This window comes from Melaminivora jejuensis, from assembly GCF_017811175.1.
GTDB lineage: Bacteria > Pseudomonadota > Gammaproteobacteria > Burkholderiales > Burkholderiaceae_C > Melaminivora > Melaminivora jejuensis.
Genome location: NZ_JACWIJ010000002.1, coordinates 3,537,843 through 3,592,419, shown reverse-complemented (window position 1 = coordinate 3,592,419; position 54,577 = coordinate 3,537,843). Strand labels below are relative to the sequence as shown.

56 protein-coding genes and 4 pseudogenes (2 of these 60 only partly in view) are annotated in these 54,577 nt (G+C 67.8%); 25 read left to right on the top strand and 35 right to left on the bottom strand.

Annotation, left to right across the window (positions count from 1 at the left end; genetic code table 11):
• The 3 genes from IDM45_RS16795 to IDM45_RS16790 form a co-directional block, all read left to right on the top strand.
• Window positions 1-488 carry the end of a peptide chain release factor 3 gene (locus IDM45_RS16795; RefSeq protein ID WP_209423861.1) on the top strand. It extends 1,138 nt beyond the left edge of the window, so 488 of the gene's 1,626 nt are visible here — the last part of the coding sequence; the start codon falls outside the window, past its left edge; it ends in the stop codon at window positions 486-488.
• Window positions 489-639: 151 nt separating this feature from the next.
• Entirely contained in the window at window positions 640-3,060 is a 2,421-nt protein-coding gene (locus IDM45_RS17830; protein WP_232653686.1) for a hypothetical protein, read from the top strand.
• Between the two features lie 49 nt (window positions 3,061-3,109).
• The gene (locus tag IDM45_RS16790) at window positions 3,110-3,898 is read left to right on the top strand and encodes an HAD-IIB family hydrolase (RefSeq protein ID WP_232653688.1); all 789 of its coding nucleotides are present in this window, start codon (window positions 3,110-3,112) and stop codon (window positions 3,896-3,898) included.
• Between the two features lie 143 nt (window positions 3,899-4,041).
• Here the strand turns inward: IDM45_RS16790 and IDM45_RS16785 are convergent, their stop codons facing one another.
• The 5 genes from IDM45_RS16785 to IDM45_RS16765 all read right to left on the bottom strand — a co-directional run bounded on the left by IDM45_RS16785 (window position 4,042) and on the right by IDM45_RS16765 (window position 8,541).
• Window positions 4,042-4,779 (bottom strand): amino acid ABC transporter ATP-binding protein, encoded by a 738-nt coding sequence (locus IDM45_RS16785; RefSeq protein ID WP_209424187.1) that lies wholly within the window; start codon window positions 4,777-4,779, stop codon window positions 4,042-4,044.
• 28 nt (window positions 4,780-4,807) lie between these two features.
• Window positions 4,808-5,479 carry an amino acid ABC transporter permease gene (locus IDM45_RS16780; RefSeq protein WP_209423859.1) on the bottom strand — a complete coding sequence of 224 codons (672 nt, stop codon included), beginning with the start codon at window positions 5,477-5,479 and terminating at the stop codon, window positions 4,808-4,810.
• A gap of 1 nt (window position 5,480) precedes the next feature.
• On the bottom strand, window positions 5,481-6,236 hold the full coding sequence (locus tag IDM45_RS16775; RefSeq protein WP_209423858.1) for an amino acid ABC transporter permease: 756 nt from the start codon (window positions 6,234-6,236) through the stop codon (window positions 5,481-5,483).
• A 127-nt stretch (window positions 6,237-6,363) separates the two neighbouring features.
• Entirely contained in the window at window positions 6,364-7,263 is a 900-nt protein-coding gene (locus tag IDM45_RS16770; protein WP_209423857.1) for an amino acid ABC transporter substrate-binding protein, read from the bottom strand.
• 336 nt (window positions 7,264-7,599) lie between these two features.
• Complete coding sequence (locus IDM45_RS16765) at window positions 7,600-8,541, bottom strand: LysR substrate-binding domain-containing protein (RefSeq protein WP_209423856.1); 942 nt, start codon at window positions 8,539-8,541, stop codon at window positions 7,600-7,602.
• Between the two features lie 190 nt (window positions 8,542-8,731).
• Here IDM45_RS16765 and IDM45_RS16760 point away from each other — a divergent pair, with 190 nt between their 5' ends.
• The 6 genes from IDM45_RS16760 to IDM45_RS16735 all read left to right on the top strand — a co-directional run bounded on the left by IDM45_RS16760 (window position 8,732) and on the right by IDM45_RS16735 (window position 14,624).
• Window positions 8,732-9,358, top strand: coding sequence for a TRAP transporter small permease (locus tag IDM45_RS16760; protein WP_209423855.1), 627 nt, complete (start codon window positions 8,732-8,734; stop codon window positions 9,356-9,358).
• On the top strand, window positions 9,355-10,653 hold the full coding sequence (locus tag IDM45_RS16755) for a TRAP transporter large permease (RefSeq protein ID WP_209423854.1): 1,299 nt from the start codon (window positions 9,355-9,357) through the stop codon (window positions 10,651-10,653). The genes IDM45_RS16760 and IDM45_RS16755 overlap by 4 nt, the downstream gene beginning before the upstream one ends.
• Before the next feature lie 41 nt (window positions 10,654-10,694).
• Window positions 10,695-11,729 (top strand): DctP family TRAP transporter solute-binding subunit, encoded by a 1,035-nt coding sequence (locus tag IDM45_RS16750; RefSeq protein WP_209423853.1) that lies wholly within the window; start codon window positions 10,695-10,697, stop codon window positions 11,727-11,729.
• Between the two features lie 147 nt (window positions 11,730-11,876).
• Window positions 11,877-12,881 (top strand): thiamine pyrophosphate-dependent dehydrogenase E1 component subunit alpha, encoded by a 1,005-nt coding sequence (locus IDM45_RS16745; protein WP_232653691.1) that lies wholly within the window; start codon window positions 11,877-11,879, stop codon window positions 12,879-12,881.
• Complete coding sequence (locus IDM45_RS16740; protein WP_233457518.1) at window positions 12,872-13,909, top strand: alpha-ketoacid dehydrogenase subunit beta; 1,038 nt, start codon at window positions 12,872-12,874, stop codon at window positions 13,907-13,909. Before IDM45_RS16745 ends, IDM45_RS16740 begins: the two co-directional genes overlap by 10 nt.
• A gap of 133 nt (window positions 13,910-14,042) precedes the next feature.
• The gene (locus IDM45_RS16735; protein ID WP_209423852.1) at window positions 14,043-14,624 is read left to right on the top strand and encodes a DUF169 domain-containing protein; all 582 of its coding nucleotides are present in this window, start codon (window positions 14,043-14,045) and stop codon (window positions 14,622-14,624) included.
• Window positions 14,625-14,772: 148 nt separating this feature from the next.
• Here IDM45_RS16735 and IDM45_RS17825 read toward each other — a convergent pair.
• The 3 genes and pseudogenes from IDM45_RS17825 to IDM45_RS16725 form a co-directional block, all read right to left on the bottom strand.
• A pseudogene (locus IDM45_RS17825) lies at window positions 14,773-15,252 on the bottom strand (DUF3617 domain-containing protein); the annotation flags it as partial.
• Between the two features lie 20 nt (window positions 15,253-15,272).
• Window positions 15,273-16,388: a hypothetical protein gene (locus tag IDM45_RS16730; RefSeq protein ID WP_209423851.1), complete on the bottom strand. Its 1,116-nt coding sequence runs from the start codon at window positions 16,386-16,388 to the stop codon at window positions 15,273-15,275.
• 120 nt (window positions 16,389-16,508) lie between these two features.
• Window positions 16,509-18,332, bottom strand: coding sequence for an ABCB family ABC transporter ATP-binding protein/permease (locus tag IDM45_RS16725; RefSeq protein ID WP_209423850.1), 1,824 nt, complete (start codon window positions 18,330-18,332; stop codon window positions 16,509-16,511).
• Window positions 18,333-18,543: 211 nt separating this feature from the next.
• Here IDM45_RS16725 and IDM45_RS16720 point away from each other — a divergent pair, with 211 nt between their 5' ends.
• Complete coding sequence (locus tag IDM45_RS16720) at window positions 18,544-18,972, top strand: acyl-CoA thioesterase (RefSeq protein ID WP_209423849.1); 429 nt, start codon at window positions 18,544-18,546, stop codon at window positions 18,970-18,972.
• 120 nt (window positions 18,973-19,092) lie between these two features.
• Here IDM45_RS16720 and IDM45_RS16715 read toward each other — a convergent pair whose 3' ends face one another.
• From IDM45_RS16715 to IDM45_RS16610, 22 genes and pseudogenes are all read right to left on the bottom strand, one after another.
• Entirely contained in the window at window positions 19,093-19,740 is a 648-nt protein-coding gene (locus tag IDM45_RS16715; protein WP_209423848.1) for a bactofilin family protein, read from the bottom strand.
• Between the two features lie 151 nt (window positions 19,741-19,891).
• Window positions 19,892-20,386 (bottom strand): thioesterase family protein, encoded by a 495-nt coding sequence (locus IDM45_RS16710; protein ID WP_209423847.1) that lies wholly within the window; start codon window positions 20,384-20,386, stop codon window positions 19,892-19,894.
• Window positions 20,387-20,467: 81 nt separating this feature from the next.
• Window positions 20,468-21,277: an enoyl-CoA hydratase gene (locus IDM45_RS16705; RefSeq protein WP_209423846.1), complete on the bottom strand. Its 810-nt coding sequence runs from the start codon at window positions 21,275-21,277 to the stop codon at window positions 20,468-20,470.
• Between the two features lie 17 nt (window positions 21,278-21,294).
• Window positions 21,295-22,149 carry an acyl-CoA thioesterase gene (locus tag IDM45_RS16700; RefSeq protein WP_209423845.1) on the bottom strand — a complete coding sequence of 285 codons (855 nt, stop codon included), beginning with the start codon at window positions 22,147-22,149 and terminating at the stop codon, window positions 21,295-21,297.
• A 37-nt stretch (window positions 22,150-22,186) separates the two neighbouring features.
• Window positions 22,187-23,074, bottom strand: a complete 888-nt coding sequence (locus IDM45_RS16695) for an alpha/beta hydrolase family protein (protein WP_209423844.1) — start codon at window positions 23,072-23,074, stop codon at window positions 22,187-22,189.
• 184 nt (window positions 23,075-23,258) lie between these two features.
• Window positions 23,259-24,455 (bottom strand): acetyl-CoA C-acyltransferase, encoded by a 1,197-nt coding sequence (locus IDM45_RS16690; protein WP_209424184.1) that lies wholly within the window; start codon window positions 24,453-24,455, stop codon window positions 23,259-23,261.
• The gene (locus IDM45_RS16685) at window positions 24,452-24,871 is read right to left on the bottom strand and encodes an endonuclease domain-containing protein (RefSeq protein WP_232653694.1); all 420 of its coding nucleotides are present in this window, start codon (window positions 24,869-24,871) and stop codon (window positions 24,452-24,454) included. The genes IDM45_RS16690 and IDM45_RS16685 overlap by 4 nt, the downstream gene beginning before the upstream one ends.
• Before the next feature lie 222 nt (window positions 24,872-25,093).
• Window positions 25,094-27,517, bottom strand: coding sequence for a 3-hydroxyacyl-CoA dehydrogenase/enoyl-CoA hydratase family protein (locus tag IDM45_RS16680; protein WP_209423843.1), 2,424 nt, complete (start codon window positions 27,515-27,517; stop codon window positions 25,094-25,096).
• A 161-nt stretch (window positions 27,518-27,678) separates the two neighbouring features.
• Window positions 27,679-28,113 carry a DUF2147 domain-containing protein gene (locus IDM45_RS16675; protein WP_209423842.1) on the bottom strand — a complete coding sequence of 145 codons (435 nt, stop codon included), beginning with the start codon at window positions 28,111-28,113 and terminating at the stop codon, window positions 27,679-27,681.
• 261 nt (window positions 28,114-28,374) lie between these two features.
• Window positions 28,375-30,179, bottom strand: a pseudogene (locus IDM45_RS16670) (acyl-CoA dehydrogenase C-terminal domain-containing protein).
• A gap of 85 nt (window positions 30,180-30,264) precedes the next feature.
• Window positions 30,265-30,912: a TetR/AcrR family transcriptional regulator gene (locus tag IDM45_RS16665; protein ID WP_209423840.1), complete on the bottom strand. Its 648-nt coding sequence runs from the start codon at window positions 30,910-30,912 to the stop codon at window positions 30,265-30,267.
• 221 nt (window positions 30,913-31,133) lie between these two features.
• On the bottom strand, window positions 31,134-32,225 hold the full coding sequence (locus IDM45_RS16660) for a glycosyltransferase family 2 protein (RefSeq protein WP_209423839.1): 1,092 nt from the start codon (window positions 32,223-32,225) through the stop codon (window positions 31,134-31,136).
• Window positions 32,226-32,465: 240 nt separating this feature from the next.
• The gene (slmA, locus tag IDM45_RS16655; RefSeq protein WP_209423838.1) at window positions 32,466-33,164 is read right to left on the bottom strand and encodes a nucleoid occlusion factor SlmA; all 699 of its coding nucleotides are present in this window, start codon (window positions 33,162-33,164) and stop codon (window positions 32,466-32,468) included.
• A 15-nt stretch (window positions 33,165-33,179) separates the two neighbouring features.
• Window positions 33,180-34,085 (bottom strand): acetylglutamate kinase, encoded by a 906-nt coding sequence (gene argB / locus IDM45_RS16650; RefSeq protein ID WP_209423837.1) that lies wholly within the window; start codon window positions 34,083-34,085, stop codon window positions 33,180-33,182.
• Between the two features lie 72 nt (window positions 34,086-34,157).
• A complete protein-coding gene (locus IDM45_RS16645; RefSeq protein WP_209423836.1) occupies window positions 34,158-34,523 on the bottom strand; it encodes a helix-turn-helix domain-containing protein in 366 nt (121 codons plus the stop codon).
• A gap of 164 nt (window positions 34,524-34,687) precedes the next feature.
• Window positions 34,688-35,794, bottom strand: coding sequence for a glycosyltransferase family 4 protein (locus tag IDM45_RS16640; RefSeq protein WP_209423835.1), 1,107 nt, complete (start codon window positions 35,792-35,794; stop codon window positions 34,688-34,690).
• 91 nt (window positions 35,795-35,885) lie between these two features.
• The gene (locus IDM45_RS16635) at window positions 35,886-37,253 is read right to left on the bottom strand and encodes a TolC family outer membrane protein (RefSeq protein WP_209423834.1); all 1,368 of its coding nucleotides are present in this window, start codon (window positions 37,251-37,253) and stop codon (window positions 35,886-35,888) included.
• Window positions 37,254-37,386: 133 nt separating this feature from the next.
• On the bottom strand, window positions 37,387-38,754 hold the full coding sequence (locus tag IDM45_RS16630) for an HlyD family type I secretion periplasmic adaptor subunit (protein WP_209423833.1): 1,368 nt from the start codon (window positions 38,752-38,754) through the stop codon (window positions 37,387-37,389).
• Between the two features lie 441 nt (window positions 38,755-39,195).
• The gene (locus IDM45_RS16625) at window positions 39,196-40,956 is read right to left on the bottom strand and encodes a type I secretion system permease/ATPase (RefSeq protein ID WP_209423831.1); all 1,761 of its coding nucleotides are present in this window, start codon (window positions 40,954-40,956) and stop codon (window positions 39,196-39,198) included.
• A 37-nt stretch (window positions 40,957-40,993) separates the two neighbouring features.
• A complete protein-coding gene (locus IDM45_RS16620) occupies window positions 40,994-42,775 on the bottom strand; it encodes a type I secretion system permease/ATPase (protein WP_209423830.1) in 1,782 nt (593 codons plus the stop codon).
• On the bottom strand, window positions 42,772-43,392 hold the full coding sequence (locus IDM45_RS16615; protein WP_209423828.1) for a hypothetical protein: 621 nt from the start codon (window positions 43,390-43,392) through the stop codon (window positions 42,772-42,774). The genes IDM45_RS16620 and IDM45_RS16615 overlap by 4 nt, the downstream gene beginning before the upstream one ends.
• A 229-nt stretch (window positions 43,393-43,621) precedes the next feature.
• Window positions 43,622-43,810 carry a hypothetical protein gene (locus IDM45_RS16610; protein ID WP_209423827.1) on the bottom strand — a complete coding sequence of 63 codons (189 nt, stop codon included), beginning with the start codon at window positions 43,808-43,810 and terminating at the stop codon, window positions 43,622-43,624.
• Window positions 43,811-43,953: 143 nt separating this feature from the next.
• Here IDM45_RS16610 and IDM45_RS16605 point away from each other — a divergent pair, with 143 nt between their 5' ends.
• Entirely contained in the window at window positions 43,954-44,397 is a 444-nt protein-coding gene (locus IDM45_RS16605; RefSeq protein ID WP_209423825.1) for a hypothetical protein, read from the top strand.
• Between the two features lie 105 nt (window positions 44,398-44,502).
• Here IDM45_RS16605 and IDM45_RS16600 read toward each other — a convergent pair whose 3' ends face one another.
• From IDM45_RS16600 to IDM45_RS16580, 5 genes and pseudogenes are all read right to left on the bottom strand, one after another.
• A complete protein-coding gene (locus tag IDM45_RS16600; RefSeq protein ID WP_209423823.1) occupies window positions 44,503-45,246 on the bottom strand; it encodes a hypothetical protein in 744 nt (247 codons plus the stop codon).
• 188 nt (window positions 45,247-45,434) lie between these two features.
• The gene (locus IDM45_RS16595; RefSeq protein ID WP_209423822.1) at window positions 45,435-46,265 is read right to left on the bottom strand and encodes an acyltransferase family protein; all 831 of its coding nucleotides are present in this window, start codon (window positions 46,263-46,265) and stop codon (window positions 45,435-45,437) included.
• Between the two features lie 56 nt (window positions 46,266-46,321).
• A pseudogene (locus tag IDM45_RS18300) lies at window positions 46,322-46,624 on the bottom strand (acyltransferase family protein); the annotation flags it as partial.
• A 65-nt stretch (window positions 46,625-46,689) separates the two neighbouring features.
• Window positions 46,690-48,423, bottom strand: a complete 1,734-nt coding sequence (locus tag IDM45_RS16585; RefSeq protein WP_209423821.1) for a hypothetical protein — start codon at window positions 48,421-48,423, stop codon at window positions 46,690-46,692.
• Window positions 48,420-48,818 carry a GtrA family protein gene (locus tag IDM45_RS16580; protein WP_209423819.1) on the bottom strand — a complete coding sequence of 133 codons (399 nt, stop codon included), beginning with the start codon at window positions 48,816-48,818 and terminating at the stop codon, window positions 48,420-48,422. The genes IDM45_RS16585 and IDM45_RS16580 overlap by 4 nt, the downstream gene beginning before the upstream one ends.
• A gap of 233 nt (window positions 48,819-49,051) precedes the next feature.
• Here IDM45_RS16580 and IDM45_RS18020 point away from each other — a divergent pair, with 233 nt between their 5' ends.
• The 14 genes and pseudogenes from IDM45_RS18020 to IDM45_RS16505 all read left to right on the top strand — a co-directional run.
• A complete protein-coding gene (locus tag IDM45_RS18020; RefSeq protein WP_267912117.1) occupies window positions 49,052-49,180 on the top strand; it encodes a BrnT family toxin in 129 nt (42 codons plus the stop codon).
• The gene (locus IDM45_RS16570; protein WP_209423817.1) at window positions 49,158-49,478 is read left to right on the top strand and encodes a BrnA antitoxin family protein; all 321 of its coding nucleotides are present in this window, start codon (window positions 49,158-49,160) and stop codon (window positions 49,476-49,478) included. Before IDM45_RS18020 ends, IDM45_RS16570 begins: the two co-directional genes overlap by 23 nt.
• A 205-nt stretch (window positions 49,479-49,683) precedes the next feature.
• On the top strand, window positions 49,684-49,971 hold the full coding sequence (locus IDM45_RS16565) for a helix-turn-helix transcriptional regulator (RefSeq protein ID WP_325168993.1): 288 nt from the start codon (window positions 49,684-49,686) through the stop codon (window positions 49,969-49,971).
• On the top strand, window positions 49,937-50,332 hold the full coding sequence (locus tag IDM45_RS16560) for a HipA N-terminal domain-containing protein (protein WP_209423814.1): 396 nt from the start codon (window positions 49,937-49,939) through the stop codon (window positions 50,330-50,332). The genes IDM45_RS16565 and IDM45_RS16560 overlap by 35 nt, the downstream gene beginning before the upstream one ends.
• Window positions 50,333-50,696: 364 nt before the next feature.
• The gene (locus tag IDM45_RS16550; RefSeq protein ID WP_233457517.1) at window positions 50,697-50,999 is read left to right on the top strand and encodes an XRE family transcriptional regulator; all 303 of its coding nucleotides are present in this window, start codon (window positions 50,697-50,699) and stop codon (window positions 50,997-50,999) included.
• A 54-nt stretch (window positions 51,000-51,053) separates the two neighbouring features.
• The gene (locus IDM45_RS16545; RefSeq protein ID WP_232653698.1) at window positions 51,054-51,245 is read left to right on the top strand and encodes a type II toxin-antitoxin system RelE/ParE family toxin; all 192 of its coding nucleotides are present in this window, start codon (window positions 51,054-51,056) and stop codon (window positions 51,243-51,245) included.
• Window positions 51,229-51,501, top strand: coding sequence for a helix-turn-helix domain-containing protein (locus IDM45_RS16540; protein WP_209423809.1), 273 nt, complete (start codon window positions 51,229-51,231; stop codon window positions 51,499-51,501). The genes IDM45_RS16545 and IDM45_RS16540 overlap by 17 nt, the downstream gene beginning before the upstream one ends.
• A complete protein-coding gene (locus tag IDM45_RS16535; RefSeq protein ID WP_209423808.1) occupies window positions 51,498-51,779 on the top strand; it encodes a hypothetical protein in 282 nt (93 codons plus the stop codon). The genes IDM45_RS16540 and IDM45_RS16535 overlap by 4 nt, the downstream gene beginning before the upstream one ends.
• A complete protein-coding gene (locus IDM45_RS16530) occupies window positions 51,766-52,086 on the top strand; it encodes a hypothetical protein (RefSeq protein WP_209423807.1) in 321 nt (106 codons plus the stop codon). The genes IDM45_RS16535 and IDM45_RS16530 overlap by 14 nt, the downstream gene beginning before the upstream one ends.
• A 103-nt stretch (window positions 52,087-52,189) precedes the next feature.
• Window positions 52,190-52,441: a helix-turn-helix domain-containing protein gene (locus IDM45_RS16525; protein ID WP_209423806.1), complete on the top strand. Its 252-nt coding sequence runs from the start codon at window positions 52,190-52,192 to the stop codon at window positions 52,439-52,441.
• 251 nt (window positions 52,442-52,692) lie between these two features.
• Window positions 52,693-52,926 (top strand): type II toxin-antitoxin system RelB/DinJ family antitoxin, encoded by a 234-nt coding sequence (locus tag IDM45_RS16520; RefSeq protein WP_209423805.1) that lies wholly within the window; start codon window positions 52,693-52,695, stop codon window positions 52,924-52,926.
• Window positions 52,927-52,928: 2 nt separating this feature from the next.
• On the top strand, window positions 52,929-53,213 hold the full coding sequence (locus IDM45_RS16515; RefSeq protein ID WP_209423804.1) for a type II toxin-antitoxin system RelE/ParE family toxin: 285 nt from the start codon (window positions 52,929-52,931) through the stop codon (window positions 53,211-53,213).
• A gap of 113 nt (window positions 53,214-53,326) precedes the next feature.
• A pseudogene (locus tag IDM45_RS16510) lies at window positions 53,327-53,431 on the top strand (BrnA antitoxin family protein); the annotation flags it as partial.
• Window positions 53,432-53,923: 492 nt separating this feature from the next.
• On the top strand, window positions 53,924-54,577 hold the 5' end (the start) of the coding sequence (locus tag IDM45_RS16505; RefSeq protein ID WP_209423801.1) for a class I SAM-dependent methyltransferase. It continues 894 nt past the right edge of the window; only the first 654 of its 1,548 coding nucleotides appear in the window; its start codon is at window positions 53,924-53,926; its stop codon lies beyond the right edge, outside the window.

The window sequence follows — 54,577 nt, the reverse complement described above, 5'->3', positions numbered from 1 at the left end:
GCGACTCCATCACCGACGGGCCGGCGCTGCAGTTCACCGGCCTGCCGTTTTTTGCCCCCGAGCTGTTCATGACCGTGGTGCTGAAGAACCCGCTGCGCTCCAAGCAGTTGCAGCAAGGCCTGATGGAGCTGGGCGAGGAAGGGGCCATCCAGGTCTTCAAGCCCGACGCCGGCGGCAACATGCTGCTGGGCGCCGTCGGGCAGCTGCAGTTCGAGGTGGTGCAGCACCGCCTGAAGACCGAGTACGACTGCGATATCCGGCTGGAGGGCTGCCAGTACACCGGCGCGCGCTGGATCACCGCCGACACGCCCCAGCAATTGCGCGAGTTCGAGAACGCCTACCCGCTGCGCCTGGCGCACGACGCCGCGGATACGCTGGCGTTTCTGTGTACCTCGCCGTATGACGTGCGGCTGGCGCAGGAGCGGTTTCCGAAGATCCACTTTCATCCGCTGCGCGAACATGCGGGGTTGGCGTTGCAGGGGGTGTGAGCGAGGGGAGGCAGGCACATCCATACACCCCAGCCGCGCTTGCATGTGTTGCATGTGTTGCGCGTGGTTTCCTGTTGCCGGTCTTGCCGGCATACTGCACTGCGGCGCCTCGCTGACCGCCGCCCGTGCAATCTCCCACCTCGCCGCTGCCATGCCTACACGAATCCATTCCCTGTTTTCGCGCCTGCCCGCCTGGCCTCTGGCCTTGGGCGCGGCCCTGTGCCTGGCTTCGGCCGCACACGCTCAAACCGTCACCGAAGGCTCGGATCACGCCACCCAAGTGCTGGGCAAGGCCTGGGACATGTCCAGCCAGGAAGATGTGTTTCCGCTGCTGTGGACGCACAACCTGGCATCTGCCACAGTGGCAGGCGGCGTCATGACGGCCACGGCGCGTGATACCGACCCGCACTTCTGGCTGCAGTTTCCGCCCATCCCTTCGGCGATGGAGGCAATCAATCTGGCGCGCCAGCCCATCGACGCCAATCGCTATACGCACCTGAGCTTCATGATGTGGCTGCCCGACAGCGTGGTGCCCGGCGCGCGCAACGGGCGCCTGGTCTGGCACAAGGGCGGGGCCACGGTCGCCGAGTTCGATGCGGCGTACTCCGAGTCGCCCATGTTCCCGGTCTATCCTGGCTGGCATCTGTACCAGTTCAACCTGGCCGCCCTGCAGGCGCAGGTGGGGACTCCCTGGAGCGGCCCGATACACGGCCTGCGCATCGACCCCTGCCTGGGCTGCAACGTGCAGTTCAAGATCGACTGGGCACGCCTGCACCACCACAGCGAAGCTGGCGCGCGCACCCCCCTGCCGCCCGGCAAGACCCATTTGCTGGCACGCATCCAGCCGCCGGACGGCAGTCCGGCCATCACCACGGTGCTGCCCCAGGTGCAGGGGCAGGCCTCGGCTGCGGCCCTGCCGCCGGGCAGCTACCAGGTAGCAGCCATCGACGATGGCAACTACGCCCTCAGCCAGCGTGGCAAGGCCTGGACGTTCGATACCCCCAACGATCTGCTGTGGGCGGCCAACCATGGCCTGAGCGCAGCGCACACCGGCCCGAACGGCCTGAGTGCCAGCACCAGCAACCCCGACCCCTATGTGCTGCTGGACATCGCGCAGCACTCGCCCATCGACGCAAGCCAATACCGCTACCTGAGCGTCGATCTGACCATTGCCCAACTGCCGGCGCAGGAGTCCGGCCTGCTGGTCTGGTGGGGCGATCAGCCTGCCACCGTGCGCCACCCCTCGGAGTTCATCCGGACTAGCGCCGGCCGCGCCACCTACACCATCGACCTGGGCCGGTCGCCACAGTGGCGCGGCATCGTCCGCGCTTTGCGCATCGACCCGCTCAACGGCCCCAATGCCGGCGCCAACGTGCCTTTCACCCTGCACGGCGTGCATCTGAGCAAGACTCCGGGCGCAGCAGCAGCGCCGGTCTTTGCCACGCAGCCGCTGCTCGTCAACGCCAGCCCGCAGGTGCAAATCCTCTCGCCAGGCCTGGGCCAGGGCGACGACTACGCGCTGGTCGAGCAGGGCCGGGCCTGGAACATGCTGCCCGGACAGGTGCGCGCGCCCGAGCTGAGCAATCTGCAGGGCTGGACTTACACCCATGAGGTGCCCGACCTGGGCCTGCAGGGTTCGTTTTTCGTCGGCCAGTCACGAGCCGCCGCCCCGGGTCAAACCGAAGGCGATCCGCACATCTTTCTGGCCTACCAGGAAAACACCAAGCCCATCAATGCCGACACCTATCGCTGGCTCGGCTTTGACCTGTATGTGCCCATGGACGCAGCCAACCAGGACGAACTGACGCGCGGCGCCATGGCCCGCGTCGCCTGGAAGCGCGACGACTTCGACCCCGGTCTGACATCGGACGACATCGTTCTCATGCCCGGTATGCAGCGCTACTGGGTGGACATGAAGAACCTGCCCTACGAGCCTGCCAGCACCCGCACCTGGAGCGGCATGGCGCGCTATCTGCGCATCGACCCGCTGGAGTTCCCGGAGTCGCGCCTCTTCTTCGCCGGCCCGGCGCAGTTGCGCAGCACGCCTGCTGCGCGCAGCCTGTTACCAGTCAGCGTGCAGCTGCACGACATCGATGGCGACGCCATGCAGGTCGTGGTCAGAAGTGGCGAGACGGAGCTGGGCCGCGCCACTGGACTGACTTCGGGCACCCATCAGATCCTGGCCAGCGTGGCCGCCCTGCCCGAGGGCGAGCACAGCATCACCGTGGAAGTCAGCGATGGGCGCAGCATCAGCGTGCGCAAGGCCGACGTGCCGGTGCTCAAGCTTGCCGCCAATACGCCGCCGCTGCCCCACCAGACCAGGGCAGCCGACCGGGTCTTCAACTGGGCCGAGCGCGAACTGCACGAGCTGCTGGGCACCGGCACAGCTTCAAGCTCCGGTCATGCCTGCCTGCAGGGTGTGTCCGGCGCCTGGGGGCGCTTTTATCCGCAGGCCAACCTGTGCCTCTATACCGCCGACAGCCAGATGTTCCTGCTGGTCATCGGACAGCCACCCAGTCTGGTCGGCTCCCTGTCGGAATGGCTGGAACTGGTGGCAGCTCTGGGCTTTTGAAGTACGCCCCGCACTCGGGGCACTTTGTTATTTTCGTGAAACATCTGGCGTGATTGATCTGAGTTCCTGGCCGGCAGCGGCAGCACAGCGCGTGGGCGGCATCCTGACCGACATCGACGACACCCTGACCACTGACGGCGCCATCACGCCCGATGCCCTGGCCGCCCTGGCCGACCTCAAGGCCGCCGGCCTGGCCGTTGTTGCCATCACCGGTCGTCCCGTGGGCTGGAGCGAGCCTTTTGCCCTGGCCTGGCCGCTGGACGCCATCGTCGCCGAGAACGGCGCGGTGGCCCTCAGGCGCAACGCCAGCGGTGGCCTGGACAAGCTCTACCAGCAGGACGCCGCCACGCGCGCGGCCAACTTTGCGCGTATGCAGCAGGTGCTGGCACACATCGAGGCCCACATCCCCGGCGCACGCCGCGCCACCGACTCCGCCGGGCGCGAGACCGACATCGCCATCGACCACAGCGAATTCACCCGACTGTCCGACGCGCAGATCGACAAGGTGGTGCTGGCCATGCGCCACGAGGGCATGCACGCCACCGTGAGCAGCATCCACATCAACGGCTGGTACGGCGAGCACAACAAGCTCGAAGGGGCGCGCTGGATGGTGCGCCAGCTGTGGGGGCGCGATCTGGACGCCGAGCGCGATCGCTGGGTCTATGTGGGCGACTCGACCAACGATGCGCTGATGTTCCAGGCCTTTGCCAACAGCGTCGGCGTGGCCAACGTGGCGCGCTTCGTGCCGCATCTGACGCACCTGCCGCGCTATGTGACGCGGGGTGAGCGCGGTGCCGGTTTTGCTGAGGTGGCGCAGGCGGTCTTACGCCAGCTTTAAGTAAAAAATGGCTCAAAGGCCCACCCATCAAGGGGCATCAGCTATATAAAAAATAGCAAACAAAAGGCGCTGCAGAAGCGCCTTTTGTTGTGTGCCGCTGCGCCCTGGCAAAGGGCCGCAGCAGAGGCCGCCACGCATGGCCCTCAGTGCTGCAGTATCTTGTTCAGGAAATCCTTGGTGCGCGGCTGGCGCGCCTCAGGGTTGCCGAAGAACTCGTCGCGCGTGCAGTCCTCCAAAATCCTGCCGCCCACGTCCATGAAGATGACGCGGTCGCTGACCTTGCGGGCGAAGCCCATCTCGTGCGTCACGCACATCATGGTCATGCCCTCGTGCGCCAGGCCCATCATGACTTCGAGCACCTCGCCCACCATCTCCGGGTCGAGCGCCGAGGTCGGCTCGTCGAACAGCATCACGATGGGATCCATGGACAGCGCCCGGGCAATGGCCACGCGCTGCTGCTGACCGCCCGACAGCTGCCCGGGAAACTTGTCCTTGTGCGCCATCAGGCCCACGCGGTCGAGCATCTTCAGGCCGCGTGCCTTCGCATCATCGGGGCTGCGGCCCAGTACCTTGATCTGGGCAATCGTCAGGTTCTGCGTCACCGACAGATGCGGAAACAGCTCGAAATGCTGGAACACCATGCCCACGCGCGAGCGCAGCTTGGGCAGGTTGGTCTTGGGGTCATGCACCGGCGTGCCATCGACCCAGATCTCGCCCTTCTGGATGGGCTCCAGCGCATTGATGGTCTTGATCAGGGTGGACTTGCCCGAACCCGAGGGGCCGCAGACCACCACCACCTCGCCCTTGGCGATGCTGGTGGAGCAGTCGTTGAGCACCTGGAAGCTGCCGTACCACTTGGAGACGTTCTTGAGTTGAATCATGTCGCTCATGTCTTTGACTCCTCGCCCATCAACGGATGATGGCGATTTTCTTGTGCAGGCGCTTGACGGCCCAGGACAGCGCAAAGCAGATCACGAAATAGACCACAGCGGCGGCCAGATACGACTCGATGGGCCGGCCGTAGTTCTTGCCGGCAATCTCGAAGCCCTTGAGCATGTCGTAGGCACCGATGGCATAGACCAGCGAGGTGTCCTGGAACAGGATGATGGTCTGCGTCAGCAGCACCGGCAGCATGTTGCGAAACGCCTGCGGCAGCACCACCAGGCGCATGTTCTGGCCGTAGGTCATGCCCATGGCCTGGCCGGCGAAGACCTGCCCGCGCGGGATGGACTGGATGCCGGCGCGCATGATCTCGCTGAAATACGCCGCCTCGAAGGCCACGAAGGTGATGATGGCCGAGACTTCCGCGCCGATGGGTCGGCCGATGATCAGCGGCACCAGCAGGAAGAACCACAGGATGACCATGACCAGCGGGATGGAGCGCATCCCATTGACGTAGATGGTCGCCGGCAGCGCCAGCACCTTGCTGCCCGACAGGCGCATCAGCGCCAGCACCGTGCCCAGCAGCACGCCGCCGATGGTGGCGATAACCGTCAGCGTGATGCTGAAGTACAGGCCCTTGAGCACGAAGCTGGAAAACAGCTCCCAGGTGAAGAATGACCAGTCGATGTTGAGGTTCATGTCAGTGCCCTCCTCCCCCGCCGGCAGCGATCAGGCCAGGCACGCGCGCGCGCTTTTCCACGAACGCCATGATGCGGTTGATGGCCAGCGCCGAGATGGCGTACAGCGCCGTGACGGCCAGATAGATCTCCACGCCGCGCGCCGTCTCCTCCTGCGCCTGCATGGCGAACATGGTCAGCTCCGAGATCGACACGGCAAAGGCCACCGACGAGTTCTTGAACACGTTCATGGACTCGCTGGTCAGCGGCGGGATGATGATGCGAAAGGCCATCGGCAGCAGCACATAGCGGTAGTACTGGAACGTGGTGAAGCCCATGGCCATGCCGGCGTAGCGCTGGCCGCGCGGCAGTGCCTGGATGCCCGAGCGCACCTGCTCGGCAATGCGCGCCGAGGTGAAGAAGCCCAGGGCGAAGACCACCAACACGAAGCCCGGCAGCGACTTCATCGCCGGGAAGATGGCCGGAATCACGTGGTACCACAGGAAGATGTGGACCAGCAGCGGTATGTTGCGAAAAAACTCGACCCAGGCATTGCCCAGGCGCACGATCCAGGGCCGGCCCTCCAGCGTGCGCAGCGTGCCGATGGCCGAGCCGACGACCAGCGCAATCGCCAGCGACAGCAGCGATACCGAAATCGTCCAGCCCCAGGCCGAAAGCATCCAGTCCAGGTAGGTCACGTCGCCGCCCTTGCCAAAGCAGCTCGCGCCCACCTCCATGCTGATGGTGTCCTGGCAGAACACCTGCCATTCCCAATTCATAGGGGCACCTCTCTTGTTGTCTTGCCATTCCTGCACCGCCCGCCTGCGCAGGCCGCGCATCCAATGAAAAGCGCCCCTTTCCAGCCGCTGCCGGGCCGAAAAAGGGGCGCTGTGCCGCGTTCAGGCCTTACTTGATGTCGTAGGACTCCATGGGCTTGTCATTGGGGTTGGCCCAGGCCTCCTTGGTGGCCTCGGACAGCGGCAGGCCGACCTTCACGTTGTTGGGCGGGATCGGCTGCATGAACCAGCGGTCATACAGCTTGGCCAGCGAGCCATCGGCGATCTGGCGCTTGATCGAGTCGTCCACCGCTTTCTTGAAGTTGGGGTCGTCCTTGCGGATCATGCAAGCGATGGGCTCCACAGACAGCACTTCGCCGACGATCTTGAAGTCCTGGGGGTTCTTGGACTTGGAGATGTTGGCCGCCAGGATGGAGCCGTCCATGATGAAGGCGTCGGCGCGGCCCGTCTCCAGCATCAGGAAGCTGTCGGCATGATCCTTGCCCATGACTTCCTTGAAAGTGAGGCCGTCGGCGCGCTTGTTCTTGCGCAGCGTCTGCACCGAGGTGGTACCGGTGGTGGTCACGATGGTCTTGCCGTTCAGATCCTTGATGCCGGTGATGCCCGACTTGGCGTTGACGGCGATGCGCACCTCCTCCACATACGTGGTCACGGCGAAGGCCACTTCCTTCTGGCGCGCCAGGTTGTTGGTGGTGGAGCCGCACTCCAGATCGACAGTGCCGTTGGTCACCAGCGGGATGCGGTTTTGCGAGGTCACGGGCTGGTACTTGACGTCCAGCTTGGCCAAGCCGAGCTGCTTTTGGATGTCGTCGGCGATGCGCTCGCTCATCTCGGTGTGAAAACCCACGTACTTGCCGTTGCCGAGGGTGTAGCCCAGGCCGGACGACTCGCGCACGCCCAGGGTGATGGCGCCCGAGGACTTGATCTTGGCCAGCGTGTCATTGGCCTGGGCAAAGGTCGTGCCTGCAGCCAGGAGGGTGATGGCGGCGGCCAGCAATTGCTTTTTCATGCTTATCTCCTTGTGGGTGGATATGTGAAGCGAAAAGAGTCGAAACGCCGGGCCAGCCGCACGCCCGGGTAGGGCTGGCCGTCAGCGTTTCGTCAGCTGCGTATTGTGCGCCCAGCAAGAGGGCTTGCGCAGGGCCGATTCCTAGGGTGTTTCCACAGTCCGGCAGACGCGCTCAGAGCGAGTTTACGATCTCCGCGCGCAGGGGCGCGGGTGCGGATCGGGATGGGCTGCCAGGCGCAAACTGCAGCGATAGCCCGTGCTATCGCGAGGATTTGCAACGCCGCAGACCGCCCGAGGCCGCGCCCGCGCACCCGCGCGGGGATCGTAAGCACGCTCTCAGACACCGGCATTGCTCGGATGCGCCGCCAGGTAGTCCCACAGCGACTGCGCCAGGCCCTTGCTGGAGTCCTTGCGCGAGGGTTTTTCGCGGTAGGCACGCACATCCATGACCATCTGCAGCTGCTGCTGCATGGCCGGCGGCGCGGCGTGGGCCAGCTTGCGCGCGCGCAGCTCCTTTTTCACGGCGCTGTAGGGCAGGAAGGCCACGCCATGGCCCTCCAGCGCCATAGCCTTGAGGCCCTCAGCCATGTCGGTCTCATAGACCCGATCCAGGTGGACGGGCGTGGTGGCCTGCTTGAGGATCAGATCCGTCACCCGGCCCAGATAGGCGCCGGGCGCGTAGCCCAGGAAGGGCAGCGGCTCGCCGGCGCTGCCCGGCAGGGTCAGCAGCGGCGCGCCATCCGGGCCAGCCTTGGCATAGGGCGCCAGCGGCTCCTGGCCCAGCGACACCATGTCGTAGCGCTGCGGATCGAGCTGTATCGGCTGCGACTCGTGGTGATAGGCCACCATAACATCGCAGCCGCCCTCGACCAGGCGCATCACGGCGTCATGCACGTTGAGCGCGATCAGGCGGCTCTTGAACGGCCCGAAATCGTGGCGCAGGCTGGACACCCAGGCCGGAAAGAAGGTGAAGGCCAGCGTGTGCGGCACGGCGAACTCGACCATGTCGCTGGCCGAGCTGGAGTGCGCGCGCATCACCGCGCGGGTGTTGTGCAGCGCTTGCAGCACCTCCAGCGCCTGCTCGTACAGCGTGTGGCCAGCGGCGGTGAGGCTGGTGGGGTACGAGCTGCGATCGACCAGATCGGTGCCGGCCCAGGCCTCCAGCGCCTGGATGCGGCGCGAGAACGCCGGCTGCGTCACGTGGCGCAATTGCGCCGAGCGGCTGAAGCTGCGCGTTTCGGCCAGGCTGACGAAGTCTTCGAGCCACTTGGTTTCCATGATGGCGCGCATTATCGGGCCGCGCCGCACGGCTGCAGCAACGGCGTGCTGTCCTGTTGGCGAACCGCGTGCGACAGGCCGGGCAGCATTTGCTTGCACAATAATCGGCTGGCAGCGCTCCCACCCGGAGCCCAGCCGCCACCGAGCCAGCGGCACACGATGCGCATTGGCCTCAGCACCGATCCCTCCCATGCTTTCCCTCTCGCTCCCGCGTCTTCATGCCCTCCCAACTCCCCTCGGGCCGTCCGGCTCCGGCAGCACGCCCACCCCTGACGCCAGCGCCGAGCCACGCCTGCTGCGTCTGGAGGACTGGCTCACCGCTGCCTCCATGGCGCTGCTGGCGCTGATCACCTTCGCCAACGTCCTGGTGCGCTACTTCACCGACTCCTCGTTCGCCTGGACGGAGGAGTTCTCGGTCTTTCTGATGATCGTGCTGGCGCTGGTCGGCGGCTCCTCGGCTGTGGCGCGCGACCAGCACATCCGCATCGAATTCTTCTGCGCCGCCGGCCCGGCGCTGCGCCGCCGGCGCCTGGCGCAACTGGGCGCGCTGCTGGTGGCCGTGCTGTTTGCGCTGATCGCGGCGCTGTCCGTGCGCGTGGTCTGGGACGACTGGCGCTTCGAGGAAACCTCGCCCGGCATCGGCGTGCCTCAGTGGTGGTACTCGATCTGGCTGCCCATCCTGTCGGCGCTGATCGCCGCGCGCGCCGTGGGCCTGCTGCTGCGCCGCACACGCCAGAGCGACGCGCAATACCTGGCCGGCGACGCGCTGCCAGCCACAGCCGGGCAAAAGCAAGACCCTGACGGGGGCCAGCCATGATCGCCACGCTGCTGTTCGTCGCCTTCCTGGGGCTGATGTTCCTGGGCGTGCCCATCGGCGCGGCGCTGGGCCTGGCGGGCGCTGCCGCCATCGCCCTGGCCAACTCGCAGGCGCAGTGGTTCGGCCTCTTGGCCGTGCCGCAGAACTTCTATGCCGGCCTGGGCAAATACCCGCTGCTGGCCATTCCCATGTTCGTGCTCGTCGGCTCCATCTTCGACCGCTCGGGCGTGGCGCTGCGGCTGGTCAACTTCGCCGTATCCATCGTCGGGCGCGGGCCGGGGATGCTGCCGCTGGTGGCGATTTCGGTGGCCATGTTCATGGGCGGCATCTCCGGCTCCGGCCCGGCCACCGCCGCTGCCGTGGGCGGGGTGATGATTGCCGCCATGGCGCGCGCCGGCTACCCCAGCGGCTACAGCGCCAGCGTGGTCGCGGGCGCTGCCGCCACCGACATCCTGATCCCGCCCTCGGTGGCCTTCATCGTCTATTCGGTGCTGGTGCCGGGCGCGTCGGTGCCGGCGCTGTTTGCTGCCGGCCTGTTCCCCGGCGTGCTGGCCGGCCTGTCGCTGATCATCCCGGCGGTGTGGCTGGCGCGGCGCCACGGCATGGGCAAGCTCGAAGCCGACCTGCCGCGCCCGCCGTTCTGGCGCAGCCTGCGCGAGGCCTCCTGGGGCCTGGCCGCGCCGGTGGTCATCCTGGGCGGGATGCGCATGGGCTGGTTCACGCCCACCGAGGCGGCCGTCGTCGCCGTGTTCTACGGCCTGTTCGTCGGCATGGTGGTGCATCGCACCATTGGCGTGCGCGACCTGTTTCCCATCCTGCGCGAGGCCGGCGAGCTGTCTGCCGTCATCCTGGTCGTGGTTTCGCTGGCCGGCATCTTTGCCTTCTCGCTCTCGACGCTGGGGGTGATCGATCCGGTCACCCGCGCCATTGTCGAATCCGGCCTGGGCGAAGGCGGCGTGCTGGCGCTGATCGTCGTGCTGCTCTTGATCATGGGCATGTTCCTGGACGGCATCTCCATCATGCTGATCTTCGTGCCGCTGATGGCGCCCATCATGGCGCACTACCAGTGGGACGTGGTCTGGTTCGGCGTGGTGCTGGTGCTGACCATCGCCATCGGCCAGTTCACCCCGCCCATGGCCGTGAACCTGATGGTGTCCGCAAAGATCGCCCAGGTGCGCATGGAGGCCACGACCCGCTGGGTGCTGTGGCTAGTGGTCGCCATGTGCCTGGCCATGATCGCCGTGCTCGTGTGGCCGCAGATTGCGCTGTGGCTGCCTGCACGGCTGGGCTATTGAGCCAGAACCTTTTTCACCCACCCTCCAAGGAGACCGAAACCATGAAACTGCGCACTTTCCTCACCGCCACCGCCGCAGCCAGCGCGCTGCTCACCCTGGGCCTGCCCGCCGCGCACGCGCAGAACTACAAGAGCGAGTACCGCATGTCCCTGGTCGTGGGCACGGCCTTCCCCTGGGGCAAGGGCGGCGAGATCTGGGCCAACAAGGTGCGCGAGAAGACCAACGGGCGCATCAACATCAAGCTGTATCCTGGCGTGTCGCTGATCCAGGGCGACCAGACGCGCGAGTTCTCGGCGCTGCGCCAGGGCGTGATCGACATGGCCGTGGGCTCGACCATCAACTGGTCGCCACAGGTCAAGCAACTCAACCTGTTCTCGCTGCCCTTCCTGATGCCCGACTACGCCGCCGTCGATGCGCTGACCCAGGGCGAGGTGGGCAAGGAAATCTTCAAGACGCTGGACAAGGCCGGCGTGGTGCCGCTGGCCTGGGGCGAGAACGGCTACCGCGAGCTCACCAACTCCAAGCACGCCGTCAAGACCCCCGCCGACATGAAGGGCCTGAAGATCCGCGTGGTGGGTTCGCCGCTGTTCGTCGATACCTTCACCGCTTTAGGCGCCAACCCCACGCAGATGAGCTGGGCCGACGCGCAGCCGGCCTTTGCCAGCGGCGCCGTCGATGGGCAGGAAAACCCCATGAGCATCTTCACCGCCGCCAAGCTGCAAAACGTCGGCCAGAAGTACCTGACCATGTGGGGCTACGTGGCCGACCCGCTGGTCTTCGTGGTCAACAAGGACGTGTGGAACTCCTGGACGCCCGAGGATCGCGAGCACGTGCGCCAGGCCGCCATCGAAGCCGGCAAGGAAGAAATCGTCATTGCGCGCAAGGGCATGATCGAGGCCGGCCAGCCGCTGCTCAAGGATATCGAGGGCCTGGGCGTCACGGTGACGCGCCTGTCGCCTGCCGAGCGCGAGGCCTTCGTGCAGGCCACGCGCGGCGTGTACAACAAATGGAAGCCGACCATCGGCACCCAACTGGTGGACATGGCCGAAAAAGCCATCGCAGCGCGCAAGCAGTGAGCGCCTGGGCAACTCCGGTCGCTACTTTATTGATAGCTGTCAGCGCTTGTCCTGCAAGGGTTTTGGTCTTATTTCATACCCCATTGGGGGAAGGAATGAAGACCCGCGCCAGACAGGCGCTGGCCGCCATCACAACCATTGCTCATCATGAACGAACTGCTTGACCTGTACCGCACCATGGTGCGGATTCGCGCCTTCGAGGACGCGGCGGAGGCGGCCAGCCAGGGGGGCGTCTCCTGGGGCGGCGCAGCCACCGAAGGCGCCGAAGTGCGCGTCAAAGGCCCGCTGCACCTGTCCACCGGCCAGGAGGCCGTGGCCGCCGGCGTGTGTGCGCACTTGCACGCGCGCGACCTGCTGACCTCCACGCACCGCGGCCACGGCCACACGCTGGCCAAGGGGGCCGACCCGACCAAGATGATGTGCGAGCTGTTCGGCCGCGCCAGCGGCTACAACGGCGGCAAGGGAGGCTCCATGCACATTGCGGACTTCTCCGTCGGGATGCTGGGCGCCAACGGCGTGGTCACCGCCGGCCTGCCGATCGCCGTGGGCGCGGCGCACGGCCTGAAGATTCGCGGCGCGGACGCCATCGCCGTGAGCTTCTTCGGCGACGGCGCCATCAACCGTGGCCCGTTTCTCGAAGCCCTGAACTGGGCGCAGATCTACCGCCTGCCGGTGCTGTTCGTCTGCGAGGACAACCGCATCTCGGCCACCACGCCCTCGGCCCCCATGACGGCGGGCGAGCAGGCCGCCAGCGCCCGCGCCGAGGCCCTCGGCATCGCCGCAGTGCAGGTCGATGGCAACGACGTGCAGGCGGTCAGCGACGCCGCGCGGCAGTTGATCGCCGGCATCCGTGCCGGCAGCGGCCCGCGCCTGCTGCACGCGCAGACCTACCGGCTCAAGGGCCACGTCTCGGTCGATCCGGCCAGCTACCGCGACCCGGCGGAAGTCGCCGCCGCCCGGCAAAACGACCCCATAGACCGGGCGCGCGAACGCCTGCGCGCCCTGGGCCTGGGCGAGCAGGCCGAGCAGATCGAGCGCGCCGCCCTGGAGGAAATCACCACCGCCGTGGCCACGGCCAGCGCCGCGCCGCTGCCCGCAGCCGAGGCCGCCTACAGCGACGTGGTCAGCATTGGAGAAGGCGCATGGACATGAGCAGCCCGAATACCGCACCCAACACCGCCGGCGCGCGGAGCATCCGCACCCTGACCTACGCGCAGGCCGCCGCCCTGGCGCTGCAGGAGGCCATGCAGGCGCAGCCGCACATCGTCGCCCTGGGCGAAGACCTGGGGCGCGGCGGCGTCTTCGGGCAGTACCGCGCCACCGACGGGCGCTGCCTGGTCGAGCACTTCGGCGCGCAGCGCATCATCGACACGCCGATCTCCGAAGCCACCATCATGGGCGCCGGCGTCGGCATGGCGCTGGCCGGGCTGCACCCGGTGGTCGAGATGCGCGTGGCCGACTTTGCCCTGTGCGCCATCGACGAGCTGGTCAACCAGGCCGCCAAGAACCGCTTCATGTTCGGCGGCCAGGGCCGCGTGCCGCTGGTGGCACGGCTGCCCATCGGCATCTGGACGGCCTCGGCGGCGCAGCATTCGCAGTCCTTCGAGGCCTGGTTCGCCCACGTGCCGGGCCTGGTCGTGCTGGCACCGGGCACGCCGCAGGACAACTACGGCCTGCTGAAAGCCGCGCTGGCCAGTGGCGATCCGGTGGTCTATATGGAGCACAAGGAGCTGTGGGGCCTGCAGGGCGAGGTGGACACGCAGGCCCCGGTGGAGATCGGCCAATGCCGCCTGGCCTTCGAGGACGGCGGCGGGGCTGATGATCTGGCCATCGTGTCCTGGTCGCGCCAGGTGCATACCTGCGTGGAGGCCGCGCGCGAGCTGGCCGGCGCCGGCGTGCGTGCGCGCGTGCTGGACTTGCGCTCCATCTGGCCCTGGGATCGCCAGGCCGTGCTGGCCGCCGCCAGTGCCAGCGGGCGGCTGCTGGTGGTGCATGAGGCGGTGCAGGCGGCGGGCTTCGGCGCGGAGATCGCCGCCACCGTGGCCGAGCACACGGGCGCGCGCGTGGCCCGCCTGGGCGCGCCGCGCATCCCCGTGGGCTACGCGCCGACGCTGGAGGCTGAGTCGCGCATCGGCGCCGCGCAGGTGGTGCAGGCCGCCCGGCGGCTGCTGGCGCGCTGACGGGGCAAGGGGACAGGTGCGGGCGCAGCGCCCAAGTCCAGCCCCCTCACCCCCCACCCTCTCCCGCACGCGGGAGAGGGAGCCTCGGACGCTGCCGAGGGTTTTCACGCCCTCGCCCCCCATCAACGGAGACATGACCACGACGAGCACACCCCCCGCCCCACCGGCGTCCAGCTCCGCCGCCCTGCCCCCGCTGCCCGAGCTGTGTACGCAACTGGAGCACACGCTCAAGCTGCGCGTGCCGCCCATCGGAATGCAACTGCTCGAAACCGCCGAAGAGCTGCAGGCCATCGCGCGCCTGCGCCGGCCCAAGGCCGTCCACACCATGGATCAGATCGTCGGCCAGGCCACGCGGCTGGGCTGGACGGTGGGCATCACCGCCGAAGACCTGGTGGCCGACCAGTGCCGCTTCGTCGTCGACCTGGGCGAGGATGACCCGGCCTGGCACACCGGCGCGCACATGAGCGGCGTGTGGTATGCCACGGTGGAGGACGCCACGCGCCACCAGGCGGCCATGCACCGCGTGCCGCAGGGGCGCTATGGCGGTGTGCTGGACGACGAGATGCTGATAGCGCTCACCGTGGCCGACATTGCCAAAGCGCTGGACGGGATGCAGGCGCTGGCCAGGAACGGCCTGCGCTACCCCTTCCCGCAGTACGGCATCCAGATGGATGCACGGGCCGGGCTGGGGGTGAGCTACCCCAGGAAGGACTGAGCCGCATTGGTTCTACTCCCTCTCCCGCGTGCGGGAGAGGGTTGGGGAGAGGGTGCCGGATCAGGGCGCAGCGCCTCTTGAATCGCCCCCTCACATCACCGCTTTCCTCCCGCCTTGCCCAGGCTGCCACAGTCCCCGACACGCGCCGCGCCTCCATGTCCATCTCCATGCGCCCGCCGTCCGGCCCCCTGGCCTGCATCACGGCTTGGGTGGTGTAGTGCTGCGGGCTGTGCAGCGTGACGGTGAAATCCCCCTGGCTGGGCGGATTGGTGCAGACGATGCGGCCCTTCCAGGTCTTGGCACTGCGGCTGACCTGGGTGTAGGTGCAGTCGCCCTCCCGGTGGCCTTCGCGGATGGGGCCGTCCTGCACGTCCTCGGGCGCCAGGCAGATGCGGATCGCCGGCCTGCCGCCCTTGCCCACGCCGACGCCAATACCCATTTGCTGCTCCATGATCTTGCGCGCCTCGGGCGGCAGGTTCTTGAGCTGCTCGTGCAGGCCCGGGATCTGCGAGCTGTGCTGCACCTCCCACAGGCCCGGCTCGATGGTCTGCGCCTGCGTCTGGGCGGCGGCGGCAGCCAGCAGCAGGGCGGGCAGTGCAGTGGCAAGCGTCCGGCGGATAGTGTCCATGGCTTCTCCCTTCATGATTTTCATGGCCGGCCCTGTTGCCAGCCGGCGTGGTATTGCCCGACCGGCACACCGTTGATGCTGGAGTCGGCCTGCATCTCGTAGCGCACGCGGCGGCCCTCGCCATCGTCGCCCATGAACACCAACGGCAGGCCGCTGCCGACGGCCACGTATTCATCCCACGGCTCGGGGACGCCGGGGATGGCCGCGCTGTAGTGGCAGGCCAGGAAGGTGCCTGCGCCGACCGTGACCGTCTTGTGGCCCAGGTAGGTGACGCGGTAGGCGTCGGTCTCGCGCGTCGTGTTGGTGGTGGGGTAGCCGACGACCGTGGTGGTCGCGGTGGTGTCGGCGGTGACGCTGTAGTCGAAGGACTCGCCTGCCTGCAGCGTGTACTTGAGTTGCTGCGCGGGCGGGGCGTTGACCGTGCGCAACTGCATCTGGATCGGCCCCATGGTGGAGTGCGAAACCGAGCCGTATTCGACGATCACCGGGCCGGCGGGCGTCGGCTGGTGGCTCAGGTAATGGCTGAGCTGCATGTTCAGGTCATGGCCCAGGGCGGACACGACCATGGTGCCGCTGTTTTCGATCAGCCCGGCATGGCCGGCAAAGCTCGCGCCCGTCGATACCTGCATGTCCTGGATCATGCTGACCTCGACCGAGCCTTCGGAGGCCGGCCCAGCGCCGCGCATGTGCCAGCGGTATTGCGTCCCCGGCGTGACCAGTGCCGGGTTGAAGCAGGCGCTTGCCGCGCCATTGCCGACCGGCCCGGGCGCGCCCGGATCAGGGTTGCCAGCCGGCGCGCACAGCGCAGGGCCGGCAGCGCACACGATCTCGGTCAGCGGCACGATCTGGCCGCCGGTGGCCACCTCGCCATAGCCGTAGGCCTGGTTCTGCAGCACCCCGAGCACCAGGCCCGAAGCGGGGTAGATGCGCAGGACATAGCCTTCGAGCGTGGCGTCCTGCGCCGGCGCGGGAAAGAGTTCAGGGAAGCTGCGTTCGGCCCACTGGAAGAACTGCCCCGCATCCTTCAGTTGCCACTGCGCTGCCGGCGCCTGCGCCATGGCCGTGCCTGCGGCTCCCACGGCACCTGCGGCCACCAGGGCCACCGCACCCAGACGTGCAAGTTTTCCGCTGTCCATACATACCTCCTTCGTGCTAAGGGAAAACGGCTGTCCCGCGCTGCCGCCAGCTGGCCAGCGTCAGCGAGTCCATATGCCGACCATACCCCGTATCGCTCGAACACGGCCAGCGCGCACCCGTCAGCCGCTACTGCCCTGGTTCAACTGCATGGCCCACATCCCCGCATAGCGCCCGCCCGCCGCCAGCAGCGCCGCGTGGCTGCCGCGCTCGACGATGCGGCCCGCGTCCATGACCAGGATCTCGTGCGCATCGACCACCGTGGACAGGCGGTGGGCTATCACCAGCGTGGTCTTGCCCTGCGCGACGGCACGCAGCTCGGCCTGGATGGCGCGCTCGTTGTGCGAATCCAGTGCGCTGGTGGCCTCGTCGAAGATCAGGATGGGCGGGTTCTTGAGCAGCGTGCGGGCAATGGCCACGCGCTGCTTCTCGCCGCCGGACAGCTTCAGGCCGCGCTCGCCGACCATGGTCTCGTAGCCCCTGGGCTGGGCGGCGATGAAGTCGTGGATGTGCGCCGCGCGTGCGGCCTGCTCGACCTCGGCGCGGCTGGCGTCCGGGCGGCCATAGGCGATGTTGTAGGCCACGGTGTCGTTGAACAGCACGGTGTCCTGCGGCACGATGCCGATCGCCCGGCGCAGCGACTGCTGCGTCACGGCGCGGATGTCCTGCCCGGCGATGCTGATCGCGCCGCCCTGCAGGTCGTAGAAGCGAAACAGCAGCCGGCTGAGCGTACTCTTGCCCGCACCCGAGGCGCCGACCACGGCCACCGTCCGGCCCGCCGGGATCTCGAAGCTCACGCCCTGCAGGATGGGCCGCGCCGGCTCGTAGGCGAAATGCACGTTCTCGAAACGCACGGCGGGCGGGCCGGAAAGCGCCAGCGGCTGCGCGCCGGGCGCATCGGCCACCTCCTGCTCGCGATCCATCAGCGTGAACATCTTGTCCAGGTCGGTCAGGTTCTGCTTGATCTCGCGATAGACCACACCCAGGAAGTTCAGCGGGATGTAGATCTGGATCATGAAGGCGTTGACCATGACCAGGTCACCCAGCGTCAGCCGCCCATCGGCCACGCCGGCCGTGGCGCGCCACAGCATGGCCACCAGGCCAGTGGCGATGATGATCTGCTGGCCGGTGTTGAGCAGGCTGAGCGTGCTGCGGCTCTTGAGCTGGGCGCGGCGCAGCTGCTCCAGGCTCTGGTCGTAGCGCCGCGCCTCGAACTGCTCGTTGTTGAAATATTTGACGGTCTCGTAGTTCAGCAGCGAATCGATCGCCTTGGCGTGCGCCGCCGAGTCGAACTGGTTGGCCTGGCGGCGAAACTGGATGCGCCACTCGGTGACCCACACCGTCCAGGCGATGTACAGCACCAGCGCAATCAGCGTGATGCCGGCAAACCAGGCATCAAAGCGGGTGGCCAGCACGGTGAGCACCAAGAGCACCTCGACCAGCGTGGCGGCGATGTTGAACAGCGCAAACGACACCAGCGACTCGATGCCGCGCACGCCGCGCTCGATGTCGCGCGTCATGCCGCCGGTCTGGCGCTCCAGGTGAAAGCGCAGGGACAGGCCGTGCAGGTGCTCGAAGGTCTTGAGCGCAATGGCGCGCGCCGCGCCGTGCGTGGCGCGGGCAAAGACCAGCTCGCGCAGCTCGTTGAACAGCGAGTTGCCAAAGCGCAGCAGGCCATAGGCCACCAGCAGGCCCACGGGCACGACCAGCAGCGCGCTGGGGCTGCCGGGCGGCAGCGTCATGGCGTCGATCAGGTCTTTCAGCAGCAGCGGCACGCCGACGTTGGACAGCTTGGCGCCCACCATGAAGGCAATCGCCGCCAGCACACGCCATTTGTAGTGCCACAGATAGGGCAGCAGCCGCGCCAGCGTGGCCCAGTCGCTGCGCGGCCTGGCCGGGGTGTTGTCGGTGGGCAGGGGGGCGATGTCGGAGCCGGAGCGGCGCATGGGCAGGCAGGCGGGGAGCGCAGGAGTGGCGAGGCAGCCATTGTGACCGTGCAGGCGGCGCACCGCCGGCCCCGGCCCGGCAGCGGGGCGTGTCGGACAATGCGGCCTTTTCCTGCCTTAGAGCGTGTTTACGATCTCCGCGCCCGCGCACCCGCGCGGGGATCGTAAACACGCTCTTAGCCCCACCGACCAACCGGACTACCCGCCAGCCATGGAACAGAACGCCAACGCCAACGCCAACGCCCACCCGCAACTGCCCAGCGACAAGGAGCTGGTGCTCAAGGTCATCCCCATGCCGGCGGACACCAACAGCAATGGCGACATCTTCGGCGGCTGGGTCATGGCGCAGGTCGATCTGGCCGGCTCGGTGCTGCCCGCGCGCATCATCTGCGGACGCATGGCCACGGTGGCCGTCAACGAATTCATCTTCAAGCAGCCGGTGCGCGTGGGCGACCTGCTGTCGTTCTTTGCCGAGGTCACGCGCATCGGCAACACCTCGATGACGGTGCGCGTGGAGGTCTATGCCGAGCGCATCGGCGCACAAGGCCGCTACCTCAAGGTGACCGAGGCCAGCCTGACCTATGTCGCCATCGACGACAGCGGCAAGCCGCGCCCGATCGCGCGCACTCTGCAGGCCTGAGGGACGCAAAGAGCCACCGCCGGACGAAAAAAAAGGAGCCTCGCGGAGGCTCCCTGCTGCGCTGCCGCAGCTCTCAGAGCGTGTTTACGATCCCTGCGCGCGGAGATCGTAAACACGCTCTCAGGCCAGGGCCAGGGCAGCGGACTGCCCAGCCGCAGCGCCGCCACCTGCGGCAGCGGCGGCATGACTGGCGCTGCCAGCGCTGGAGGGGCTGAGCCGCGCCGCGCCCAGGCCACCCTCGATCTCGCCGCTGAGCTGTCCGCCCTCCTCGATCACCACCTTGCCGTAGCGGATCTTGCCGCTGACCTTGCCCGAGCCGAAGATGACCAGCTTGTCGCGCACGGTGAGCTGGCCATCGAACTGGCCGTGGATCTCGGCGATGTCGATCTCGGCGCTGCCGCGAAACGCACCCTGCTCGGCGATGTGGATCACGCGCGAGTCCATGGTGGCCTCCACCGTGCCCTCGACCACCAGCGTGTCGCAGTCGGTGATCTCCACGCCCTTGAGCTTGATGTTGGGGCCGACGGTGAGCTTGCTGCCGCCCGAGGCACTGGCAGCGCTGGCGCCGGACGCCGCCGCAGTGGCGGCCAGACTGGCAGGAAGGGCGCCGCCAGCGGACGCCGCGCTGCGGCTGGCGGCGCTGCCCAGCACGCCTGTTGCCTGCCGGGTGGAGGGGCCATCGCTGCTGGCGGGCTGATTGCCCGGGGCGCTGCTGTTGTTGTTGCTGCTGCTGTCACGTCTGCCAAAGAAAGGGTTTTGCACGGCCATCGGTACTCCTGGAAAAAACGGGCCGATGCTAGGCGCCGGCTCCGGTTTCAAATGCAGGGCAGACGCAAGAGGAGTAACCAAAGGCCTGCCTGGTTGCATGCGCTTGCAGGCTTTGCAGCACCAAACAGGGCGCCAGCGCTGTCTTTCCGGATCATGAAACGATGTAGGCCGCCGCCCCGGTGGCCAGCAATTCGCCGTGCTGGCCGAGGAACTCCATGCGCGTGTTGGCCACACGCGAGCCCAGGCGCAGCACCTGGGCCTGCAGCAGGAACTGGCTGCCGATGGCGGCGCGCAGGTAGTCGATGCGCAGGTCGATGGTGCCCAGGCGGGAAAAGCGCTGCAGCCGCGCCGCCGGAGCCTCGTCCATGTGCTTGCCGCCAATGGCCGCCATCACCGCCAGGCCGCCCATGGCGTCCAACCCAGCGCTGATGACGCCGCCGTGCAGCCGGTTGTAGGTGAAGTGCCCGACCAGCTCGGGGCGCATGTCGATGCGCGCCGCAACCCGCTCGGGCGCCAGTGCCGTGATGTGCAGGCCCAGCAGCCGGTTGAAGCTGATGTGCTGCTCGAACATCTGCGTCAGCCCGTCGATGAACTCCGGCTCGAAGGCGGCCGGGGCCGCCGCAGCCGCTGGAGCAGGTGCTTTCATGGTATTTTTTTGCTACTCAAATAATAGCTGTCAGCGCTTGTCCAACAAGGGCTTGAGCCTGTTTTTGCTTGAATTTCAGCATCAGCACTTGCTGAAATCCGGATGGCGCTTGTCCATGAAGGCGCTGAAGGCCTCGCGCGCTGCCGGCCCGGCCATCAGGCGGGCGAAGCTGGCGCCCTCCTCGTCCATGCGCGCGCGCACGGCGGCGCTCTGGCCGGCCTTCATCAGGCGCTTGGTCTCGATCAGCGCGCTCAAGGGCTTGGCGGCGAGTTTCTTCGCCTGGGTCTGCGCCAGCAGGTTGCACTCGGCGGGCGGCACCACGCGGTTGACCAGGCCGACCTCCAGCGCCGCCTCGGCCATGAAGGGCTCGCCCAGCAGCAGCGCTTCGGCCGCACGGTGGTAGCCCAGCATCTGCGGCAGCAGCAGGCTGGACGCTGCCTCGGGGCACAGGCCCAGGTTCACGAAGGGCAGCGAGAACGCCGCGTTGTCGCCGGCATAGACCAGGTCGCAATGCAGCAGCAGCGTGGTGCCGATACCCACCGCCGGGCCACAGACGGCGGCGACCAGCGGCTTGGGGAACGCGGCCAACGCGCGCAGGAAGCGCCACACGGACGGCTCGCCTGCGTCCTGCGCTGCCGCTTGCTGCCCGCCCTGGGCCGACTGGCGCAGGAAGTCGGCGATGTCGTTGCCGGCGCTGAAAATCGCCATGTCGCCCTGGAACACGACCACGCGCACGGCGGCGTCGGCCTGCGCTGCCACCAGCGCATCGGCCATGGCGGCGTACATGGCCTCGGTGATGGAGTTCTTCTTGTCCACCCGGTTGAAGGTGATGGTGGTGACGGCGGCCTCAGTGTGTACCAGGATGTCCTGGCTGCTGGTGTCGGTGCTCATGGCGTTCATTTCCTGGTTCACTCCTTGTAATAGACGATTTGGTGCGTGGTGGCCAGCAGCGCGCCGGCCTCGTTCCACAGCTGCGCGGTCTGGTCGAAAAAGCCGTTGCGGAACTCCTGCGCGCGCGCCTGGCCCAGCAGGTGGCCGCTGCCGGTGCGTGCCAGCAACTCGCTGCCAGCGTGGAAGTACACGGTCATGGACACCGTCCCCGCCGGCACGCGCAGCGCCCGGCGGCGCCAGATGCGCGGGAAGAACACGTCGGCCAGCGCCGCCAGCGCCGGAAAGTCCAGCGCCCGCGCCGGCGCATCGCGCATCCACAGCTGCGTCAGGCTGTCGCGCTCGCTGCCGTCCCACTCGCCGGGCAACATGCCGCGCACCGGACGCATCTCGTAGCGCTGCAGCCACTGCACCGGGAAGATGGCCGGCGCCAGCGCGCACTCGGCGGGCGGCGGCACCTGCGGCATGGGCGTGTCGGCGCCGCTCCAGGTCTCGCGGCGCTCGGCCATCAGCACGGTGGCGGTGGTGGTGACCTGCGGATCGCCGCCCTCGGCGGGGCTTTGCAGCACGCTGACCGTCCAGTGCTGGGTCGAGCGGTTGGTGCGCGCCGGCGTGGCAACGACGGTGAACGGCCCTTCGATGACGGCGGCGGCGAAGTTCACCGTCAGCGCCACCGGCTCGCCCAGCACGTCGGGGTGGCGCAGCACGGCGGCCAGCGCCGTGGCAGCGGTGAGGCCGCCATAGGGGCCGACCATGTTCCAGTAGGCCTGGGTGGTCTGGCCGGTGTAGTGGCCGGGGGCGCCCGATTCGAGCACCAGGGCCTCGTCCAGCGGGTGGACGGCGGGCGGGGTGGAGGAAGTTTGCATGTCGGTCATGAAAGGCGAGTGTGCCTGCAGCGCGGGCGCGGCTGCGTCATGCGGGCGACGCTGCCGTGGCATCGGCCTGCGCCCACTGGGCGAGCTGCTGCGCTGCGCGCGGCCACAGCGTCGGCGCGAAGCTGTCGCGGAAAAAGCCGAAGTGCCCGATGCGCCGCGCGCCCACGTCCTGGGCGGCGATGCGCTCGATCCGGCGCGGGGCGCGGGCGTACAGGGCCAGCAGCGCCTCGGTGCCGGCCAGGGTCATCATCTCGTCATCCACCATGCTCCAGGCCAGCACGGGAAAGCGCACTGCGGCATAGCTGCGCTCGGCCCCCTGCCCTTCGGCGCCGACGCTGTAGCGCGGGTGCAGGCACCAGCGGCGCCACTGCAGGGCGACGGCGCGCGGCAGATCGCCCACGGCGCGCAGGCGCCGGCCTGGGAAGTAGCCGCACAGGCGCACCGAGGCGGGCACCAGCACATGCCAGAAAAACGGCATCAGCCGGCGCAGGCGCGGCGCATTCTGGCGCCAGTAGCCGCTGCCGGCAGCAATGCTCAGCAGGCCGGCGACGCGGTGCTTTTCTTGCAGCAGGCCGGGCAGCTGCGCGCCCAGGCTGTGGCCGACCAGCAGCAGCGGGCGGCCCGGCAGGGCCTCGGCGGCGTGGGCGATGACGGCGTCGTAGTCGCGCGCCCAGTCGTGCAGATTGGCTTGCACGGCACGCATGGGCCCGTGCAGCGAGGCGCCCTGGCCCCGGTAGTCGAAGGTACTGACGGCCCAGCCCTGCCCGGCCAGCCATTGGGCAAAGCGGGCATAGAAGGTCTGCGGCACGCCAAAGGCCGCGCCGATGACCACGCTGCCCTGCGGTGCGGTGCCGGCAGGTGGCAGATAGCGGCACACGGCCAGCGGATGGGCTGCGCCGGACACGGGCAGAGCGTGCTGCTGCATCATCGGCCTCCTGTGTTTTGCTACTTCTTTGGTAGCTGTTCGCGCTTGACTGGCGCTGTTTTCAGCTCCTTCCCCCTCTGGGGGAAGGTGGGGATGGGGGCTGGCTGGTGCTGGCGTGTGGTGTCATGAGGCCACCGTCGCTGGCCCCCACCCCAACCCTCCCCAAAAGGGGGAGGGAGCAGGATCAGACGCGCTCGAAGATGCCCGCCGCGCCCTGGCCCATGCCAACGCACATGGTGACCATGCCGTACTTGAGCTGCTTGCGGCGCAGCGCGTGTACCACCGTAGCCGAGCGGATGGCGCCGGTGGCGCCCAGCGGGTGGCCCAGGGCGATGGCGCCGCCCATGGGGTTGACCTTGGCCGCATCCAGCCCCAGCGTGTTGACCACGGCCAGCGACTGCGCGGCGAAGGCCTCGTTCAGCTCGAACCAGTCGATGTCGTCCTGCTTCAGGCCGGCATAGCGCAGCGCGGCGGGGATGGCCTCGATGGGGCCGATGCCCATGATGGCTGGCGGCACGCCCCGGCTGGCGTAGCTGACGAAGCGCGCCAGCGGGGTCAGGCCAAAGCGCTTGACGGCGGCCTCGCTGGCCAGGATCAGCGCACCCGCGCCGTCGCTGGTCTGCGAGCTGTTGCCCGCCGTGACCGAGCCGCGCGCGGCAAACACCGTGCGCAGCTTGGCCAGGCCCTCCAGGCTGGTGTCGGGGCGCGGGCCTTCGTCCAGGCTAGCGGTGCGGGTCTTTTGCACCAGCTCGCCGGTCTCCAGGTTCACGCTGCGGTCGGTGACCTCGATGGGCGTGATCTCGTCCTTGAACTCGCCGGCCTGCTGCGCGGCAATGGCGCGGCGGTGCGACTCCAGCGCAAAGGCGTCCTGCGCCTCGCGGGACACTTTCCACTGCTGGGCGACTTTTTCTGCCGTCAGGCCCATGCCGTAGGCGATGCCCACGTCGCCGTCGCGCTCGAAGATGGAAGGCGACAGGCTGGGCGTGTTGCCCATCATGGGCACCATGCTCATGCTCTCGACGCCAGCGGCGATCATGACGTCGGCCTCGCCCACGCGGATGCGGTCGGCGGCCATGGCCACGGCCGACAGGCCCGAGGCGCAGAAGCGGTTGACGGTGATGCCGCCCACGCTGGTCGGCAGGCCGGCCAGCACCGCGCCGATGCGCGCCACGTTCAGGCCCTGCTGGGCCTCGGGGATGGCGCAGCCGCAGATGATGTCCTCGATGGCCTGCGGATCCAGCCCCGGCGCCTGGGCCAGGGCCGATTTGAGGATGGTGGCCAGCAGGTCGTCAGGCCGGTAGTTGCGGAAAAAGCCCTTGTGCGAGCGCCCGATGGGCGTGCGCGTGGCGGCGACGATGTAGGCGTCTTGCTGTTGTTTCATGGAGACTGCTCCTGTGTTGTCTGGCTCTTTCCCCCTGTGGGGAAAGGTGGGGATGGGGGCTGGCCGCGCAGTTCGTTCAGTCGGTTGTGTACTGCCTGCAAGACCCCGTCCATCTGGGTGAATGGCGCGTCGGACGCGAAACGCATCACGTCAAAACCCTGCGCCCGAAAGAATGCGTCGCGACGTTCGTCATACGCTGCCTGTCCTGAATGCTGTGAGCCGTCGAGCTCCACGATCAACGGCGGCGCCAGGCAGGCGAAATCGGCGACGTAGCTGCCCAGCGGATGCTGGCGACGGAATTTCACGCCGAGCTGCTCGCCCTTGAGGCGCTGCCACAGCTTGCGTTCGCTGTCGGTCATCTCCCGGCGCAGCACCTGGGCGTTGCTGCGGGCGCGTGATGTAGCCTGGTTCTGCATGATCTCAGCGCCCCGGCGTGCGTGCTTGCTCCTTCCCCCCTTGGGGGAAGGCTGGGATGGGGGCCGGCTGGTTGTGGCGCACGGCGTTGCACGTCCAGCCGCGCTGGCCCCGCCCCAGCCCTCCCCAGAGGGGGAGGGAGCAATACCGGCAACGCGCCAGCCTCCCCCAGAGGGGGGAGCGAGAGTGCTGCAGGGCGGACGGACATGCCAGGCCTCATGCCGTCAGTTGCGCACCGGCTTGCCCGTGCTAAGCATCCCCAGAATGCGCTCCTGCGTCTTCGGGTGCTCGATCAGCGTGCAAAAAGCCTTGCGCTCCAGCTGCATCAGGTATTCCTCGCTCACCAGCGTGCCGGCATCGACATCGCCGCCGCACACCACCTCGGCAATCATGGTGGCGATGCGCTGGTCGTGCTCGCTGATGAAGCCGCCGTCGCGCATGTTGGTCAGCGAGCCGCGGATGGTGGCGATGCCGCTGCGCCCGGCCACCGGGAACAGGCGCTTCATCGGCGCACGCCAGCCGGCCATGCCCATGGCGCGGGCCTCGTTCACCGCCACGAACAGCAGCTCGTCGCGGTGCGGCACGATGATGTCGTCGTCGAGCAGGTAGCCCAGCTTGCGCGAGTCCAGCGCGCTCATGCCGACCTTGGCCATGGCCGCGGCCGTGAAGCCCTCGGTCAGGAAGTGCAGCAAGTCCTTGTCCGTCGATTTGGCGGCGTTCTCGGCGGCGCGCCGCGCGATGTAGGTCAGCCCGCCCGCGCCCGGCACCAGGCCCACGCCGACCTCGACCAGGCCGATGTAGCTCTCCATGTGTACCACGCGGCGCGCGCTGTGGATGGCCAGCTCGCAGCCGCCGCCCAGCGCCATGCCGTGGATGGCGGAAATCACCGGCACCTGGGCGTAGCGCAGGCGCAGCATCAGGTTCTGCAGCTCCTGCTCGACGCCCTCGATGGCGCCGATGCCGGCGACCACATAGGCCGGCATGGTGGCCTGCAGGTCGGCGCCCACCGAGAACGGCGCATCGCCCGACCAGATGACCAGGCCTTCGTACTCGCGCTCAGCCAGCTCCAGCGCCTCCACCAGGCCTTCCATCACGTCCGGGCTGATGGCGTGCATCTTGCTCTGGATGCTGGCGATCAAGACGCGGCCACCGGCAGGGCAGACCTCCTTGTCCAGCGTCCACACGCGCAGTGCGTCGCTGTTGCTGATGGTCGTGCCGGCTGTGCGCCAGTCGGGCAGGTTGTCCTCGCCCAGCAGCTTTTCCGGGAAGTACTGGCGGTCGTACACGGGCAGTTGGCGGCGCGGCACGAACTTGCCCTTGGCCGGGCTCCACGAGCCCTGCGCCGTGTGTACGCCGCCGGCATCGGCCACCGGGCCCTTGAAGACCCACTCGGGCAGCGGCGCCTTGGACAGCGCCTTGCCGGCGGCTATGTCCTCCTGGATCATCTGGGCGACTTCGAGCCAGCCGGCCTCCTGCCACAGCTCGAAGGGGCCTTGCTTCATGCCGAAGCCCCAGCGCATGGCCTGATCCACGTCGCGCGCGGTGTCGGCGATCTTTTCCAGATGCACGGCGGCGTAGTGGAAACCGTTGCGCAGGATGGCCCACAGGAACTGGCCCTGCGGCCCCTGGGCATTGCGCAGCAGCTTCAGGCGCTCGGCGGCGGGCTTTTTCAGCATCCGGCCATAGACCTCGTCGGCCTTGCCGCCGGCGGGCACGTACTCCTCGCTGTCGAGCTCGAAGCGCAGGATGTCGCGGCCCTGCTTCTTGTAGAAGCCGCCCTTGGTCTTCTGGCCCAGCTGGCCCAGCTCGATCAGCTTGGCCAGCACGGCGGGCGTGCCGAAGCTGTCGTAGAACGGATCGGTCTCCAGGCTCAGGTTGTCCTGCAGCGTCCTGATGACGTGGGCCATGGTGTCCAGGCCCACCACGTCGGCGGTGCGAAACGTCCCGCTGCTGGCGCGGCCCAGCTTCTTGCCCGTGAGGTCATCGACGACATCGAACGTCAGGCCGAAGTTCTCCACCTCCTTCATGGTGGACAGCATCCCGGCGATGCCCACGCGGTTGGCGATGAAGTTGGGCGTGTCGTGCGCGCGCACCACGCCCTTGCCCAGGCCGGTGGTCACGAAGGCTTCGAGCTGGTCGAGCACTTCGGGCTGCGTGGCGGGCGTGTTGATCAGCTCCACCAGCATCATGTAGCGCGGCGGGTTGAAGAAGTGGATGCCGCAAAAGCGCGGGCGCAGGGCTTCAGGCAGCGCCTCGGAGAGCTTGGTGATCGACAGGCCCGAGGTGTTGCTGGCCAGGATGGCGTGCTTGGCCACATGGGGCGCGATCTTGTGATAGAGGTCTTGCTTCCAGTCCATGCGCTCGGCAATGGCCTCAATGACCAGATCGCAGTTTTTCAGCAGGCCCAGGTGCTCCTCGTAGTTGGCCGCCTGGATCAGGCCGGCATCGTCGGCCACGCCCAGGGGCGCGGGCTTGAGCTTTTTCAGGTTGGCGATGGCGCGGGTGACGATGCCGTTCTTCGGGCCTTCCTTGGCCGGCAGGTCGAACAGCACCACGGGCACCTTCACGTTGACGAGGTGGGCGGCAATCTGCGCGCCCATCACGCCTGCGCCGAGGACGGCGACTTTGCGGACGTTGAATCGGGTCATGGGGTGGATGGAATCGGTTGAGTGGATGGGCTTTCACTCCTTCCCCCTGTGGGGGAAGGCAGGGATGGGGGCCGGCTGGTTGTGGCGTGCCTTGCGCAGTGGCCGCCGTCGCTGGCCCCACCCCAGCCCTCCCCCAGCGGGGGAGAGAGCAAGACAGGAGGTCAGTTCACGCGCTGCCAGGTCTGGGTGCGGCCAAAGGGGCCGATGGAGCCGCGCACTTCGAGCTTGCTGCCGCCCTCGATGGGCGTCAGGCGCAGGGTGTAGTGCTTGCCGTTTTCCGGGTCGAGGATCTTGCCGCCCTCCCACACGTCCTTGCCTTCGGCCTTCTTCGCCCCGGTGATGATGGGCAGGCCGACCATGGGCTGATCCTTGAGCGCATCCTTGCACTCCACGCACTTGGCTGCCGGGTCGGCGTCCTTGCGCAGGAGCTTTTCGATGCGGCCTTCCAGCGCGCCGCCTTGGTCGGCGATGCGGATCTCGGACTTGGCCTCGCCGGTCTTGTCGTCCATGCTGCGCCACAGGCCCACGGGCGACATCTGGGCCAATGCCGGGGCGGCGATTGCTGCAAAAATAATAGCTGCCAACGCTTGTCTCATAAGGGCTCCAGGGCTAAAAGAGTGGTTTTCCGCTCCTTCCCCCTTTGGGGGAAGGTTGGGATGGGGGCGGCTGGTTCTGGCGGGCCGTGTCGTGCGGCCAGCGTCGCTGGCCCCACCCCAGCCCTCCCCAAAAGGGGGAGGGAGCAAGACCGGCAGCGCGCCTGTCCTCTCCCCAAAGGGGGAGGGAGCGATGCCGGCTGCGGATTCCTGCTCCCTCTCCCGCAGGGCGGGAGAGGGCTGGGGTGAGGGTGGGATGCACGATCAGGCCAGCGCCGCGTCCGTGTCCATCAGCACCTTGGAGCCGGCGCGCGCCGTGCGCATCAGCGTTGCCGTCTCGGGGAACAGCTTGGCGAAGTAAAAGCGCGCCGTCTGCAGCTTGCCCACATAGAACGGGTCGGTGTTGCCGGCCTCGATCTCGCGCAGCGCCACCTGCGCCATGCGGGCGAACAGGTAGCCAAACACCAGGTGGCCAGCCACGCGCAGATAGTCCACCGCCGCAGCGCCCACCTCATCCGGGTTCTGGAAGCCCCGGAAGCCGATCTCGGTGGTGAACTTGGTCATCTGGTCGCCCAGGTAGGCGATGGGGTTGATGAACTCGGCCATCTTCTCGTTCACGCCCTCCTCGGCCACCAGCTGGCCGACCAGCTTGCCGAACTTCTTGAGCGTCGCGCCGTTGTTGCCCAGCACCTTGCGGCCCAGCAAGTCCAGCGACTGCACGGTGTTGGTGCCCTCATAGATCATGTTGATGCGGTTGTCGCGCACGAACTGCTCCATGCCCCATTCCTTGATGTAGCCGTGGCCGCCAAAGACCTGCATACAGGCATTGGTCGCCGTGTGGCCGTTGTCGGTCACGAAGGCCTTGACGATGGGCGTCAGCAGCGCGACCAGCTCGTCGCTGTCCTTCCTGACCTTCTCGTCGGGGTGGCTGTGCGCCTTGTCCAGCAGCATGGTGCAGAAAATCTGCAGCGCGCGCGCGCCCTCGGCGTAGGCCTTGGCCGTCAGCAGCATCTTGCGCACGTCCGGATGCACGATGATCGGATCGGCCTCCTTGTCCTTGGCCTTGGTGCCCGACAGGCTGCGCATCTGGATGCGATCCTTGGCGTAGGCCAGCGCGTTCTGGTAGGCCACCTCGGTCAGGCCCAGCGACTGGTTGCCCACGCCCAGGCGCGCGGCGTTCATCATCACGAACATGGCCGCCAGGCCCTTGTGCGGCTGGCCGACCAGCGTGCCGATGGCGCCATCGATGGCGATCTGCGCCGTGGCGTTGCCGTGGATGCCCATCTTGTGCTCCAGGCCGGTGCAGAAGATGGGGTTGCGCTCGCCCAGCGAGCCATCGGCATTGACCAGGAACTTGGGCACCACGAACAGGCTGATGCCCTTGCTGCCCTTGGGCGCATCGGGCAGGCGGGCCAGCACCAGGTGGACGATGTTGTCGGTGAAATCGTGCTCGCCGGCGCTGATGAAAATCTTGTTGCCGGTGATCCTGTACGTGCCCTCGGGCGCGCCCTGCACCGGCTCGGCCTTGGTGCGCAGCATCCCCAGGTCAGTGCCGCAGTGCGGCTCGGTCAGGCACATGGTGCCCGTCCACTCGCCGCTGACCAGCTTGGGCAGATAGGTCTTCTTTTGCTCGTCCGTGCCGTGCGCCAGCAGCGCCTCATAGGCGCCGTGCGACAGGCCGGGGTACATCGTCCAGGCCTGGTTGGCGCTGTTGAGCATCTCGTACAGGCACTGGTTCACCGTGTGCGGCAGGCCCTGGCCGCCGAACTCGGGGTCGCACGACAGCGCCGGCCAGCCGCCCTCGACGTACTGGCGATAGGCCTCCTTGAAGCCCTTCGGGGGCGTGACCTCGTGCGTCTGCACGTCCAGCTTGCAGCCCTCCTCGTCGCCGCTGATGTTCAGCGGGAAGGCCACGCCGGCGGCGAACTTGCCAGCCTCCTCCAGCACGGCGTTGAGGGTGTCCTTGTCCACCTCGGCGTGCGCCGGCATGGCCTGGAACTCCTCGGTGACCTTGAAGACTTCATGCAGCACGAATTGCATGTCGCGCAGGGGGGCGTGTAGATGGGCATGAGGCAGGCTCCTGGGAAAAAAGCGGGTTGGGGGAGGAAAGAGGGGTGGAAAAAAAAAGGGGTAAGACCGCCGGCCCGCAGCGCCTCAGGCGGCGTAGCGTGCCAGGATGTTGTCGAAGCCGCGCGTGGCGCGCTCCATCGAGCCGGGCGTGTGCAAAAAACGCGCCTCGTAGTGCAGCGCCAGGATCAGGCCGTGGATCTCGAACAGCATCTGCTGCTCATCCGTGTCGGCGCGCAACTGGCCCAGCGCCTTGCACTGCTCGATGGCGCGGCGCATGGCCTCCATCCACACCAGCACCGAGCCGGCCAGCGCATCGCGCACCGGGCCTTCGCGGTCGTCGAACTCGATGGCGCCGCTGATGTAGATGCAGCCCGAGTCCAGCTCGATGGAGGTGCGCTGCATCCAGTGATCGAACATGGCGCGCAGGCGCGGCAGGCCGCGCGGCTGCTGCATGGCCGGGTAGAACACCTCCTGCTCGAAGCGCTGGTGGTATTCGCGGATGACGGAGATTTGCAGCTCCTCGCGCGAGCCGAAATGGGCAAAGACACCGGACTTGCTCATGCCGGTGACATCGGCCAGCGCGCCGATGGACAGGCCATCTAGCCCGATGTGCGTGGCCAGGCCCAGGGCAGCCTCGACGATGGCCGCCTTGGTCTGCTGGCCCTTGTGCAGCGCGCGATCGCGGCGCGCGGCGCTGGCAGGCTTGAGCGTGGAAGGCGTGGAGGAAGGCATGGCACGAACAAAACGAACGACCGTGCTATTTTGCACAAAAGCCGTCCGATATGCCAGTGCTGCCAGGCCCGGAGCGCTTGACCCAGGGCAAACCCTGACTCGGACAACCGCCGGGTTTTCAGGTCAAAAGTGCCTCAAACCCTTGCCAGGCAAGCGCTGACAGCTATTGAAATAGTAGTCATGCACCCATGCAGCCGTGCGTGGGGCGAACCACCACCCGCCTAGCCCCGCAGCGCCTGGGCAGCGAAGGCCAGGTTGCGCTCGATGCGCGCGCGCTCGGCAGCGGGCAGCAGGGGCGAGCGCAGCAGGCCGCTCCACAGGCTGTGCGCCTCGGCGGGGCGGGCGGTGTAGTGCGCGGCCAGGGCCAGCTCGTCGGCGGCGCGCCAGTGGTAGGGGGCCAGATCGACGAACAGCCGGTCGCCAGGCAGCGGGATGCGCGCTGCCTCGCGGGCGAACAGGTAGGCCAGGTGCCAGTCCTGTCGGCCCCGCAGGTAGGTGGCCAGGCCCGTCAGCGCTTCGGCCCGGCTGGGGCGGCTCTGGTGGGCCTGCAGATAGGCGGCCAGCACCTGTTCATGCGGCTGGCCCAGGCGCTCGGCCAGTTGCGCGCATTGCAGCAGCGCGTACCAGACCTCCTCGTCCCAGCCGCCCATGGCGGCGCGGCGCGCGTAGTGCGCCAGGGCCAGCTCGGGCCGGCCCGCGTCGCGCCAGCTCTGCGCCAGGTAGAAGACGTAGCGTGCGTTGTCCGGCTCCTCGCGCAGCGCCTGCTCCAGCACGGCGGCGTCCTTGGCGAACTTGTCCGGGTCGGCCGAGCGCGCGCCATCGGGCGTCACGGCGATCCAGACGCCGGGCAGGCGCGGCTGGGCCACGGGCTGGCCGGCGTCCAGGTATTCGTGCAGCACGCCCTGCCAGCGCCAGGGCAGCGCGGCGCTCACCAGGCTGACGCGGTCGTAGCTCAGGCCGCCGTAGCGCGCCTGCAGCGAGTACGCCGGCTCATGCAGCGCCGGCCAGCGCGCAAAGCCCGGCTCGTGGCCGAGCTGCTCGTCGGCATCGATGAACAGCAGGTAGCCGGCGCGGCCCACGGCCTGGCGCGCCAGCTCCAGCGCCTCGCTGCGGTTGTGGCCGAAGTTGCGCCAGGGCCGGTGGTGCAACTGCCCGGGCACGCCGGCCAGCGCGCGTTCGATGCGCGCCGGCGTGTCGTCCAGCGAGCCGGTATCGACGATGACCCAGTGGTCGATGAAGGGCCGCACCGAGGCCAGGCAGCGCTCTATCACCGCCGCCTCGTCGCGCACGATCATGTTCAGGCAGATGGGCATGGTTGGCATTTTCAAAAAAACGCCATTGCGCAGGGCAATGGCGTGGTTCGGGGCTGAATCCCTGCACCGTCATGCCGGCACCAAAGGTCTGCGGCACGCCAATGACTTGACCCTGCAGGCACATCCTTGCCGGAGACTATATTTTTTGATAGCACGCAGCGCTTGCCCAGCAAGGCTTTGCGGCCTGAAAGGCCTGAAAAACCTGAAAGGCCCGGAGCGGGCCGAAGGGCGCCGGCGGCGCTACAGCACCAGCTGCAGACTGACCTGCAGATGCTCGGTGGGCCGGCGGCGAAAGCCGCTGCGCACGAACTGCTGCAGCCGGCCCTGGATCAACGCCACCAGCACGCTGGCGCGCGCTGGCGCGGCGATGGCGTCGGCGTCGCTGCCATCGTCTTGCGGCAGCAGCGGGCGCAGGCACTGGCGCAATTGCGCCTCGATCTTGTCCATCAGCAGCGCCATGCGCTGGCGCAGCCGCTCGTGCTCCAACACCAGCGCGTCGCCGGCCATGACGCTGGCCATGCCAGGGTTGCGCTCGGCAAACTGCAGCACCATGGCGACGATGCGCGCCGCGCTGCGCCGCCCTGCGTCCTCGGCGTCGGCGCCGCCGGCCTCGGCATCGCTCAGGCCCTGCTCGGTGATCTGGCGCACCAGCGTGAAGATGCTGCTTTCGATGAAGTCGATCAGCGCCTCGTACATCTGCGCCTTGCTGGCGAAGTGGCGGTACAGCGCGGCCTCGCTCACCTGCAGCCGGCGCGCCAGCGCGGCGGTGGTGATGCGCTCGGCGCCGGGCTGCTCCAGCATGTGCGCCAGCGCCTGCAGGATCTGCTCGCGCCGCTCGCCGGGGCGCGCGCGTGCCGCCTTGGCCTTGCGCGGCGCCGGTGCCGGTGCTGGCTCTGGCAACTCGGCCGGAGGAAACAGGGCCTGCTCTTGTTCAGTCATGGCGTGGCGCTCGCATCACTGGCTGCGGATCATGGTTCCGTAGGCCTGATCGGTGAGGATTTCCAGCAGCATGGCGTGCGGCACCCGGCCATCGACGATGTGGACGGCGTTGACCCCGGCGCGGGCGGCGTCGATGGCGCCGGCCAGCTTGGGCAACATGCCGCCGGAAATCGTCCCGTCGGCAATCAGTGCATCGACCTGCTGCTGCGTCAGCTCGGGCAGCAGCTGGCCGGCCTTGTCCAGCACGCCGGGGATGTTGGTCAGCAGCAGCAGCTTTTCCGCCTTGAGCACGGTGGCCAGGCGGCTGGCCACCACGTCGGCGTTGATGTTGTAGCTTTCGTTGTGCTCGCCAAAGCCGATGGGGCTGACCACCGGGATGAAGGCGTCGTCCTGCAGTGCCTTGACCACTGCCGGGTCGATCTCGACGATGTCGCCGACCTGGCCGACGTCGTGCTCCAGCGCCGGGTCGTGGTTGTCCAGCAGGCGCAGCTTCCTGGCGCGGATCAGGCCGCCGTCGCGCCCGGTGAGGCCCACGGCCTTGCCGCCGGCCTGGTTGATCAGGCCCACGATGTCTTGCTGCACCTCGCCGGCCAGCACCCATTCGACGACTTCCATGGTCTCGGCGTCGGTCACGCGCATCCCCTGGATGAACTCGCCCTTCTTGCCCAGGCGTTTCAAGGCCTGCTCGATCTGCGGGCCGCCGCCATGCACCACCACCGGGTTCATGCCGACCAGCTTCAACAGCACCACGTCCTCGGCGAAGTCCTGCTGCAGCTCGGGGTCGGTCATGGCGTTGCCGCCGTACTTGATGACCATGGTCTTGCCGTGGAACTGGCGGATGTAGGGCAGCGCCTGGGCCAGGATTTCGGCCTTGTCGCGCGGGGCGATGGTTTGCAGGGTATCGGCAGCGGTATCGGTCATGGGCGCACAGCAGCGGAGGTCAAACGAAGGGCTGCATTGTGGCCCATGCGGGTGGCGTGGCCGGGCGCTTTCTCAGAGCAGCGCATCGACCGGCACACACAGGGCCGAGGCAATTTTCTTCAGCGTAGCGGCAGTGCCGGCACGCTTGCCACTTTCCATCTGGCTGATGAAGGGCTTGCTCACGCCAGCGGCTCTGGCCAGCGCCTCCTGGCTGAGTTGGCGGTGCTCGCGCCACGCCCGGATGGGCGAGGCCCCATCGGCAATGGCGAAAGCCACATCCGATGGGTAGCGGATGCCATCGTCGCTGGCCACCGCGCGGTCGAACACGGCGCTGTCGTCAGCGTCTTCGATGATGCTGCGCACCCTGTCCCAGATATCAGCAGGAACGACATAGAAGGCGGGCTTGCCGTCTTGCTGAATCACTTGAATGTCAGTCATTTATAGATGCCTCCGCGAGTTCCGATATCCAGCACAAGAATCACCAGACGACCAGCATCCATGGTGTAGATCACCCGCCAGCCTCCTATCTAAAGCCGGTAGCCGCAGCGGCCTACCAGTGAGTTGGCTTGAGGCAACTATTGGCTTGAGCCGACGCCACACGCTCAGGGCTGCAGCCAGCCCGGCACCTTGAAGCGCACGATGGCCAGGTAGGCGGCCACGTAGAACACGATGGACAACAGGCAAAAGCCGATCAGCACCGGCGTGTTGTGCCGAAACAGCACGGCCGGCACCACGGTGAGCAGCGTGAAGGCCCACAGGTAGGGCGAGGTGCGGTTGTTGCGCATGAGCATGTCGCGCGCCTCGTCGTCGTCGAACACGCCGCGCACGATGCGCCGGTAGATCAGCTGGTGGAAATGCAGCGCATCGGCCACGCCGGGCGAGACGCCGCGCGCCAGCTTGCGGTAGATGGAAAACACCGTCTCCCAGACCGGGTAGATCAGCAGCAGCATCGGGAACCACGGCGAGACCGAGGGGTTGCGCTGCACCAGGCTGACGCTGGCCAGGGCGATCAGGCCGCCCCACAGATAGGCGCCGCCGTCGCCGGCGAAGATCAGGCCGCGCGGGTAGTTCCAGAGCAGGAAGGCGCCGGTGGCCGCCGCTGCGGTGACCAGCAGCGTGGCCAGCGCCCGGTCGCTGACCTGCAGCGCCACGTGCGCCAGCGCCAGGCAGACGATGAGCGCCACCATGCCGGCCAGGCCGTTGTAGCCGTCGATGATGTTGAAGGCGTGCGGCAGGCCGGCCACGGCCAGCACCGCCAGGGCCACGCCCAGCCAGGGCGCGTGGGCCAGCACGGCGTCCAGCCAGGGCAGGCCCAAGCGCGGCACGGACAGATCGAGCAGCCAGGCGGCCAGCACGCCGGTCAGCGCGGTCAGCGCCAGCCGGTGGCGCGCGGCCAGGCGCTGCGTCAGGTCTTCGGCGATGCCGCCCAGCGCAGCCGGCGCCAGCGCCAGCATCCACAGCAGCACCCACGGCCCCAGGCGCACCGAGCCTGGGTCGCCCGCCTGCATCAGCGCCAGGCCCAGGCTCCAGCTGGCGCCCATGCCGGCCAGCAGGGCAACGCCGCCCAGGCGCGGCACGTCGCCGAAGTGAAAGCGCTGCGGCTTGGCCTCGCCATCGCCGTAGTTGGCAGCGTGGCGGCGCGCCACGCGCACCAAGACCCCAGCCGTCAGGACGGACACGAGAAAAGCGACGACTGCCAGCCAGATCATGGGGTGCGGATGTTACGTGGCAACAGGCGAGCGGTGTGTGCCCGGACGCACATTCATGCCCATTGATTGCCCGTTCAGGCGCAGCGGTGCGTCAATGCTCCAGCCAGACGTTGACCTGGGCCACGTTGTCCTGCGCGTCCTCGCCGGCCAGCGACTGCAGGCGCAGCCGGCTGACCAGGTACAGGTAGCGCGCCTGCGCCAGGTCGCGCAGCGCCAGGATGCGCTGCTGCTCGGCGTTGAGCACGTCCAGCAGCGTGCGCACGCCGGCCTCCTGCGACTTGCGGCTCGACGCCAGCGCCTGCTCGGCCGAGGCCACGGCCTGCTGCAGCGCGGCGATGCGCAGCACGCCCTCGGTCATGCCGCGAAACTCGCGGTGTACGCGCACGCCCAAGTCCAGCCGCGCGGCTTCGAGCTGCTCCTCGGCGCGCGTCTGCATGGCCAGCGCCTGGCGCACGGTGGAGCTGACATAGCCGCCGGCGTACAGCGGCACCTGCAGCTGCAGGCCGATGGTCTTGTTGTCGTAGCGCTGGTTGACGCTGGTCACGCTGTCGCTGCTGGTGCGCGACCACTGGGCCACGGCGTCCAGCGTCGGCAGGTGGCCGGTGCGCGCCTTGGCCACTTCCTGGCGCGCGGTCTCGACCTGGGCGCGCAGGGCGCGCAGCTGGGGGCTGGCGTCCTCGGCGCGTTCTATCCAGTCGTCCACCAGGGCCGGCACCGGCTGCTGCGGCGCAAAGCGCTCGGCAGCGACGCGCGCCAGCTCATCGACCGGCTGGCCGGTCATGACCTCCAGGCGCCGGCGCGTGTAGTCCTCGTTCTGGCGCGCCTCCAGCTCCTGCGCCACGGTCATGTCCAGGCGCGCCTGGGCGTCGTCGATGTCGGTGCGCGTACCCGAGCCTGCGGCCAGCGCCTTGCGGGCGGCGTCCAGCTGGGTGCTGTAGGAGTGCTTTTGCGCCAGCACCAGGGCCAGTTGCTCGCGCGCCAGCAAGGCCTCGAAGTAGGCCTCGCCCACGCGCACCACCAGGGCTTGCTCGTCGGTTTCGAGTTCGGCCTCGGCACCGGCCACCTGGGCCTCGGCCTGGCGCACCTGGGCGCTGTTGTAGGGGCGGTACAGGGGCTGGCGGATCTGCAGCACCTGGTTGCCCGAGTAGTAGTGCATCTGGCTCTTGACGGGCTGGCCCAGGGCGTTGCGGCCCTCGCTGGTCAGGTCGTTGTAGTTGCGCCCGGCGCTGAAGGAGACGTTGGGGCGCAGCTGCGCGCGCGCCTGCGGCAGGCGTTCGCGCGCGGCCTCGGTGGCGGCGCGGGCGGCGCGGATGGTGGCGTCGCCGGTGTTGGCCGCATCCCAGGCCTGCTGCAAATCGAGCGCCTGCGCGGCGGTGCTGCCCAGCGCCAGCAGGGCCAGCGCGGCAAGGGCAGCCGGGCGGCGGGCGAGCGTCCAGAGGGAGGTCGGATTTTTGCTCATGATTCAATAGCTGTCAGCGCTTGACAGGCAAGGGTTTACTGGGTTTTTTGCCAAAATTTTGGGTGGATTGCCTTGATGTGGGGAAGCGGGGAGTGGCGCGGGCGAAGAGCCAAAACCCACTGACAACACGGCCTCACTCTTCCTTCATGGACGCCGACATGCGCTTGAGCAGCGGATGCAGCAGATAGGTCAGCATGGAGCGCTCGCCGGTCTTGAAGACCACCTCCACCGGCATCCCGGGCTGCAGCTGGCGCTTGCCCAGCGCCGCGCGGCCTTCCGGGGTGAGCTGCACGCGCGCCAGGTAGTACGGCATGTTGGTGGCCGGATCGGTCAGCAAGTCGCCCGAGACCGACACCACCTGCCCCTGCACCACCAGCTGCGGCGAGTGCGCGAACGAGTTGAAACGCACGTCCACCGGCAGCCCGGCATGGACGCGGTCGATCAGGTGCGGGGCGACGTGCGCCTCCAGCAGCAGGTCTTCATTGCCGGGCACGATGTCCATGATCTTCTGGCCGGGCTGCACCACGCCGCCCACGGTCTGCACCGCCAGGCCGACCACCTGGCCATCGACGGGGGCCTTGATCTCGATGCGCTCCAGGTCGTTGGCCACGGCCTTGAATTTCTGCTCCTCGGCCAGGACTTCGCGATCGACATCGGCCAGTTGCGTCTCGACCTCGCGGCGGTATTCGGCGCGCCGCGAGTTGGCGCGCTGGCGCAGCTCGCCGATGGCGCGCTGGGCGCGCACGGTGTTGCCCTGCAGGTCGGCGATGGCGCTGCTGATCTCGGCCACGGTGCGCTCCAGTTCGAGCTGGCGGTTGCGCGGCGCATAGCCCTCGGCGACCAGGCCGCGCAGGTGGCTCAGCTCCTCGCGCACCAGCGCCAGCTGGCTCTTGCGGCTGTCCAACATGCTGGCGTAGGAACCCAGCAGGCCTTGCTGGCCCTGGATGCTTTCCTCGATGGACTGCAAGTCCGAGCTCAACAGGTTGCGCCGGGTCTGGAACAGTTGTTCCTGGTTCATCATCTGCTGGCGGATCAGCGGGTCGGAGGCGGCTTTTTCCAGGTCGGGGTGGAAGCGCACGCCGCCGGCGCCGGACTGCTCGGCCATCAGCCGGCCCTGCATGGCGCGCAGGCCCAGGTAGCGCTGGCGCACGGATTCATAGTTGGCGCGCACCACGGCTTCATCGAGGCGCAGCAGCGGCTGGCCCTCGCGCACCTGCTGGCCCTCGCGCACCAGCACTTCCTTGACGATGCCGCCCGACAGGTGCTGCACCGCCTTGCGCTTGGTGTCGATGGCGACCATGCCCTGGCCCGGCACGCCCTCGTCGAGCGGCGCCAGGCCGGCCCACAGCAAAAAGCCGCCAAAGCCGATGGCCAGCGCCAGCAGGCCGATGCGCCCGGCACGGCGCGCCTCGCGCGCTGCCGGCTGGGGCGCGCCAGCCGCGCCATCGACCAGCGCACCGCCGGCGCTGCCTTGGGAAGAGGAGATCAAAGAGGTCGCCATGTCAGTACCTGCCTAGCAAGAATTCGTGTGCCCGGGAGCTGCGCGAGCAGTCGGAGCGAAAGGGAAGAAACAGGGCCGAAAAAGCCGGCTGCAACGAGTGTTTTAGGGGTCAAAAGTGGCTGAAACCGTTGCCTGGCAAGCGGTGACAGCTATCAAAATGTTGAGCATGGTGCGCTGGCTCCTGCCCCTTGGGGGAGGAAGCAGGGGGGTGCATCTGCCGGGACGGTGAAAGAGCCTTGGGCGCTGGCCGGGGTCTTCACTCCCTCGCCCCTTGGGGGAGAGGGTGGGGGTGAGGGGGTGGTTCGGGCGCTGCGTCCACTGCCGGCCCCCTCACCCCAGCCCTCTCCCGCACGCGGGAGAGGGAGCCGAGACCCGGGGCGCGGGAAGCGGCCTTGGCCACACAGCGGGGCAGTGTCGAGGACATGGGGCCCAGCCTCATCTTCAAGCCGGCTGCGCTGCTAGACCACCACCCGCCTGCCCGGCCTGCGCCGCCTGCGCATTGCGCGCGGCCTGCTCCTGCTGGGCGCGCAGCGCAGCGAGCACGGCGTCGCGCGGGCCGTCGGCCTGCACGCGGCCATCAGCGAGGATCAGCAGCCGGTCGGCCACCGCCAGGATGCCCGGGCGGTGCGTGATCAGCACCACCGTGCAGCCGCGCTCCTTGAGCTGCTGCACGGCGCGCACCAGCGCCTGCTCGCCCACGTCGTCCAGATTGGCATTGGGCTCGTCGAGCACCACCAGCACCGGCTCGCCATACAGCGCGCGCGCCAGGCCGATGCGCTGGCGCTGGCCGCCCGACAGCAGGTTGCCGGCCTCGCCCATGGGCGTGTCGTAGCCCTTGGGAAAGCGCAGAATCATGTCGTGCAGCCCGGCGCTCCTGGCAGCGGCGATGACCTTGGCCGAGTCCACCTCGCCCAGGCGCGCGATGTTCTCGGCAATGCTGCCCTCGAACAGCTCCACGTCCTGCGGCAGGTAGCCGATGTGCGGCCCCAACTCGCCGCGATCCCAGCTATGTACCGGCAGGCCATCGAGCAGCACCTCGCCCGCCACGCCCGGCCAGATGCCGATCATGGCGCGCGCCAGCGTCGATTTGCCCGAGCCGGACGGCCCCAGCACCACCGTCACCGCACCCTGCACGATGGTCGTGCCGATGCCCTTGAGGATGGGCGTGCTGCGCCCCGGCGCGCTGGCCACCACGTCGCGCAGCACCAGCTCGCCCTTGGGCGCCACGCGCTTGAGCGCCGGATCGCCCTCGGGGTACTGGCCCAGCAGCGCTTCGAGCCGGCCAAAGGCCGAGCGTGCGTTGATGAACAGCCGCCAGGTGCCCACCAGCATGTCGATGGGCGCCAGCGCGCGCGTCATCAGCACGTTGGAGGCGATCATGCCGCCGGGCGAGAGCTGGCCCTCGATGACCAGCAGCGCCCCGGCGCCCAGCGCCAGCGACTGCTGCGAGTAGCGGATGAACTTGCTCCAGGCGGTGATGCGGTGCGCCATGGACTGCGAGGTGGACTGCAGGCCCAGCGTCTGCACGTGCCGGCGCAGCCAGTGCCCGCGCAGGTTGTGCACCATGCCCATGGATTCGAGCACCTCGGCGTTGCGCAGCTTGGCCTGCAGGTAGGCATTGGTCTCGGACGTGGCCAGGCTGGCCGCCTCGGCCGGGGCCACCGTGCGCCGGTGGCCGAACCAGGCCAGGGCGACTTGCACCAGCGAGAAGAAGATCGCCATCCAGCCCAGCAGCGGGTGCAGGAAGAACAGCACCGCCACGTAGATCGGCGCCCAGGGCGCGTCGAAGAAGGCAAAGATGCCCTGGCCCGTGAGGAACTGGCGCACCTGGATCAGGTCGCCAAAGGCGCGCGCCGGGCCGCTGCCCTCTTGCTGCAGGTAGGAGTCGAAGCTGGCGTTGAACACCCGCGTGCCCAGCAGCGCGTCCAGCCGCAGGCCCGAGCGCACCAGCACGCGCGAGCGCATCCACTCGGAAAACGCCATGACCGCGAACAGAAACAGCGTGATCAGCGACATGGCCAGCAGCGTCAGCTCGCTCCTGCTCATCAGCACGCGGTCATAGACCTGCAGCATGTACAGCGTGGGCGCCAGCATCAGCACGTTGGCCACCATGCTGAAGATGCCCACCATGAAGAACTCGCGGCGAAAGCTCCACAACACCTGCGTGAGTTCGCTGCGGGCAAAGAAACCTGGTTTGCTCATGATGAAAATTCGTGTTCTGGAAGACGGCGCCGGGGCGTCAGGCGGCGGACGCGAGTTGGCGCGCCGGGGCCATGGGCGGCTGCTGCGCCTGCTGGGCGGCCTTTTGCAGCGCCGCCAGCACTTCATCGCGCGGGCCGAAGGCCTGGGTCTGCCCCTCGCGCAGCACCAGCATCTTGTCGGCCACGGCCAGCACGCTGGTGCGGTGCGTCATGATGACGAAGGTGGTGCCGCGCGACTTCATGAACGCGATGGCACGCGCCAGGGCCGCATCGCCCTCCTCGTCCAGACTGGAGTTGGGCTCGTCGAGCACCACGAAGACCGGATTGCCGTACAGCGCCCGCGCCAGGCCCACGCGCTGGCGCTGCCCGCCTGACAGGCGCGCCCCGCCCTGCCCCACCGGGCTGTCGTAACCCTGCGGCAGGCCGAGGATGAACTCGTGCAGGCCGACGGCGCGCGCCGCCTCCTCGACCCGGGCCATGTCCACCTCGCCAAAGCGCGCGATGTTCTCGGCGATGCTGCCATCGAACAGCTCCACGCCCTGCGGCAGATAGCCCACGTGCGGCCCCAGCTCAGCCTTGTTCCAGGTGAAGACATCGGCGCCATCGAGGCGCACCTTGCCGGCCATGGCCGGCCAGATGCCCACCAGCAGCCGCGCCAGCGTGGTCTTGCCCGAGGCCGAGGGGCCGACCACGGCCAGCACCTCGCCGGGGTTGAGCGCAAAGCCCACGCCGCGCAGGATCTGCCCGGCGTTGCCCGGCGCGCCGGCCACCAGCGGCTCCACCTGGAGCTGGCCGCGCGGCGCCGGCAGCGGCATGTTCTCGGGCTGCGCCGGCACGGCGGACAGCAATTGATCCAGCCGGCCCCAGGCGTCGCGCACGTTGACCACCGACTGCCACTGCGTCACCGCCTGCACCAGCGGCGCCACCACGCGGCCACCGAAGACCGAAGCCATGATCATCATCACGTCGCCGCCGTTGAGCGTGCCGTGCAGCAGCAGCCAGCAGCCCAGCCCGAGCAGGCCCGAGCTGAGCGTGGTCTGCAGGAACTTGGACAGCGCCTGAAAGCCCCCGGCGGCCTCGGACGCCTGGGCCTGCAGGTTCAGGAATTCGCGCTGCTTGTCCATCCAGCGCGCATGGACATCGCGCAACATGCCCATGGACTCAATGACCTGGGCGTTGCGCAGCGAGCCGTCGGCGTACTGCTGGGCGGCGATGGCGGCGCGGTTGGCCTGCATCAGCGGCGGCTTGGTGGCGCGCTCGTTGATCCAGGCCACCAGCGTGATGACACAGGCAAAGGCGATGGCCGACCAGCCCAGCGCCGGATTGATCAGGAACAGCAGCACCAGCATGACGATGGACACGGGCGACTCCATGATCCCCAGCAGCACCGGCGCATACAGGAATTCGCGCACCTGCTTGAAGTCATTGAGCGGCTGCTGCGTGCCGCCCGGGATGCGGCGCAGGTTGGCATCGAAGATGGCGCGGAAGATGCGCTCGCGCAGGCGCTCGTCCAGCTCCACGCTGGCGGCGCGCATCAGCTCGCTGCGCGCCCACTCCAGCAGCTCCATGACGATATAGACGCCCAGGATCAGCAGCGTGAGCATCGCCAGCGTGGTGTGGCTGCGGCTGTTGACCACCCGGCCATAGACCTCCAGCATGTAGCCCGAAGGCGCCAGCACCAGCAGGCCCGACAGCAGGCTGAAGCCCGCTGCACGCCGGAAGTAGGGCGTGAGCGCGGCCAGCGCGGCGCGCAGCTCGGAGGGCGACGATGGGCCAGGCGCGACGGCCTTGGCGTTTTTGTGGGCTTGGGCGGGTTTCATGCGGTTTCTTCGACCATGACGTATTCGGGGATTTCGGCATCCGGCCCGGTGGGCTCGACCGGCTGGGCGGCCCCAGGCTCGGGCGCGGCCTGCTGATCGACAAAGGCGAACGACAGGCCGTAGTGGCCTTCGGCGGTGCGCGCCAGCACGATCTCGCGCAGCTTGTGCGTGGCAAACAGCGCCTCGTCCTCAGGCTTGAGGCCGAGCTGGAAGCGCATCCGGCCATCGAGGGTGAACATGGACAGCTGCCCGCCCTTGACGCTGAGCGTGTGCCGGTCGAAGTACACCGGGCAGGTATCGGCAAAGCGCAGCAGCGGCAGGGGCTTGCCCTCCAGGCGCGAGAGGTGGAACGGACTGCCCGGGTGCTGGAACACCACGCGGCTGGTGCGCGAGACCGAGTAGATGGCGTTGCACACCATCTGCGAGCCCATCTCCGGGAACTGCTCGCGCAGCTGCCGGTAGGCCAGGTGGTGCAGGGCGACGCGGTTCCACACGCGCGTTTGCTGCACCAGCGGCGCCAGGGCGTTGCAGACCTGGGCAAAGCCACGCTGCAGGGCTTGCAGGCGTTCGGTCTGCTCGGGACTGGTGTCCAGGGAAATACGCAGCACAGAGTTCATACAGGGGCGCAGTATAAAACCCTATATGAACTCCTATATGAGATTTTTCGGAAAAAGAAAAGGCAGCGTGTGATGCGGGTCACCACAGGCTGCCAGTGCCTTGCCCTGCCCTGCCCTGCCCTTTGCGGGGATGAAGCCCGGCGGTTTTGCTCTCTGCGGGGATGGGGGCTGCCGGTTTCACTCCCTCCCCCTTCGGGGGAGGGCTGGGGTGGGGGCCGGCGCGGCCCGTTCAGCCCTGCGCCTTGTCCTGCTGGGCAGGCGCCTCGCTGGCCGCCTTCTTACCCGCTGCGCCGCGCTCCAGCATCTTGACCAGATCGGCCTCGATCCTGCGCATCAGCTCCTCGGTGGCAGCAGGAGCCGAGGCAGGTTCAGTGCTGGAGGCAGCGTTGGGAGTGGCATTGAAAACAGGTGTGTTCATGAAAGCATCCTTGGCAAAAACCGGCGACATGCCGGCAAAGCCTGCCACTGTAGCCCAGGCACGCAAAAAACCCGGCCCGCATCAGGCAGATGCCAAGGCCTGCCGTTGCGGGACAATGCCGGCCTTTGCCTTCCCGATCCGACATGACTGCAAACCTCCCCGGCGCAGCCCCGGCTGCCGCGCCAACCCCGGCCCCCGGCTCTCTGGCACAAAGCGCCTACCAACACTGCGCACGCCTGGCCATCGGCATGTTGACCGAACGCGGCAGCCTGTCGCCGCAACTGTTCTTCGTCGGCCCGCCAGCCAACGGCAGCGACGCCAGCACCAGCCGCGTGGCGCTGGCCGGCGAAAAAGCCCTGGCCGCCTTCCACACCAGCGAGGATGGCGCCGACAAGCTGGCCGGCTTCGTGCGCAACACCCTCGACCCGCGACACCAGCAAAACCACGCCCTGGCGCAGCAGCTCGGCGGCGTGGCCGCCGCCGTCCATGCCTGCCACGCCCTGCTGCCGGCGCACATCGAGCTGCCCCCCTGGCAGACGGCACCCCTGCCCACACGCTGGCCGATGGGCGCCGGGAATGCCTCCTGATCAGCCTCTATCTGCCCGAGGGCAGCAGCTACAACGCCTACTGTCCCATCGCACGCGATGCCGTCAGCGGCGCGCTGCGCTCGGCCATCGCGCCGCTGCAGCCGGTCAGTTGAAGATCACATAGACCACTTCCAGCACCTTGCTGTCGCGGGTCGAATAGACCAGTATGAGGCCAGGATCGATAGTGCTGCCCGGGCCGCACCAGTAGGCACCCGCATTCAGGCTGGTGCAGCCCAGGCCGGCGCGCAGCAGGGCATCTGTCTGACTGGTGGTCATCAGATCCAGGGGCTGGGGTGCGGCGCAGAACATCCCGGCGGGCGGATCCTGGCGCATACAGACCGTCAGATAGGTCACGTTGCGCGGCTGCGGCGGCGCGCTGGCCTGCAGGCGCCAGCTGACATACACCTTGCCCGAAGTGATGGTGTCGATGCGCAGCTTGGCGCGCCGGCCATCGGCCATGACCACCAGATAGACCCCGCCGGCGCGCAGCGTGATGCGCGTGGCGTAGCCGCTGGCCGGATCATTGGTGCTGGTGGCATCGAAGCTCTCGTTGAGCGCCAGCACGCCTACCGCCCCCAGGGTGCCGTAGGCGTTGATGACGATGTCGGCCCGGCTGGCGTCGCTCGTGAGGGCGCCAGCCACCAGGTCGAAGCCCCCGGTCGCGGCGCTGATCGGGGCGTCGTCGCGCAAGGTGCAGCAATAGGTCGGGTCATAGACGGCGGTGCGCGCCGTTCCCCACAGCACCGTGCCGGCCTGCACTGCCGGGGCAGCCAGCCAGCCGGCCAGCAGCACCGCCATGAACACCAGCCAGCGCATCGGCATCCGCACGAAACCTTGCAATCCAATCATGACTGTCTCCTCGGCATAACGGTTGAGAGAGCAGGACGCAGGGCGCTCCTGCGACAACCCGGCCTGTCGTCAACGGGTCAACGGCAGGCGCGGGACAGGCATGTTACGAAATATCTGGTTGCAATTTTTGATGTATGTCACCGCCTCATGCGCCACCCCCACGGGCTTGCCCAGGGCGCCGGCCTGTCTCACGCTTCGATCCGTGCGCGGCTGCGCTGCCGCGCCACCAGCCGCGCCGACAGCCGCCGCCCCCAGTCGCGCGCCGGCGCCTCGACCGCATGGTGCAGCGCCCAGGTGGCGGCCAGCGTCAGCAGCACGGCCAGGCCCAGCCGCGTCCAGCCTGCCGTCTGCGGCCACAGCAGGCCGGCTGCGGTCAGTGCGGCGTTGTGCAGCAGATAGACGCCATAGCTCAACTGCCCGCCCAGCAGCGACAGCCTGACCCACCAGGGCGAGGCTCCTGCCCCAGTGGCCCCAGGCACTGCCCCATGCACTGCCGCCGGCCCCCGGGCATCCTGCGCCCGGCGCAGCCAGGCCATCAGGGCCGCCAGCCCCAGGGCATAGGCGCAGGCCGACCACAGCCCCAGGTTGCCGCGCAGCCAGCGCCGGGCATCGACCCCCGCATCACCCCAGGCCACCCACAGCATGGCCGCCGCCAGCCACAGCAGCAGCGCCGCCGCCAGCATGGCCGGCAGCAGCCAGTGCCGGGGCGGCAGGCGGCCCGCCAGCACCTGCCCGCCGCGCCAGGCCAGGCAACCCAGCAGGAACTCGATCCACAGGGCCGGCCAATGCACATTGGCCACCACCGCCCAATGCGGCGCCTGCCCCGGCACACCCCAGCGCGCCAGCGCCAGATGCGCCAGCAGGGCCGCCACCAGCAGCGCCGGGAACCACCAGCGCCCGCGCTGCGCCAGCCAGGCCAGCAGGGGCACCAGCACATAGAACTCCAGCTCCGGCGGCAGGCTCCAGAAGGCGACGTTGTAGTACTGGGCAATCTCCGGCGACACCGTGGTGTGCAGCATGAACACGTGCTGCCAGACATAGCGCAGCGGCTCGCCCCCTGCCACAGGCGCAGCAGCACATACACCGCCAGGCTGGCCAGATACAGCGGATAGATGCGCAGCACCCGGCGCACCGCATACGGCCCGGGCATCAAAGGCCGGCCAAAGACATAGGGCGCAAAGACAAAGCCGCTGAGCACGAAGAACAGATCGACCCCCGTGAAGCCGAAGCCGCCCAGGTCGCGCCCGCTGGTCACCAGGCCCCGGTAATGCACCCACAGCACCGTGAAGGCCGCGATGCCGCGCAACCCCTCCACCGGCCACAACAGGGCGCCCTCGCCCGCATCCGTCGGCCTGGCTGGCCTGCTTGCATTGGTCATGTCGTCCCGGAAAAGAGCTGAGAGAGGATGGAGAGGAAGAAAGGGAAGGAAGGCGCGCGGCAGGTTCAGGGCTGGGCACCCGCAGGCGGGCTGCTGCGCCCCCTGCCCTGCCAGGACACCGCCTGCCCCTCCGGCAGCTCCAGCGTCAGAGCCGGCGAGCAGGCCATGGAGCCTGGAGCGGCGGCATCGTGGCAGAAGGCAAACTCCGCCCGCCGCCCCTGCGGCCAGGCAAAGGCGCCGTGGCGGGGCAGCAGCACCCCATTGTTGCGCCCCTGGATGGCCGGGTGATTGCGCAGGTTGAACACATACGGCCCATCGTGCGGCCCGAACTCCCAATGCAGGACTCCGGCACGCAGCGTCAGCGTGACCTGCAGCGCCACCTCGGCAGACGGCGCGTCCATGTCCGCAAACAGTTGCTGCAGCCGCTCCTGCCCCATCTGCACCATCCGGCCATCGGCGTATTCGAACAGGGACAGGCCGGCAGCACGCACCTGCCGCAGCCGGTAGCCGGACTGATCGACGATCTCCAGCCCCGCCTCATCTGCCGTGCCCTGCAGCCTATCGGCCACATAGCGCAACTGGCCGAACATGAGCCGCCGGAAACCCTGATCCGGGCCGATGTAGAGCGCCTGCCGCTGGACATCCGCTGCCAGGGCGAAGGCCGACAGCGTATCCCACCACGCCCAGTCATCGTGCAGACGCCGGCGCTCCTGCGCCAGCCCGAGCGCCAGGGTCAGCACCAGCAGCGCCAGCGCCGCTGCTGCCGCGCCGGCGCGCAGCCGGCGGGGCCAGGCCACGGCCAGGCAGATGCAGACCGCCACCCAGGGTGCGAACAGATAGCGGTCTGCCTGATGAATGCCCGGAAAGCCCACCAGCGCCAGCAGGGGCAGCCCCACCACTGCTGCGATCGCCAGGCTCGGCAGCGCACGAAAGCGGCGCTGCAGGGCCGCCCGGATGACCAGGGCAGCCAGCGCCGCCATGCCGGCCCAGCCCGCCCAGCCCTGCGGCGCCAGCAGCAGCGGCACGCCCGACAGCTGCTGCCACACCAGCGCCGGCTCCGGCGCCGCCCCGCCATAGCCGCCAATCAGGCGCCCCAGCACCGCCTGGCGCCACAGCACGTAGCACGCGGCCACCAGCACATGCGGCACCAGCGCCAGCGCACGCCGGCGCAGGCCGGCCACCGGCAGCAGCGGCAGCACCAGCACCAGCGGCACATAGATTTCCTTGCAGGTCGTGGCCAGCAGATAGGCCAGCGCCGACACCGCCCACCACCCGCGCGAAGCGCCGCGCAGATGGTGTACCCAGGCCCACACTGACAGCAAGGCCAGCACCAGGCCGGTTGCATAGTGGCCGTGCATCAGCCCGCCCGCCACATACACCAGTGGCTTGCCCAGCACCAAGGCCAGGGCGCCGGCCAGTGCAGCGGGCAGCGCCAGCCACTGGCGCAGCACGGCGTACAGCAGCCCAGCCCCCAGCCCCACCAGCAGCAGCAGATGCGCGTAATGCCCGGCCACGTTCATGCCGAACAGGGCCAGGTTGATGTCGTAGAACAGCAGATTCCAGGGCGCCACATTGGCCGGCGAATGCAGCCGCATGACTGCCGGGTCGGCAAAGTACTGCCAGGGCGAGAAATCCAGCGCCAGGCCCAGCAGGCCGCCATCGTCCCAGCGCCAGCCCGCGTCCAGGGCGCTGCCGTGCGCCAGCAGCAGCGCTACGGCCAGCACGGCAGCCACCAGCAGCGGCTCGGCCCAGCGGTGGCGCATCCACGCCGGCCCTGCCCCTGACACTGCCGGCGTCATGGCCGATTCCTGAACGTCCAGCGCCAGTGCAGCGTGAACGTCAGCAGCGGCAGCGCCACGAACACCATCAGCAGCCCCACCAGGTAATGGAAGCCGGCCCACTCGGCCAGGCCGCTGACCACCACCGTAGTACACAGCCCCAGCAGCGACACCAGCAGGAAGCGCCCGTACTGGCGCAGCGTGGCATCGCCCTTGAAGTTCCAGCGCCGGTTGGCCTGGTAGGAAAACACATTGGCCACGCCAAAGGCCAATGCATTGGCCAGCGACGGATGCCAGGCCAGGCGCTCCACCAGCAGCACGACGATGCCGGTGTGGATCAAGGTGTTGATGACCCCGATGCCGGAAAACCGGGCCAGCCTGGCAAACAGCAGTTCAAGGGAGACGGGCAGCTTCATGAGTGGGCGCAGATTGTGCCTGCAGCTGCCGCCCCTCGTGCCCACCAGGCAGGCGGCGGCTCACAGCTTCAGCGTATCGCCATGCATCGCCATGCATCGCCATGCATCGCCATGCGTGGGTGTCCTTTTATTCCCGTCGTCCTCGTCCTTGTTTTCCGATATTCAGTGCATACAATAAATAACGATGGACATCAGCTTCGACCCGGCCAAAAACGCACGCAACGTTGCCGAGCGTGGCCTGGCTCGATGAGCGGCTGCACGTTCTGTGCTTCACGCCCACGCCAGGCGGCATCCGCATCATCAGCTTTCGCAAGGCCAACGCCAGGGAGGAGCGCAGGTATGAACGCACGCAACAGGATTGACCCAGAGACGGCCCCGCTGACCGATGCGGCAGGCGAGGTGCGCGAGCTGACCGAGCAGGACATGCGGCGGTTTCGCCCGGCCAGCGACGTGTTGCCGGCTGATCTGCACGCCGGGCTGCTGGCCATGAACCGGCAGGCGCGCGCACGCGGGCGGCCCAAGGCCGAGGTGACCAAGGAGCGCATCACCATTCGCCTCTCGCCCGAGGTGGTGCAGCGCTTTCGGGCCACCGGAGACGGCTGGCAAACGCGCATCGATGCCGCGCTCAAGGACTGGCTCAAGACCCATACGCCAGCGTAGCGCTGGGCCGCGCCAACCAATTGGTCAGGCCTGCTGGCCGATCCAAGAATCCGATAGCCCCACAACAAGCCCTGCTGAGCCAGACGGCGTAGCGGGGCTTGGCTTTTATAGGTATCGGCCAGCAACCGCACTTTTTATAATTCTTGAGTGATAATTTGTAATTATCATTGAAGGGTGATATTTCGCCATGGACTACCCTGTCGCCGTGCTCGACCAACTGGCTCCCCATTTGCGCTCACTGCGCAAGGCGCGAGGCCTCAGCCAGGCTGAGCTGGCACGCCGGCTGGGAGTCACCCAGTCGCGCATTGCAGCCATTGAGCACAACCCAGCGGTGGTGAGTGTCGGGCAACTGATGGCGTTGCTGCACATCCTGGACGCAGAGTTCGTCGTGCGCGACCGCCAACAGGCTGCTGCTACACCCCTGCCATCAAGCGCTGGCGCACTGCGGGCGAGTGGTGATGCACAACGCCCTGGCCCTCTGGATGAACGGTGAGCTGGTAGGTCACTGGAGCGTGGGACGCACCGGCCTGCACCGTCTGGAGTACGCGCCCGAGTGGCGGCTTTCCTCGCGCAGCCGCCCGCTGTCGCTGTCGCTGCCCTTCACAGCGGACAGCCGCCTCGAAGGCGAAGCGGTGCGCAACTACTTCGACAACCTGCTGCCCGACAGCGAGCACATCCGCCGGCGCATGGGTGCGCGATTTCGCACGCGGGACATGGCGCAGCGCCTGGAGGGTGTGCTGGACACGGTACAGCGCCAGCTGCCGGCGGGTTTTTCTGCTTCCTTGGCCGAGGCCGTGTTGACAGGAGCAAGAAAGCATCGGCGGAGTTTTCTTGAAGGACTCCCTCAATCCTGACAAAAAATTCCGCCCGGGCAGAGCTGCCGATCAGGTGTCACGCAGGCGAAGGCGTCTGCAGCCCGAAAATCGGCCTCAAACCCTTACCAGACAAGCGCTGACAGCTATCATTTTTGAAAGCTGCCAGCGGGCTGCTGCGGCTCAGAAGTTCAGCTTGACGGTGCCGTTGCCCGCGCCCAGCAGCGAGCCGATGTGTGTCGGACAGCGACACCAGGGCCGAGCGGGCGCGGGTCATGGGGATTTGGGGCACGCGGGGGAGATGGGAAGTGAGTGCGCGTGCAGGGTTTCAGGCGCGATGTCGATGTCGCCGGGCCATACGACAGTCTCTGCCCCGACGCTCGCCAAGGCAAAGAAACCAGGATTCTTGAGCTTGCGGTACACCGGAAAAATCGCTCGCGCGTTCTACTGCACCATGGTTGGACGCGAGATCGTCATCCTGCACAGCTTCATCAAGAAAACCCAGGAAACACCGGCGCGGGAGTTGAACAAGGCCCGCAGCGAAGCGGGCCTGACCCAGGAGGAAGTGGCCGCGCGCATGGGCACCACCAAGAGCGCAGTCTCGCGCCTGGAAGCCTGCCTGCGCAGCCCGACGCATTCGCCCTCGTTTGCCACCTTGCGCAAGTATGCCCATGCCTGCGGCAAGCAGTTGGTCATCACGATAGTCTGACCACCCTCACACCGCCACCCAGAGGCAAGCGCTGCATGAGCACAGGCTATATATGTGACTGAGGCAGATTCAAATGCAGGGTCGGGATCTGCGCGCACACTGGAAATTCGGCACTATGTGCTGCACTGCTTCCAGAAAAAATCGCCCTCCGGCATCCGCACAGCCAAGGCTGATATCGATCTGATCCACGAGCGTCTGCGCCAGGCGCGCAACCACCATGAGGAGCAATATGGCCAAGACAACTGACAGCGTGGAAATGGGCGCGGGCGATGTGTTCAAGGATCTGGGTCTGCAGGACGCCCAGGAGCGCCGCCTGCGCACGCAGCTGGCCATGCGCGTGAACGATCTGCTGGCCGCTCGCAAGCTGTCCCAATCGGCAGCCGCACGCATCCTGGGCATTGCCCAGCCGCATGTCTCCGAGCTGCACAACTACAAGCAAAGCCCTTTAGTGCCGCACGAAATTTATAATAGCGTGCATAGTTGCCAAGGGGCCTTGTTATGACCATCACAGCACACTCTTCCACCGTCAAGGTCGTTGGCGCCAACGGCCAGATTTCCCTGGGCAAACAATACGCGGGCCGCCAGGTGTTGGTGGAAGAGCACGAACCCGGCGTCTGGCTGGTGCGCACTGCCACGGTCGTACCCGACAACGAGCGCTGGCTGCATGTGTCCCAAGCAGCGGCCGATCTGCAAACGGCCATGGCCTGGTCTGTCGCCCATGCCGCTTCGGATGCGAACACCGAAGACACCCTCAAGCGCCTCGGTCATGGCGAGCAGTGAAGCCAAGGTCAGGCTCGACCTCAACAATCCGGTGTTTCAAGACCACCTGCTCACACTGCAAAAGCCCGAGCGCCACGCTGCCCTGGATACGCTCCAAAAAATCCGCCAACTGACCTGGAACCAGTTGTACCGCGACCAAGGCCTGAAGTGGGAGAAGATCACCAGCGTCAGGCCACCCCAGGGGATCGATGCGATCTACTCCCTGCGCATCACCCAAGCACGCCGGGCGACGGCGTACCGTGACGGGGATTTCATCCGCCTGCTCACCATCGCGCCCGATCACGATGCCACCTATGGCAAAAAATGAGCCGCAGCGCCGGTGCTCATCCGAGCCAAGCGGCAACGCGCCTGCGCGAGATGAGGCACAGCTATCCGTCCCGCTAGACCCTGCCGCCGAGCTGCAGCGCGCCATGCAGCGCCCCGGCTTTGCCCAGGCCTGGCAAGCGCTGGAAGAGGAATATGCAGCGCTGGCCACGCTGCTGCAAGCACGCAGCGAAGCGGGCCTGACCCAGGAGGAAGTAGCCGCACGCATGGGCACCACCAAAAGCGCCGTCTCGCGCCTGGAAGCCTCCCTGCGCAGCCCGACGCATTCGCCGTCCTTCGCCACCTTGCGCAAGTACGCCCATGCGTGCGGCAAGCGGCTGGTCGTCACGATGGTCTGAAGTTCAACGCGAGACGCGCCGCCATGCAAGCACATGCACATCACTATGGATGCTCAAGATCCAGCCAGCACCACGCGCCTCACTCTCATGGCCGAGGTAGGCTGACCACGCCCACCACCGCGGCCACACGACAAGGCCCTCGCTGGAAGGGCCTTTTTGCCGAGGACAGAAGTGCATGCCCCTTCCTCTCCAACAACTGCATCAGGGTCACGATGTGGCTACAATGTGTGCCTTCAAATCAAGGAGGTTCCATGTTGACTGCTGACGTTCGCTCCCGTGTGGAACCCGAGCTCAAGCGCGAGGCGGCGGCTGTGCTCAAGGCTTCTGGCCTGGACTTGAGCACTGCCATCCGCCTCTTTTTGCGCAGCGTCGTGGAGCAAGGCGGCTTGCCCATGGAGCTGCCCCGCGCCAACGCTGACACCCTGGCGGCCATTCGCGAGGCCAAAGCGGGCAAAACAACGTCTGTCTCCCTGGCGGACCTCTGAGCGTGGCCCGGACGCTGGAAGAGACCAGCCAGTTCAAGCGCGACAAAAAGCGCATCAAAGGCTCCGGGCGCCACGACTGGGAGAAGATGCGGACGGTCGTTACAGAACTGATGAACGACCGGCCTCTGGCGCCCAAACACCGTGACCACGATTTGGTGGGCGACTACGTCGGAGTGCGCGAGTGCCACATCACGCCCGATTGGCTGCTCATCTATGACAAGGAAGGGCCACTCCCCACGGGTTCGCTCAGACTCATCCGCACCGGCTCGCACAGCGAGCTGTTTTGAGCGGGATGGCGCGCACCAGCCGCGCCGCGCTACGCCCGCCACCTCGGCGGCTCCTGCCTGGCGTCCACCGGTACTGAAGTGGGTGCTGAAGTGGGTGTCCTTTTGCAGCTTGCTTGTCGCCCGAGGTGGTGCAGACGTTCCGGGCCACCGGAGACGGCTGGCAGACACGTATCGACGCCGCGCTCAAGGACTGGCTCAAGAGCCACTCGCCGGCGTAACGCCGGCCCACACACTCCAGGCGATCACACCCGGGAGTTGTCCCAACAGCTCCACACCCCATGACAAGCCCTGCTGCGCCTGACGGTGCGGCAGGGTTTGATTTTTGCGGGCATCTGCCCGGAGGCGTCACATCAAACCAACCTTCCGCTTCACGCGCCCATGACAACACCCTTGCCGCCGTTTCCCATGGATGCACTGCCGCCTGCACTGCAGCAGGTGGTGGCAGCAACCCACGTGCTGACCGGAGCATCAGCGCCCGTCATAGCCAGTGGGGATGAAAGTGGGTGTCCTTTTATTCGGGGTATTCGGGGCGGCTCTCAATGCCAGCGCCGCCACGCGGCGGCAGCGCAGACGCCGCCTAAAATCGCCCGCCACCAGGATGCTGCAGCGAGCGCAAAAGACAAGGCAAGCGCCACCGCAACACACACCCCGGCCCCACCGCCTGTCCCTCATCGGGATTCGCCCCCCACCCTGCCCACCCCGGAACCCCCATGTCCCACTGGAACGAAGGCTACGTCACCGACATCGACTACACGCACGGCTACTACCCCGAGCTGAACCCCCGGCGCCTGGCCCTGCTGCTGCTGGCACAGGGCATCCAGCCGCCGCAGCGCATCGAGCACGCCTGCGAACTGGGCTTTGGCCAGGGCCTGAGCATCAACGTCCACGCCGCCACCGGCGCGGGTGCCACCCAGTGGTGGGGCACGGACTTCAACGCCGGCCAGACCGCCTTTGCCCAGGACGTGGCACGCGCCAGCGGCAGCGGCGCGCGGCTGTTCGACCAGTCCTTTGCCGAGTTCTGCCAACGCAGCGACCTGCCCGAATTCGACTACATCACCCTGCACGGCATCTGGAGCTGGATCGGCGACGACAACCACCAGGTGATCGTGGACTTCATCCGGCGCAAGCTCAAGGTCGGCGGCGTGCTCTACATGAGCTACAACACCCTGCCCGGCTGGGCCAGCTTTGCGCCCATGCAACACCTGCTGGCCCAGCACGGCGACACCTACAGCGCCAGCGGCGCCAGCTCCCTCAGCCGGGTGCAGGGCGCACTGGACTTTGCCGACCGCCTGCTGGCCACCCAGCCCCTGTATGCCCAGGCCAACCCCACCGCCAGCCCACGCACCAAGGCCCTGCGCGAGCGC

What these genes read in the sequence shown, in the direction of transcription:
- IDM45_RS17830 (WP_232653686.1), top strand. Translation starts at nt 640, where the DNA reads ATGCCTACACGAATCCATTCCCTGTTTTCGCGCCTGCCCGCCTGGCCT.
- IDM45_RS16785 (WP_209424187.1), bottom strand. Translation starts at nt 4,779, where the DNA reads ATGATTCAACTCAAGAACGTCTCCAAGTGGTACGGCAGCTTCCAGGTG.
- IDM45_RS16780 (WP_209423859.1), bottom strand. Translation starts at nt 5,479, where the DNA reads ATGAACCTCAACATCGACTGGTCATTCTTCACCTGGGAGCTGTTTTCC.
- IDM45_RS16775 (WP_209423858.1), bottom strand. Translation starts at nt 6,236, where the DNA reads ATGAATTGGGAATGGCAGGTGTTCTGCCAGGACACCATCAGCATGGAG.
- IDM45_RS16770 (WP_209423857.1), bottom strand. Translation starts at nt 7,263, where the DNA reads ATGAAAAAGCAATTGCTGGCCGCCGCCATCACCCTCCTGGCTGCAGGC.
- IDM45_RS16765 (WP_209423856.1), bottom strand. Translation starts at nt 8,541, where the DNA reads ATGGAAACCAAGTGGCTCGAAGACTTCGTCAGCCTGGCCGAAACGCGC.
- IDM45_RS16760 (WP_209423855.1), top strand. Translation starts at nt 8,732, where the DNA reads ATGCTTTCCCTCTCGCTCCCGCGTCTTCATGCCCTCCCAACTCCCCTC.
- IDM45_RS16755 (WP_209423854.1), top strand. Translation starts at nt 9,355, where the DNA reads ATGATCGCCACGCTGCTGTTCGTCGCCTTCCTGGGGCTGATGTTCCTG.
- IDM45_RS16750 (WP_209423853.1), top strand. Translation starts at nt 10,695, where the DNA reads ATGAAACTGCGCACTTTCCTCACCGCCACCGCCGCAGCCAGCGCGCTG.
- IDM45_RS16745 (WP_232653691.1), top strand. Translation starts at nt 11,877, where the DNA reads ATGAACGAACTGCTTGACCTGTACCGCACCATGGTGCGGATTCGCGCC.
- IDM45_RS16740 (WP_233457518.1), top strand. Translation starts at nt 12,872, where the DNA reads ATGGACATGAGCAGCCCGAATACCGCACCCAACACCGCCGGCGCGCGG.
- IDM45_RS16735 (WP_209423852.1), top strand. Translation starts at nt 14,043, where the DNA reads ATGACCACGACGAGCACACCCCCCGCCCCACCGGCGTCCAGCTCCGCC.
- IDM45_RS16730 (WP_209423851.1), bottom strand. Translation starts at nt 16,388, where the DNA reads ATGGACAGCGGAAAACTTGCACGTCTGGGTGCGGTGGCCCTGGTGGCC.
- IDM45_RS16725 (WP_209423850.1), bottom strand. Translation starts at nt 18,332, where the DNA reads ATGCGCCGCTCCGGCTCCGACATCGCCCCCCTGCCCACCGACAACACC.
- IDM45_RS16720 (WP_209423849.1), top strand. Translation starts at nt 18,544, where the DNA reads ATGGAACAGAACGCCAACGCCAACGCCAACGCCCACCCGCAACTGCCC.
- IDM45_RS16715 (WP_209423848.1), bottom strand. Translation starts at nt 19,740, where the DNA reads ATGGCCGTGCAAAACCCTTTCTTTGGCAGACGTGACAGCAGCAGCAAC.
- IDM45_RS16710 (WP_209423847.1), bottom strand. Translation starts at nt 20,386, where the DNA reads ATGAAAGCACCTGCTCCAGCGGCTGCGGCGGCCCCGGCCGCCTTCGAG.
- IDM45_RS16705 (WP_209423846.1), bottom strand. Translation starts at nt 21,277, where the DNA reads ATGAGCACCGACACCAGCAGCCAGGACATCCTGGTACACACTGAGGCC.
- IDM45_RS16700 (WP_209423845.1), bottom strand. Translation starts at nt 22,149, where the DNA reads ATGACCGACATGCAAACTTCCTCCACCCCGCCCGCCGTCCACCCGCTG.
- IDM45_RS16695 (WP_209423844.1), bottom strand. Translation starts at nt 23,074, where the DNA reads ATGCAGCAGCACGCTCTGCCCGTGTCCGGCGCAGCCCATCCGCTGGCC.
- IDM45_RS16690 (WP_209424184.1), bottom strand. Translation starts at nt 24,455, where the DNA reads ATGAAACAACAGCAAGACGCCTACATCGTCGCCGCCACGCGCACGCCC.
- IDM45_RS16685 (WP_232653694.1), bottom strand. Translation starts at nt 24,871, where the DNA reads ATGCAGAACCAGGCTACATCACGCGCCCGCAGCAACGCCCAGGTGCTG.
- IDM45_RS16680 (WP_209423843.1), bottom strand. Translation starts at nt 27,517, where the DNA reads ATGACCCGATTCAACGTCCGCAAAGTCGCCGTCCTCGGCGCAGGCGTG.
- IDM45_RS16675 (WP_209423842.1), bottom strand. Translation starts at nt 28,113, where the DNA reads ATGAGACAAGCGTTGGCAGCTATTATTTTTGCAGCAATCGCCGCCCCG.
- IDM45_RS16665 (WP_209423840.1), bottom strand. Translation starts at nt 30,912, where the DNA reads ATGCCTTCCTCCACGCCTTCCACGCTCAAGCCTGCCAGCGCCGCGCGC.
- IDM45_RS16660 (WP_209423839.1), bottom strand. Translation starts at nt 32,225, where the DNA reads ATGCCCATCTGCCTGAACATGATCGTGCGCGACGAGGCGGCGGTGATA.
- slmA (WP_209423838.1), bottom strand. Translation starts at nt 33,164, where the DNA reads ATGACTGAACAAGAGCAGGCCCTGTTTCCTCCGGCCGAGTTGCCAGAG.
- argB (WP_209423837.1), bottom strand. Translation starts at nt 34,085, where the DNA reads ATGACCGATACCGCTGCCGATACCCTGCAAACCATCGCCCCGCGCGAC.
- IDM45_RS16645 (WP_209423836.1), bottom strand. Translation starts at nt 34,523, where the DNA reads ATGACTGACATTCAAGTGATTCAGCAAGACGGCAAGCCCGCCTTCTAT.
- IDM45_RS16640 (WP_209423835.1), bottom strand. Translation starts at nt 35,794, where the DNA reads ATGATCTGGCTGGCAGTCGTCGCTTTTCTCGTGTCCGTCCTGACGGCT.
- IDM45_RS16635 (WP_209423834.1), bottom strand. Translation starts at nt 37,253, where the DNA reads ATGAGCAAAAATCCGACCTCCCTCTGGACGCTCGCCCGCCGCCCGGCT.
- IDM45_RS16630 (WP_209423833.1), bottom strand. Translation starts at nt 38,754, where the DNA reads ATGGCGACCTCTTTGATCTCCTCTTCCCAAGGCAGCGCCGGCGGTGCG.
- IDM45_RS16625 (WP_209423831.1), bottom strand. Translation starts at nt 40,956, where the DNA reads ATGAGCAAACCAGGTTTCTTTGCCCGCAGCGAACTCACGCAGGTGTTG.
- IDM45_RS16620 (WP_209423830.1), bottom strand. Translation starts at nt 42,775, where the DNA reads ATGAAACCCGCCCAAGCCCACAAAAACGCCAAGGCCGTCGCGCCTGGC.
- IDM45_RS16615 (WP_209423828.1), bottom strand. Translation starts at nt 43,392, where the DNA reads ATGAACTCTGTGCTGCGTATTTCCCTGGACACCAGTCCCGAGCAGACC.
- IDM45_RS16610 (WP_209423827.1), bottom strand. Translation starts at nt 43,810, where the DNA reads ATGAACACACCTGTTTTCAATGCCACTCCCAACGCTGCCTCCAGCACT.
- IDM45_RS16605 (WP_209423825.1), top strand. Translation starts at nt 43,954, where the DNA reads ATGACTGCAAACCTCCCCGGCGCAGCCCCGGCTGCCGCGCCAACCCCG.
- IDM45_RS16600 (WP_209423823.1), bottom strand. Translation starts at nt 45,246, where the DNA reads ATGATTGGATTGCAAGGTTTCGTGCGGATGCCGATGCGCTGGCTGGTG.
- IDM45_RS16595 (WP_209423822.1), bottom strand. Translation starts at nt 46,265, where the DNA reads ATGCTGCACACCACGGTGTCGCCGGAGATTGCCCAGTACTACAACGTC.
- IDM45_RS16585 (WP_209423821.1), bottom strand. Translation starts at nt 48,423, where the DNA reads ATGACGCCGGCAGTGTCAGGGGCAGGGCCGGCGTGGATGCGCCACCGC.
- IDM45_RS16580 (WP_209423819.1), bottom strand. Translation starts at nt 48,818, where the DNA reads ATGAAGCTGCCCGTCTCCCTTGAACTGCTGTTTGCCAGGCTGGCCCGG.
- IDM45_RS16570 (WP_209423817.1), top strand. Translation starts at nt 49,158, where the DNA reads ATGAACGCACGCAACAGGATTGACCCAGAGACGGCCCCGCTGACCGAT.
- IDM45_RS16560 (WP_209423814.1), top strand. Translation starts at nt 49,937, where the DNA reads ATGCACAACGCCCTGGCCCTCTGGATGAACGGTGAGCTGGTAGGTCAC.
- IDM45_RS16540 (WP_209423809.1), top strand. Translation starts at nt 51,229, where the DNA reads ATGGCCAAGACAACTGACAGCGTGGAAATGGGCGCGGGCGATGTGTTC.
- IDM45_RS16535 (WP_209423808.1), top strand. Translation starts at nt 51,498, where the DNA reads ATGACCATCACAGCACACTCTTCCACCGTCAAGGTCGTTGGCGCCAAC.
- IDM45_RS16530 (WP_209423807.1), top strand. Translation starts at nt 51,766, where the DNA reads ATGGCGAGCAGTGAAGCCAAGGTCAGGCTCGACCTCAACAATCCGGTG.
- IDM45_RS16525 (WP_209423806.1), top strand. Translation starts at nt 52,190, where the DNA reads ATGCAGCGCCCCGGCTTTGCCCAGGCCTGGCAAGCGCTGGAAGAGGAA.
- IDM45_RS16520 (WP_209423805.1), top strand. Translation starts at nt 52,693, where the DNA reads ATGTTGACTGCTGACGTTCGCTCCCGTGTGGAACCCGAGCTCAAGCGC.